The organism is Pseudomonas sp. MYb118, from assembly GCF_040947875.1.
Classification (GTDB): domain Bacteria; phylum Pseudomonadota; class Gammaproteobacteria; order Pseudomonadales; family Pseudomonadaceae; genus Aquipseudomonas.
The window spans coordinates 1-57,499 of record NZ_JBFRXN010000004.1 but is presented as its reverse complement, the minus strand read 5'-3'; the positions used below and the strand labels follow the sequence as shown (position 1 = coordinate 57,499).

The following is a 57,499-nucleotide window of genomic DNA, read 5'->3' as shown; positions in this document are numbered from 1 at the left end:
GTCCAGCAACCCGTCATCCGCCAGCGCCTGCGGACACAGCTCATGACCGCCCCCGGCCTGACGGCCATTGCCGATGCCCAGCGCCAGCAGATCCCCACTCCACTGGAAGTCCGGGCCGTTGAGTTCGCCATAGGCGGCATGCAATTCGCTGAAGCGTGACAAACCGGTGAACAGGTAGGCGGCCCCTCCCAGGACTTTTTTCAGGTCTTCGGAGGTGTTCGCCGTGACCTGGCTGCCGAAACCTCCGGTGGCCATGTTCAGGAACACCTGCCCGCCCACCTCGCCGAGGTCGATGGCGCGCGGCTCGGCATCCAGCAGATCCAGGGCCTGGGCCGGCTCCAGCGGCACACCCGCGGCACGGGCGAAATCGTTCGCGGTTCCCAGTGGCATCAGTACCAGGCTGGCCTGCCCGGCCTGTGCCGCCATCGCCTCGGCGATATCGCGCAGCGTGCCGTCGCCGCCGCCGGCGATGATCCGGGTATGGCCTGCAGCCAGCGCCTCATCCACCAGGCGTTGCGCATCACCCGCCTCCCAGGTCAGGCGCACGTCCAGCGTCCAGCCTTGCGCGCGCCGGTCCTGGACGGCCGCCCGGACGTCCTCGTTCAGCGCCTGTTTGCCGTGCAGGATCAACAGTGCCTTGCGTTCAGCCATCGTGCTCACTCCCATGTCAGGTCCGTATGGGAAATGTGACCTCGCCACACGGCATAAAAGTCGCAAAAAAATGAATTATTTCAAGCTGAATGGCGAAGAGGTCCTACAGAGCAGAGTTTTTTCTTACAAAACGTGAGGAATCGGCTCAATTGACCCACGAGGGTGATTAGTACAACTTGATGATCAGGTTGTTCAGTCATCAGCAGCACCACAAGGACGTACCATGCAAAGCCATGACACCAGGGCACCGGGCACTCCGGCAGCAGCGCTCGCAGAGATGCGGGGCCTCTATCAAACCGAACTGAAAGACAGCGCAAAATCCACTGGAGAAGTTGAAATGGAACCTCGTGTCGTTGAACTCGAAACACACCTCAAGTACATCCGCCGCGACATGGAAGAAGTGCGTGGCGATGTGAGGTCCATCAAGCACAGGCTCGCGTATGCAACCGGCGGAACGGCCGTGGTCCTGGGGCTCCTGGGGTGGATCGCCAACAGCCGTTTCGATCAGTTGGTGGCGCTCGTCGTCCATTAGGAATGGTCACGCGAAACCCGGCTCGATGAACCGGGTCTCGCGCACACGCCCAATCAATCCAGAACTTCGCTCAACGGGATGAAACCAACGCTGTCACCTTCCTCCAGCGTTCGATCTTCCAGGACTTCCACAAGGCCATCCGCCCACGCAGCACTGCGCAGGACTCCCGAACTCTGGTTCTTGTAGATGATCGCCCGGCCGTTCTCCAGACGCCCACGCAAGTATTCGCGTCGCTGACCGGCCTTGGGCCAGGCAAATCCTGCCGGCACCTGGAATTTCAACGGTTCGAGCGTTGTCACGCCTTGGCGGCGCAGGAGATAGGGCCTCGCCAACAGTGCAAAGGTCACCAGGGTCGACGCCGGATTACCGGGCAACCCGATCACCGGAACACCCCGAAAATGTCCGAACGTCAGCGGTTTGCCCGGCTTGATCGCGAGTTTCCACAGGGAGAGTTCGCCCTCTTCGCGCAGCGCGATACCCAGGAAGTCGGCTTCACCTACCGATACGCCACCGGTAGACAGGATCAGGTCGACATCCTTCAACTCGCCCAAGCGGGCGCGAGTCATTTCAAGGTTGTCGGGAAGAATGCCCGCGTCGATCACTTCGCAACCCATGCGCTGCAACCAGCTGCACAGCACCACCCGATTGCTGTTGTAGATCTGGCCAGGGCCCAGTGGCTGTCCCGGTTCAACCAGTTCATCGCCAGTGGACAGTACCGCAACGCGCACCTTGCGAATCACGTCCAGTTCCGCGCACCCCAGGGACGCCGCCAGCCCCTGCTCGATCGGCCCAAGGCGTGTGCCGGCGGCCAGGACCTGCTCACCCACCGTGGTTTCCTGGCCTTGCGGACGGATGTTCTGCCCCGGCGTCAGGGTTTCGGTGAAGCGGACTCGATCATCGGCCAGTACTTCGGTGTTTTCCTGCATCTCGACGCAGTCGGCGCCTGCGGGAACAGGTGCACCGGTGAAGATTCGCGCACAGGTTCCGGGCTTCAAGGGCTGCGGAGCAGTCCCCGCAAAAATTTTCTGACTGACCGGCAACGGCTCGCCGCTCCAGTCGGCCGAGTTCAAGGCGTAACCGTCCATTGCGCTGTTGGGCCACGGCGGCAGATCGAGCGTCGAAACCAGATCCTCGGCCAGCACCCGTCCCTGTACCTGCGCCAACGGCAAACGCTCCCGCTCGACGATCGGTGCGGCTTCGGCCATTTCCAGCAAGCGCGCCCATGCCACCTCGAGCGGCATCAGGCTGCCGGTCTTGCCCGGCTTACCCACGGGATTCACAGGGTGCCGCCTGTTTCAGATGGGGCACAAAATTGCAGGGCCGATGCCGGGAATCCAGTTGCTCGGCCAGGATGCCGTCCCAACCGGTGCGCACCGCGTTGGTCGAACCCGGCAGGCAGCAGACCAGCGTGCCGTTGGCGAGGCCGGCCAGGGCGCGGGATTGCACGGTGGAAGTGCCAATGTCCGCCACCGAGATCTGGCGGAACAGTTCGCCAAAGCCATCGACCTGCTTGTCCAGCAGGCAGCTCACGGCTTCAGGCGTGCTGTCGCGGCCGGTGAATCCGGTGCCGCCGGTGATCAGCACCACCTGTACCACGTCCTCAGCAATCCAGGTGGCGACTTGTGCGCGGATTTTGTAGAGATCATCTTTGAGCAGAACCCGAGCGGCCAGGTTATGGCCGGCTTCGCTCAAGCGATCAACGAAGACCTGGCCCGACGTGTCGGTTTCCAGGGTACGGGTGTCGCTGACCGTCAGCACCGCGATGTTCAACGGCGCAAAAGGTACTTCTGCCTTGGCTTTCATTGGCGCATCCAGTTGTAGGAGAAACAGCCCGGTGTTATATCACAGCGCTCCCTTTTTCCGCCGCTCCCATGGAGACCCGTCATGACCTCGAACACACCGTTGCCCCCCTGCTCCATCCTGCTGCTGGCGGGTGGACGCGGCCAACGCATGGGCGGCCGGGACAAGGGGTTGATCGAATGGCACGGCGAGCCACTGATCGCACACCTTCACCGCAAGACCCGCCCGCTGACCGATGACCTGATCATCTCCTGCAATCGGAACCTGGAAAAGTACGCGCCCTACGCCGACCGGCTGGTGCATGACGACGACGGAGCATTCCCCGGACCTCTGGCCGGTATCCGGGCGGGTTTGCAGGTCGCCCATCATCGCTACCTGATGGTCTTGCCCTGCGATGTACCGCGTATCGACGCCGCGCTGCTGCACGACATGCTCGAGACCGCCAGCCAGCATCCAGACAAACCCTTGATGCTGCGCCATGGGGAACACTGGGAGCCCTTGCTCAGTGTCATTCCCGTGGCCCTGCGCGATACGTTCGAAAGTGCCTGGCAGGACGGTGAGCGCAGCCCGGGCCGCATCATGCGCACACTCGGCGCCACGGCCCTGCAATGCCCCGACAACGACCCGCGCCTGGCCAATCTCAACACGCCGGATCTGCTCAGCGCGCATGACGGCGTGGCAGATTGACGCTAGCCAAGGAACTTGCGCTCGTTGTATACGTCTCACGCTCAGTACCCAGAAGATTTTCCATCGGAGATACACTCATGACTCAACGGATCCTCGCCACCTGCCTGCTCGCACTGGGCCTCGCGACTCTGGCCGGTTGCTCATCGCCAAACGTGATCACCTTGAACGACGGTCGCGAAATCCAGACCGTCGACACGCCCAAGTACGACGACGAATCCGGCTTCTACGAGTTTGAACAACTGGACGGCAAGCAAAACCGCGTCAACAAGGACCAGGTTCGTACCGTTAAAGAGTTGTAAGAGCATCGGATAGAAAAAGCCCGCGTCATGCGGGCTTTTTCATGCCTCAAAGATCACCTCACCATTGCAGGGTGAGTGCGCTTGCAAAGTCTCGCGGCTCCCCGGTCACCGGGTCGATGAACCGCAACCCCTGGGCGAGCAGCTTCAAGGGGTTGGCGTAGTCGTCCTCTGCGTCCTTGAGCACGTCCGGGTAGAACGGGTCGTTGCAGATGCTGGCGCCCAGCGCCGTCATGTGCACCCGCAACTGATGTTTCTTGCCGGTCACCGGGTAGAGCCCGTAACGCCAGAGATCACCGTTCTTCTCCCTGACTTCGACCGCCGTCTCGCTGTTGCAGACGCCCGGACCTTCCTGCATGCGGAAGAAGGGTTCGCCATCGACCAGGCGACTTTTGTGCACCAGGGGAAACGTCAACTGCGGCAAGGCCCGGGCGATCGCCTCGTAGCGTTTTTCGATCTGCCGGGTCGGAAACAACGACTGATAGGCGGACCGGCTCTGCGGATTGGCAGAGAACAACACCAGGCCGGCCGTGTGCCGGTCAATGCGATGCAAGGGAACGAGATGCGGGTTATCCAGACGGCGGATCAGACGGCGCAGCAGCGTCTGCTCCACGTACTCGCCCGCGGGGGTCACGGGCAGGAAGTGCGGCTTGTCCGCCACCACCAGATGCTCGTCGGCATACAGGATCGACTCCGTCACCGGGATCGGTTTCTCGTCCGGGACCTCACGAAAGTAATGAATGCGCAGGCCTTCCCTGTACGCCAGGTCAGGAGCGATGGGCACCCCCTGCCCATCGAGGACGCGACCGCGCGCGATCCTGTCCAGCCATTGTTCACGGCCAATGGCGCTGAAGTGATCACACAGACAATCGAGTACGGTCAGCCATGGCCCTGGGGGCAGGTACAGTGTGCTGGCCTGACTGTGCGCGGCGCTAAATGCTGAAGTGGACATACAAAACGCTCTAACCCTCAATGCAGGCCGGCATTATCCAGCACTGCCCGGATCGGGCCTAGAGAAGAATCCTCAGGCGGTGATCGACTGTGTAGTGGCCGCCGCCTCGGTGTACTCCTTGAGCCAGCGCAGCACATCGACCGCTTCCCAGCGCGTCGGATCATACAGCGCATACAACAGCCCCTGATAACCGACGACATCCAGTTGGCGGTGATAACCGGCACGCTGGAACAAGGCTTCGATTTCGGCGAAACAGGTATTGAAATGCACCTTGCTGAAGGGCGTCTTGCCTTCGGTGACCAGGCCATCCAGGCGCAATTCGCTGACAGCCTCACGCACGACGTCCACCGACATCAGGTTCACGCTGCTCTTCAATTGTTCGACATTGACCAACATTCATCCCTCTGACTTGCGGGGTCACCTGTCCAGAACCGCGAGGGAGAACAACAGGACGGGCAACCCAGCTAACTGTATGAACATACAGTAACCGAATAATCCATCCTTCGCCAATGCTGGCGCAAGATTCAGCGCAGGAAAGCCACCACCTGATCGGCGTCGAACGGCCAATCGAGTTCGGCCCCCGTATCCAGGCGGCGCAACACCGGAATACGCAAACCGTAGTCTTCGACCCAGTCTTCGTTTTCCGCGATGTCGACCAGCTCCACCAGCAAACCGTGCTCGACCAGGGGCATCAGTTCTTCTTCGGCAAGCTCACATAGGTGGCACCCCAGGGTGCCGAACAGCTGACATTCAGGAGGCATGAGTGCAGGACCCGGAAAAATAGGCGTTCATTCTAGGCCCGGGATCAAACGCAGTCGAGCGACCACCCCGAACCTGCGCAGGAGCAAGCACGCACAGGAATCGAGCCAACGGCTGACACACGTCACCCGGCTTTGCTATCAATTGCGTGATCCTCGCGGCTTTTTTGCCGCTACGCTGGAATGGCCAGCGATCGCTTCCGGAGATTCCAGTGTTCGCCAATCTACTGATCATTCTCGCCTCGTCCCTGGTGGTGATTGCCCTGTTCCAGCGCCTGCGCCTGCCGCCGGTGCTGGGTTACCTGTGTGTCGGGCTGTTGATCGGACCCACGGCATTCAACTGGGTCAATGAAAGCGAAGATCTGCCCGACCTCGCCGAGCTGGGCGTGGTGTTCCTGCTGTTTACTCTGGGGCTGGAGTTTTCCCTGTCGAAGATGATCGCGCTGCGCAAGGTGGTGTTTCGCCTGGGCAGCCAGCAAGTACTGGGCACCGCGATTGTGCTGGGCGGGCTGTTGATGCTGTACGGATTGCCGGCCACCCCCGCCCTGCTGCTCGGCGCCGGGCTGTCGCTGTCGTCCACGGCCATTGTCAGCAAGGAGCTGGGCAGTCTCGGCGAGATCTTCAGCAGCCACGGCCAGAACGCCATCGCCGTGCTGCTGTTCCAGGACGTGGTGGCGGTGTTGCTGCTGACCCTGGTGCCGGTCTTCGCCGGCAGCAGCGATCAGGCCTGGTACTGGGCCTTGCCGGTGACGCTGGGCAAGACCGTGGTGCTGTTCTTCGGCCTGCTGCTGGCCAGTCGCTGGCTGCTGCCGCGCCTGTTCCATGAAGTCGCGGCCGCCCGCTCGGCAGAACTGTTCGTGCTGCTGGCCCTGGTGATCGTGCTGCTGACGGCGTGGCTGACCCATCTGCTCGGTCTCTCCCCGGCCCTGGGCGCCTTTCTGGCCGGCATGCTGCTGGGGGAAAGCCATTATCGCCATCAGATCGAGGCCGACATCCGCCCGTTTCGCGACATCCTGCTCGGGGTGTTCTTCGTCAGCATCGGCATGCTCATCGACCTGCAACTGTTCGCCAGCCACAGCCTGCTGATACTCGGCCTGACGCTGGGGTTGTTGCTGATCAAGGGTTGTGTGGTTGCGCTGCTGGTCAAATGGCGTGGCAGCGACGCGGAAACCGCCTGGCGCAGCGGCCTGGCCCTGGCCCAGGGCGGCGAGTTCTGCTTTGCGTTGATGGCCCTGATGCAGCAGAACAAGTTGATGCCTGCCGAGATCGGCGGGTTGTTGCTGGCCGCGACCTTCTGCTCGATGCTGCTGACGCCGCTGTTGTTGCGGGCCGCGCCGCGCATCGCCCTGCGCCTGCACCGCAAACCCAACGAGGAAGCCAAGCTCGAGGAAATCAGCGCGCTCAATGCCGGGCTGCACCGCCATGTGGTGATTTGCGGCTACGGTCGCGTCGGCCAGTCCATCGGCCGTTTCCTGCGCCGTGCGCAGCAACCCTACATTGCCCTGGACAACGATCCGGTGCGCGTGCAGGAAGCCGGCACGGGGGAAACCTGCGTGCATTATGGCGATTCGCGGCGTGGCGAGCTGCTGGTCGCCGTTGGACTGGAGCGCGCGCGGCTGCTGGTGATCGCCGTCGACCAGGCCGACATCGCCCTGCTGATCCTCAAGGAGGCCCGCCGATTCAACGCCAGCGTGCCGATCCTGGTGCGAACGCGCGACGACAGCCAGTTGACCGAACTGAAAGCGGCGGGCGCCAGCGAAGTGGTGCCCGAGCTGCTGGAGTCCAGCCTGATGCTCGCCTCCCATGCGTTGATCATGCTGGGCCTGCCCGGGCAGCAGGTGCAAGACCGGGTCGACCAGGTGCGGCGAGATCGTTATCGCCTGCTCCACGACTTCTATCCCGGCGCCGAAGACGTCGAGAAGTGAGTCAATCCTGACTGACTGCGCCGATCTTGTGCACCGACAGGTCGGCGCCGTAATACTCTTCTTCCTGGCTCAGGCGCAGGCCGTGCAGCGCCTTGATCACCCCGTACACGGCAAAGCCGCCGGCCAGTGCAACGACCACGCCCAGCGCGGTACCGATCAACTGGCTGACCAGGCTGACACCGCCCAGGCCACCCAACGCAGCCTGGCCGAAAATGCCACAGGCGATACCGCCCCAGACGCCGCACAGGCCGTGCAATGGCCACACACCCAGCACGTCATCGATGCGCCATTTACCCTGGGCAGCGGTAAAGCACCAGACGAACAGCGCGCCGGCGATGGCGCCGGTCACCAGCGCCCCCACCGGGTGCATCAGGTCGGAACCGGCGCAGATCGCCACCAGCCCGGCCAACGGGCCGTTGTGCAGGAAGCCCGGGTCGTTGCGCCCGACGATCAGCGCGGCCATGGTGCCGCCGACCATGGCCATCAGCGAGTTCACCGCCACCAGGCCACTGACGTTCTGCAGGGTCTGCGCGCTCATCACGTTGAAGCCGAACCAGCCGACGATCAGGATCCACGACCCCAGGGCCAGGAACGGGATGCTCGACGGCGCGAACGCCACCAGCTTGCCGTCACGATAACGCCCATTGCGTGGCCCCAGCAGCAACACCGCCGCCAGTGCCAGCCAGCCGCCCATGGCATGTACGACCACTGAGCCGGCAAAATCATGGAAGCCGGCGCCGAAGCGCTCTTGCAACCAGGCTTGCAGGCCATAGTTACCGTTCCAGACCATGCCCTCGAAGAAGGGATAGATAAACGCCACGATCAACGCCGTGGCGCACAGTTGCGGTACGAACCGGGCACGCTCGGCGATACCGCCGGAAATGATCGCCGGAATTGCCGCGGCAAAGGTCAGCAGGAAGAAAAACTTCACCAGCCCGTAACCATGATCGGCATTGAGCACGGCCGCCGGTTGCAGGAAGGTCGTGCCATAGGAAATCCAGTAGCCTATAAAGAAGTAGGCCAGGGTCGAGACCGCGAAGTCGCTGAGGATCTTCGACAAGGCGTTGACCTGGTTCTTCTGTCGAACCGTACCGACTTCGAGAAAGGCGAAACCGGCGTGCATGGCCAGGACCATGACCGCACCGATCAGAATGAACAGCGTGTTGGAGCTATGGACCAGACTGTCCACAGCGCTTTGCAGATTTTCCATGGAGGGCAGACCTGAAGAATGAAAAAAAGCACCAAAGCGGTTCGCGCGAAACCTTCATGCACCAAGTTGAAACCACCGGCGACCGACACTCCGATCGCGGTGAACCGCTTTGGCGCACAAAGTGGCAACCTTTGCGCGGGTTTTCATTATTTGAGATAAGGCTTGGCGTGGATCACGCCCGACAACAGCGCAAACGCGCGGGCTGGCGCACCATGACATAGCAAAAGACGTACCAGTGATTTGTACTGAACCTTCGCCCAAGGCTCATACTCGAACGCAACAGAAGCCACTTACGGAGATCACCAATGGCCAGCATCAAGGCAAAGACTGCTCAAGAAATCCTGATGAACGATTTTCAGACGCTCGTCAGCGACACCGAACGTTTGCTGGAGCACACCAAGACCCTGGCAGGTGATCAGGCTGACGAATTGCGCGAACAAATCCACGACAGTCTGCTGCGTGCCCGCGAAACCTTGAAGCTGACCGAAGAATCCCTGCTTGAGCGTGGCCAGGCTGCCGTGACCGCCACCGAAGACTACGTGCAGGCCAACCCATGGCAATCGGTCGGCATTGCCGCCGGCGTGGGTTTCCTGCTCGGTCTGCTGGCGACCCGGCGCTGATTATGGCCATCGACGAATCCGGCTCGACCGCCACGGGCCCAGGCTCCTCATCGCGGCGCCTGGGCGCCGCTTTCCTTGGATTGCTGCACAGCCATGTCGAACTGTTCGGCATCGAACTGCAGGAGCAAAAAGCCCGCACCGTCAGCCTGCTGCTGTTCGCCGGCCTGGCGCTGGTGTTCGCCTTGCTGCTGCTGGTCGGGCTCTCGACATTGGTCATGATCATCTTCTGGGACACTTATCGTTTGCCCGCCATCATCGCCCTTTGCGTGTTTTACGTGCTGGCCTGCATCTTTTGCGCGATACGCCTGCGAGCGGCGATTTTCGATGAGTCCTCGCCTTTCCATGGCACCCTCGAAGAATTGGCCAACGACCGGGAGCGCCTGCTGCCATGAGCCTGCCTGAATTGCCTCGCAACAGTTCGCGCACCGAAATGCGCAAGGCCCTGATCCGCCTGCGCATGGAAATGCACCGCCAGGAAATCCGCCAGGAATCCAGACAACTGCTGCAACCCCTGCACCGGGTGCGCGGCATGACGCAAAACCTGCAAGGCGGGTTGGGCATCAAGCACGCACCGCTCTGGGGCATGGCGGCCGTTACCCTGCTGGGCTTCCTGACCGGCAAAGGTGCCAAAAGCGGCGGCACGGGCAGCCTGACTCGACTGGTACGCCTGGCCACCACCCTGGGCCCGTTGATCAAACTGGTCATGGGCTCCACGCCCAAGCACTGAGCCACTATCTGGCTGCATTCTTGCAACGTCACCGGGATGAACCTCTTTAGCCAGAGGTTCAAACCTGTGTGCCCGCACGGCATCCCGGTTATCCAAAAACAAGATCCACTAAGGAGGCCCCGTGATCGACGGGCAACCGCTGGCCTGCTTTCAACCATTCATTGATACCGCCACTGGCCGTATCGCCGGGGTCGAGGCATTGGGCCGGCTGCGTCAGGCCGATGGCCGACTGGCGTCCGTGGGGCCCTTGTTTGCCGATCCGCGAACACCCGCCATCGCCCTGCGCCGGCTCGATCGCCAGATCCGTGACAACGCCCTCGGCCGCCTGCACGAAGCACCTCAGGACTGGTTCCTGAGCCTGAACATCTCACCGCGCTGGATCAACCGCTTGCGCGCGGACCAGGCGCTGCCGAGCCTCAAGCAGTTGAGCCGGCATGGCGTCGACCCTCGGCGCATCGTCTTCGAGATCACCGAACTGAGCGGCGACATCCAGCGTCTGGCCGAGGTGGTGGCGCGCTATCGCCAGGCCGGTGCGCGCATTGCCATTGATGATTTCGGCGCCGGTTATTCGCAACTCGATCGCGTATTGGCCCTGCAACCGGACATTCTCAAACTCGACATGCGCCTGTTCCAGGCCGCCGCACTCGGCGGTCCCAGCAGCGACGTGGTCAAGGCGCTCGCACAGATGGCGGAAAAGACCGGTTGCTGGATCATCGCCGAAGGCGTGGAAACCGAAGCACAATTGAATTTCGCCCTGGAATGCGGCTCGCGTTATGTACAGGGCTACCTGTTCGCCCGGGCACAAACCGATTTTTTCGCCACGGATGCGTTCGTCGAACGCTTTGCCGAGCTGCGCCAACGCTACGTCCAGCAAAAAATCGCCGAACGTGGCCGGCTGATGCTCATGCGCCAGCAACTCTGCGAGCTGATGGCCATCCTGCAAGCCTGGGCGCAGACGCGTGCGCCACTCAGCGCCTTGCCGCAGCTGGATGCCTTTCCCTGGCTGTTGCGCTTTTACCAATGCGACCGCCACGGCACGCAATTGACGCCGAACCTGGAATGGCGCAACCAGCGCTGGGAAGCCGATGATCGCTACCTGGGACACAACTGGTCATGGCGTCCGTACTTCTATCATTTGCTGGCAGAAGGCTGGGATGAACGGCGACTGACGCTTTCCAGCACCTACCGCGATGCCACCAGCAATCAGTACTGCCTGACCGCCGGGCAGTTTTTCAACAACGGCGAACGGTTGCTGCTCATCGACATTGATGCGGCCGGGCTTTGAGGCCAGTCGCAGGTTCCGCTTGCAGGCATCGGTGTGAAACGGGAAGCTAGGGGCTCAGTCACCTGACGGAGAGTCCCCGCCTTGGATTGGCATACCCTGCTTACTCGCGAACGCCTCGGAAAGCCTGTGCACAGCTCGGATGAACTGGGTCGCAGCCCTTTCCACAAAGACCACGACCGCATCATTTTCTCCGGCGCTTTCCGTCGCCTGGGTCGCAAGACTCAAGTCCATCCGGTTTCCAGTAACGATCATATCCACACACGCCTGACGCACTCGCTGGAAGTCAGTTGCGTCGGTCGCTCGCTGGGCATGCGTGTCGGCGAAACCATCCGCGGCGCCCTGCCCGACTGGTGCGAACCCAGCGACCTGGGCATGGTGGTGCAGTCGGCCTGTCTGGCACACGACATTGGCAACCCGCCTTTCGGGCACTCCGGCGAAGACGCGATCCGCCACTGGTTTCAACAAGCCGCAGGCCGTGGCTGGCTGGACGCGATGAGCGAAGCCGAACGCAACGACTTCCTCAATTTCGAGGGCAACGCCCAGGGCTTTCGGGTACTCACCCAACTGGAGTATCACCAGTTCGATGGCGGCACACGGCTGACCTTCGCCACCCTCGGCACTTACCTCAAATACCCGTGGACGGCCAAGCACGCCGATTCGCTGGGCTACAAGAAACACAAGTTCGGCTGCTATCAGAGCGAACTGCCGCTGCTGGAGCAGATCGCCCACAAGCTGGGCCTGCCGCAACTCGAGGATCAGCGCTGGGCCCGCCATCCGCTGGTGTACCTGATGGAGGCTGCCGACGATATCTGCTACGCGCTGATCGATCTCGAAGACGGCCTGGAAATGGAGTTGCTGGAGTACGCCGAAGTCGAGTCGCTGTTGCTGGACCTGGTGGGTGACGATCTGCCGGAAACCTATCGCCTGCTGGGCCCACTGGATTCACGCCGGCGAAAACTGGCGATTCTGCGAGGCAAGGCCATCGAGCACCTGACCAATGCCGCCGCCCGTGCCTTTGTCGAGCAGCAGGACGCATTGCTCGCCGGCAGGCTGCCCGGCGATCTGGTGGAGCACATGCACGGCCCCGCCAAGCGCTGCGTATTGAACGCGAAAGACATGGCCCGCAAGAAAATTTTCCAGGACAAGCGCAAGACACTGCACGAAATCGGCGCCTACACCACCCTGGAAATCCTCCTCAATGCCTTCTGCGGCGCTGCGCTGGAGCAGCACAACGGGCGCACGCCATCGTTCAAGAGCCGCCGTGTTCTCGACCTCCTGGGCAACAACGCGCCCGATCCCAATGGCCCGCTGCACACCTCGTTCCTGCGCATGATCGACTTCATCGCCGGCATGACCGACAGCTATGCCAGCGAAATGGCGCTGGAAATGACCGGTCGTTCCAGCCACTGATGACACCCGGTTGATTGGTCATTCCGTCGCCTGGAATGGCTGATCAACCCTCTCCCACCCAACTGCACTCAGCGTTCTGCGAATCGCCCTACACCTCACGCCGAGCAAACTGATCGCTTGCCCGACACGCTCGCGAAATAATGAGGCGCCCATCTGTATGAGCGATGAAGCGTGAGTAAAACCCGGATAAAAGACGATCTACGTATCCTCCTGGTGGAAGATCACCCCTTTCAACTAAGGGCCACTCAATACTTGCTGGAAAGTTATGGCTTTACCCAACTGACAACTTCCGACAGTGCCCATGGGGCCTTGCAACAAATGCTGACTGCCGTACAACCTTTCGACATTCTTTTGTGCGACCAATGCTTGCCCGATCTTCCCGGCCTCGATCTGGTCGAACTCGCCAGCCATCAAGGCATGATCCGCCAGGCCATATTATTGAGCAGCCTGACCTGCATGGAACTTGATGGGCTGGAAAAAACCGCTAATGCCCACGGACTTCCGCTGCTGGGTTACTTGATAAAACCGTTGAAACAATCCGAATTCAGGGATTTATTGAATACCATAAAGCCATAAACACCAGGCTCAGGAAAACACCGCTGTAATACCGATATATATTCGCAAAGCCCTGATCGAAAAAATAGATGGGCAAACTGATAACAACTTTTTCCAACCCCACGCTAAACCTAGTTGATTCGTAGTCCTATTCTTTTTCACTTGTAGGACAATTCCTATATTGCCGGTTAAGCTCGCTCGGTTCATGCGTCCCGTCAACTATCTGAGCTAAGGTGCGCGCTTTATCTGAGCTCGCATGGGACTTGATTATGAACTCCGTTTTTATCGTCGACGATCACCCTGTCATCCGCCTTGCCGTTCGAATGCTGCTGGAACATGAAGGTTACAAAGTTGTCGGCGAATCCGATAACGGGGTCGATGCCATGCAGATGGTTCGCGAGTGCATGCCGGATCTGGTCATTCTCGATATCAGCATCCCGAAGCTGGACGGGCTCGAAGTACTTGCGCGGTTCAACGCGATGAGTACGCCATTGAAAACACTGGTCCTGACGGCACAATGCCCGACACTGTTCGGTATTCGCTGCATGCAATCCGGCGCATCAGGTTATGTCTGCAAACAGGAAGACTTGAGTGAACTGGTCAGTGCGATAAAAGCGGTATTGTCGGGTTACAACTACTTCCCAAGTCAGGCATTGAATCCGGTTCGCGGGGATGATGTGCGATATGCCGAGCTGGAACTGTTCAAGTCCGTCAATGATCGGGAACTGATGGTATTACAACTTTTTGCACAGGGGCGCACCAACAAGGAAATCGCCAAAGGCATGTTCTTGAGTAACAAGACCGTCAGTACCTATAAGAAACGACTGATGCAGAAACTCAAGGCCAAATCCCTGGTTGAACTCATCGAGATGGCAAAACGTAACGCATTGGTGTGAGCCACAGGATGCCCCGTCGTATAAAGGACTATCTGACACTCATCGCGGCAGGCTTATGCCTGAGCACCTCGGTGTCTGCTGCGCATGTGGCCAGCGAACACTTTTCGCTGCTCAGTCGCTCGACTGTCAAACCCCTGGAAGTCCGACTGGAGCCGTCGCAACGCCAATGGATCGCGGGCAGGCAAGAGCTGATCCTCGGCACATCGGCACCGGACTACCCGCCTTTCGACCTGACCATCAGCGGCAAGGACTACGAAGGGTTCACTGCCGATTACGCGGGCATCCTGGGCAGGACGCTCGGTTTGCCAGTCAAGGTCCAGCGCTTTGCCTCCCGAGGCGCCGCCATCAAGGCCCTGGAAAAAGGCGAGGTCGATCTGCTCGGCACGGCCAATGGCTTCGAGGCTCACAATGCCGACATCGTGCTCTCGGCACCTTACGCCGTGGACCAACCGGTGCTGGTCACCCGCGAAGGCGAAACGCGCTCCCTGACCGATGGCCTGGCCGACTTGCGCCTGAGCATGGTGTACCACTACCTGCCGCTGGAGGAAGTCCGCAGCCTGTACCCCAAGGCGATCATCACCTCCTACCCGTCCTATCAGAATGCGATCAATGCCGTGGCCTTCGATCAGGCCGATGTGTTTCTGGGCGATACCATCTCGACCCACTACATGATCAACAAGGGCTACCTGAACAACATCCGCATGGCGAACTTCGGCAAACACGAAGCCCACGGATTCAGTTTCGCCGTCCACAAGAACAACCCGCAGCTGCTGGGGATCATCAATGCGATGCTCACGGCCATCCCCGCCAGCGAACGGCAGAACATCGCCGAGCGCTGGAGTGCCGGCAGCGACATTCTGCTCACCGACCAGAAGCTGCAACTCTCCCACGCCGAGGAACAATGGCTGACGCAACACCCGGTGGTGCGCGTGGTGGTCAACGAGGCCTTCGCCCCGCTGACGTTTTTCGACAGCGATGGCAATTTTCGCGGGGTCACCGCCGACCTGCTCGAACTGCTCAGACTGCGCACCGGGCTGCGCTTCGACATCCATCGCAGCCGCAGCGACGACGAAATGATCGAGAAGGTCAAAGACCACAAGGCGGACATGATCGCCGCGCTGCTGCCCAGCGCCGAACGCGAAACACAGCTCAACTTCACCCGTCCCTACCTGCAGAACTCCTTCGTCCTGCTGACCCGCAAGGTCGGCAACAGCCCGGCGAACCTCGAGCAAATGGAGGGTAAACGCCTGACCATCGCCCAGGGCCATCCATTGCTGGAATACCTGCGCACCGAGTTCCCGCGGATCAAGCTGATCGAAACGCCGGACACCTTCAGCGCCGTCGAGTTGCTGGCCGAGGGCAAGGCGGAAGGTGCGGTGAACTCGCTGGTCATCGCCAACTATTTCATTTCATCGCGGCTGTTCGAACGTACCCTGCAGATCCGTACCACCATCGGCACCCGGCAGGCCGCCTTTTCCCTGGCGACCGGGCGCGATGCCAGGGAACTCAACGCCATTCTCAACAAGGCCCTGCTGAGCATCGCCCCGGAAGAACTGGGCATCATCAACAGCCGCTGGCGCGGTTACTCGGCCTCTTCGCAGAGCACCTGGCGCAACTACCAGCGACTGTTCTACCAGATCGTGATCGGCGCCGGCGTGCTGTTACTGCTGTCCGCCGCCTGGAACGCCTACATGCGTCGCCAGATCAAACAACGCCAGGCGGCCGAACGTGCGCTCAACGACCAATTGACCGAACGACGCCAACTGGTCGAGCAACTGCGCCACGCCAAAGAGCGCGCCGACGAAGCCAACCGCGCAAAGAGCACCTTCCTGGCGACCATGAGCCACGAGATCCGCACGCCCATGAATGCCGTCATCGGCATGCTCGAACTCACGCTCAAGCGCATCGAAGGCAACCATCCGGACCGCGCGGCCATTGATGTCGCGTACAGGTCGGCCAAGGATCTGCTGGAGCTGATCGGCGACATTCTCGACATTGCACGGATCGAATCCGGGCGCGTCAGCCTCAGCCCGGAGCGAGTGAATCCGAGTGAAATCGTCGGGTCGGTGGCACGCATTTTCGAAGGGCTGGCCCGGCAGAAAAACCTTGAGCTGCTGGTGGAACTGAACCCGGCCAATCCCGCAGTCGATGTCCTGCTGGACCCGATGCGTTTCAAACAGGTCCTGTCGAACCTGGTCAGCAATGCGATCAAATTCACCGAGCGAGGCCAGGTGCGGATCACCCTCGAACTGCTTGCCACCGCGCAACCTGAGCACATACGGATGCTGTTGCAGGTCGAGGACAGCGGCATCGGCATCACTGAACGGGATCAACAGCGCCTGTTCGAACCCTTCGCCCAGGCCGATGCCACCGGCCAGTCAGGCAGGGGCGGCGCCGGGCTGGGCCTGGTGATCAGCCGAAGCCTGTGCGAAATGATGGGCGGCAACCTGAAACTGGACAGTCAGCCGGGCGTCGGCACCCAGGTACAGGTTTCCCTGCTGCTGCCCACCCTGCCCGTCGAACGCCAGGCGCCCGCCGAAGAAACGTTCATCCACGCCAGCACAGCGCCGTTGAACGTCCTGGTGGTCGACGATCACCCGGCCAATCGCCTGCTGATGTGCCAGCAACTGGAGTTCCTCGGGCACCGGTTCTGCGTTGCCGAAGAGGGCGAGTCGGGTCTCAGGGCCTGGGAAGCCGAGCGGTTCGACCTGGTGATCGTCGACTGCAACATGCCAATCATGAATGGATACGAACTGGCCCGCGCCATTCGTGCCCATGAACAGCAGACCCGGCGACCCCGTTGCACGCTCCTCGGTTTTACCGCCAACGCACAGCCGGAAGAACTGCAGCGTTGCAAGCAGGCCGGGATGGACGACTGCCTGTTCAAACCGCTGACATTGAGTGCCCTGAGCCACTGGGTGGCCGGCATCACACCGACCGCGCCGGCCTTCAGCCTCAAAAGCCTGCACTTGCTGACAGGAGGCAATCCGGTGATGGATCTGCGGCTGTTGACCGAACTGCTCACCAGTAACCGCGTGGATCGGCAGGCACTGCTCGCCTTGTCCGGGTCGAACGAGCGACAGTCTTTTCTCGACATCGCACACAAAATCAAAGGCGCTGCGCGTATCGTTCAGGCCAGCCGTCTGATCCACTGCTGCGAGCTGCTCGAACAGGCCTGCCACGAACCGTTCGACCGGCAAGCCGTGGCCGATTGCAGCGAAACCCTGGAGCGCGCAATGCTCGAACTGGAACAGGCATTGCAGCAACAAATAGCGCGAATCGACAACAGCACAATGGCGGAGCCTTAACTATGCTTGGTCGCTGAGCAGTGTGTTCAACATCATGGAGAGAATCCGCAATGCCCAGCCCACTGCGTCCGGATCAACGGCGGTTTCCCCTGCACGTGCACATCAGCGTGATGTTCACCTTGCTGCTGTTATTGACCGGCATCGTGCTGGGCCTGTTCAACTATCAGCAAACCACGCAGATCATTCTTTCCAGCAGCGAAAAACTCTTCCAGCGCATCGAGCAGGACGTGCGGCTGGACCTGCATGCCACCTATGAACCGATCCGCCACCTGCTGAGCCTGCAAGTCTACAATCCCGCGACCCAGGCGACCGACACGGAACAACGCCTGGCTTTGCTCAAGCCCTTCACCCAGTCGCTCAAGGACAACGAAGACCTCGCCTCCCTGTACGTGGGCTACGACGATGGGGATTTTTTCATGGTCCGGCCATTGCAGACGCCAGCCTTGAAAACACTGCTCAAGGCGCCGCCGGCAGCGGCCTATCAAGTGTGGAGCATCGAGCGCAGCGGCAGCGACCAGACGCGTTCGCAATCGTTGTTTTTCGATCAGGAGCTGAACCTCATCAGTCGTCAGGACAACCCCGACGACACCTACGATCCACGAACCCGCCCCTGGTTCTCCAGCGCCCGCAGCGACAGCGATCAGATCACCACGGCGCCTTATCTCTTTTTCTCCACCCATAACGTCGGCACCACACTGGCCCGACGCAGCGGCCCACATGCCGTCATGGGCGCCGACCTGACGCTGTCGGAGCTGTCCGAGACCCTGGCCAAGCACGTTGTCACCCCCCACACCGAAATCGTCCTGTTCGATGCCCAGGGCAATGCCGTCGCCTACCCCGACAGCAGCAAGCTGATCGTCGACGACCAGACCGCCCGCCTGAGCAAGGCCGCCGACCTCAATCCCGCCCTCGCTGCATTGCTCGATGGCCCGGCCACCGGCCAGCGGTTGCAGGCGGCCGGTCGGCAATGGATCGTGGCCCGCAGTCACATGGAAGAAGGCGGTCCCCAGGGTTTGCAACTGGCGCTGCTGGTGCCGGAGGACGAATTGCTCGCCGATGCCTATCGCCTGCGCTGGCAGGGTGCGTTGATCACCCTCGCCACGCTGTTGCTGTGCCTGCCGTTGGGCTGGCTGACGTCCAGGATCCTGGTCCGGCCGTTGCGCCGGCTGGTGCAGGAAGCCGATGCCATCCGCAGTTTCAATTTCAACGTGCCGATCTCGCGCCGCTCGCCGGTGCTGGAAATCGACCAGTTGAGCGTGTCGATGACCCGCATGAAAGACACCCTGGCGAGTTTTTTCCAGATCACTGACAGCCTGAGCGCCGAGACCCGGTTTGCCCCATTGCTGGAGCGGGTGCTGTTCGAAACCGTGAAGATCGCCCAGGCTCAGGCGGGCCTGATCTACCTGCGGGAAAACGACGGCGATCGCATGGAGCCCCAGGGGCTGGTGGTCAACGACAACTCCCAGGCACTGTCGGCGTTCGGCCTGCGTGGTCACGCCCTGCAGGACCCACAAAGCCCGGCCTGGCTGCAGCAACTTGCCACCCGCAACAACGTGGTCACAGGCCTCGGTTTTGACCAGGCCGGGGATCTGCAGAGTGTGCTGTCGGCGATGGCCTGCCCCCGGGTGCACCTGATCGGTATCCGCCTGCACAATCGCCATGACGAAACCGTCGGCCTGCTGGTGCTGTTGCTGGCCGACAGCGGCGATCAAAGCGATTTGGAGAAGCTCCGGCCGGACCGCATCGCCTTTCTCCAGGCCGTCTCCGGTGCGGCGGCGGTGAGTATCGAGAGCCAGCGCCTGCAAGCCCGGCAGAAACAGCTGCTCGATTCATTCATTCAATTGCTGGCCGGCGCGATCGACGCCAAGAGTCCCTACACCGGCGGCCATTGCCAGCGTGTGCCGGCCTTGATGCTGATGCTCGCCCAGGCGGCTGCGGCCAGTCAGGAACCGGCGTTCAAAGGCTATCAGCCGACTGAAGACGAGTGGGAAGCGCTGCACGTGGCGGCGTGGCTGCATGATTGCGGCAAGGTCACCACGCCGGAATACGTGGTCGACAAGGCCACCAAGCTGGAAACCCTGAACGACCGCATCCACGAAATCCGCACCCGATTCGAAGTCCTCAAGCGCGATGTCTGGATCGACTACTGGCAGGCCGTCGCCCAGGGCGGTGACGAGACGCATCTGGCCGAGCGACGCGATGCCGGCCTGGCGGAACTGGATGCCGACTTTGCCTTCGTCGCCCGTTGCAATCTGGGCAGCGAGGCCATGGCCGAAGCGGACCTGCAACGCCTGCGCAGCGTGGCCCAGCGCACCTGGCGCCGAACCCTGGACGATCGCCTCGGCGTTTCCTGGGAAGAAAACCAGCGCCAGGCACGAACCCCGGCACCGACCCTGCCGGTCGATGAACCGCTGCTGGCGGACAAACCCGAGCATTTGATCGACCGCGCCGAGGCCGAGCTGATCCCCCAGGACAATCCATGGGGCTTCAAGCTCGATGTACCCCGCTACAAATACAACCGTGGCGAACTCTACAACCTGAGCATTACCCGAGGCACGCTGACCCGCGAGGAGCGTTACATCATCAACGATCACATGGTGCAGACGATCCGGATGCTCAGCCACCTGCCCTTCCCCAGCCATCTCAGGAAAGTTGCGGAAATAGCCGGCGGCCACCATGAAAAAATGGACGGCACCGGTTACCCCAAGAGGTTGAAACGCGAAGAAATGAGCCTGTCGGCGCGGATGATGGCGATTGCCGATATTTTCGAAGCGCTGACGGCGGCCGACCGCCCCTACAAGAAAGCCAAGTCGTTGAGCGAAGCGCTGGGCATCATGGCCATGATGTGCCGTGACGCCCATATCGACCCGGAGTTGTTCGGTCTGTTCGTCAATGCCAGGATCTACCAGCAATACGCCGAGCAGTTCCTTGACCCTCAGCAGGTCGATGCGGTGGACCCGCCAGCCTTGTTGGCCAAGGCTGGCCTGGCCTGATCAGCAGTCGGTGAGGCGCAGGAAAATGGCCGCCAGTTTTTCAATGCCGGCCTGATCCTCCACGGTAAACCGCGCGAGTTTGGGACTGTCGAGGTCCAGCACGCCGATCAGACGGCCGTCCTTGACCAGCGGCACGACCAGTTCGCTGTTCGACGCGCTGTCGCAGGCGATGTGGCCGGGGAACGCATGGACGTCTTCAACCCGCTGTGTCTGCAACGAGGCTGCCGCCGCGCCGCACACGCCACGTCCGAACGGGATGCGCACACAGGCGATCTGCCCCTGGAACGGGCCAAGCACCAGTTCTTCGTTGCGATTGAGGTAAAAACCGGCCCAGTTCAGGTCATCGAGCTGGTTGAACAGAAATGCCGAGAATTGCGCGGCGTTGGCGATGAAATCACGCTCGTCCGCCAGCAGCGACTCCAGTTGCGCATGGAGCATGCTGTAGCCTTCCAGGCCCTGGCCGCTTTGTTGTAAATCGATCATGCCTTGTGCTCCAACAGCTTGAGCCCTACCCAATAGCGGGCGAATTGATAGGCGCAACGTCCATTGCGGTTACCTCGTCCGGTCGCCCAGCGCACCGCGAGGATGTCCAGTTCTTCATCACGCTGCCACTTCAGCCCGGCCTTGCCGGCCAACTGACCGATCCAGTGTTCGACCACATTGAGGAAGTGTTCCTGGGTGAACGGATAAAACGACAGCCACAGACCGAAACGGTCCGACAGGGCGATCTTGTCTTCCACCGCTTCGCTGGGATGCAGTTCGCCGTCGACGCGTTTCCAGTTTTCGTTGTCGCTTTCCTTTTCCGGCACCAGGTGGCGACGGTTGGAGGTGGCGTACAGCAAAACGTTGTCCGGCGCCTGTTCGAGGGAACCGTCGAGCACGCTCTTGAGCACGCGATAGTCGCCTTCGCCCGACTCGAACGACAGGTCATCGCAGAACAGCACGAAACGCTGCGGCAACTTGGCGATCTGCTCGACGATTCGCGGCAGATCCGCCAGGTGATCGCGCTCGATCTCGATCAAGCGCAGGCCGGCCTTGGCGTGTTCGGCCAGCAACGCGCGCACCAGCGAGGATTTGCCGGTGCCGCGCGAGCCCCACAGCAAGGCGTGGTTGGCCGGCATGCCGTCGATGAATTGCTGGGTGTTGCGCCCCAGTTGCTCCAGCTGTCGCTCGACGCCGATCAGGTCGGACAAGCGCATGTCCAGGCTGACCTGCAGCGGCAACAGAAAGCCGCTGCGCCCTTCGCGTTGCCAGCGTGCGGCCAGGCATTGCGTCCAGTCGATGTCTTGACGCAGCACGGGCAGCAGCGGTTCGATACGGGCCAGAACGGCATCGGCGCGTTCAAGAAAAGCATTCAATCGGGAATCCACGTCTTCTCCTCGGGCACGTTCACAGTAATGATGGCGCTGCAGCGATGAAGCACGGCGTTCGGTGCCTGGGTCATCCCTTGTTGCACAAGGGCTCGCGAGAACATCGGTAGCAATGCATGATCGACTATGCTTGAGCAGCGAAGGGAAACGAAAGTGGTTCGACACCCCATGGATATCAATTTCACCAACCGGCTGTCCTACAAACAGGCCCGGCTGACCGTGCTGGTCGGTTTTATTCTGGGCACGCTGCTCAGCCTGCTGCAAATAGGCATTGATTATGCCAGCGAAGACGCCTCCATCAACCGGGAAATACAGTCTTTACTGGAAATCAGCCACAACCCCGCCTCGCGCATCGCCTACAACATCGACGCCGAACTGGCCCAGGAACTGACGCTGGGGCTGCTGCGCTCGCCGGCGATCATCGGTGCACAACTGACCGACAACAACGGCGCGGTGCTGGCCAACGTCAAGCGTCCCGGCGCACAGAGTGGCTACCGGGTCATCAGCGACTTCCTGTTCGGCGCCGATCGCGCCTTCGAGGACCGCTTGTACCTGGACCACCTGCCGAACGAGTCCCTCGGCACCTTGCGCCTGGACGTCGACACCTACGCCTTCGGCAGCCGGTTCCTGAAACGGGCCGAAGTGACCCTGCTCAATGGCTTCGCCCGCAGCCTGCTGCTGACCGGCATTCTGCTGGCCCTGTTTTACGTGATGCTGACCAAGCCCCTGGTGCGGGTCATTCGCGAGCTCAGCAGCCGCGATTCGCGCAGCGTCACCCCCACCTGGCTGGAATGCCCCGGCGGCCATGAACGCGATGAAATCGGTGTACTGGTGAAGGTTGCGAACCAGCAGTTCGAAAACATCGCCACCGAAATCCAGCAGCGGCGCAACGCTGAAAACCGTCTGACCGACTACCTCGGGCAACTGGAAAACATCGTCTCGGCGCGCACCACCGAACTCAAGGCGATCAACACCCGGCTCAGCCAGTCCAACCAGGAGCTGGAAGTGGCCCGCAGCACAGCCCTGGATATGGCCGAAGCGCGTTCGGTGTTCCTCGCCAACATGAGCCACGAGATCCGCACACCGCTCAATGGCCTGCTGGGAATGATCGCCCTGTCCCTGGACGGCCCGCTGAACGCCGAACAGCAGCAGCAACTGTCGATTGCCCATGACTCGGGCAAAGTGCTGGTGGAACTGCTCAACGATATCCTCGACCTGTCGAAATTCGATGCCGGCCAACTCGAACTCGAACACATCCCATTCGATCTCGGCGCACTGATCGAGGACACCGCCAACCTGCTGTCGCAGAACGCCGCGCCCAGTGTCGAACTGACCTGCCTGATCGAGCCGGCTTTTCCAGCGCTGGTACTCGGTGACCCGACGCGAGTGCGGCAGATCGTCAGCAATCTGTTATCCAACGCGCTCAAGTTCACCCGCTTCGGCCGCGTCGACGTGCGCCTGTCGAGCTATGAGGAAGGCGTGCGGATCGAAGTCTGCGACACCGGCATCGGTATCGCCCAGGATGCCCAGGTCAAGATTTTCCAACCCTTCACCCAGGCCGGAGCCGGTATCACCCGGCAATTCGGCGGCACCGGGCTGGGGCTGGCACTGACCTACAACCTCTGCGAAGCCATGCAGGGGCGCCTCACCATCAGTTCCGAAGCGGGTTTCGGCAGCCAGTTCTGCGCCGATCTGCCCCTGCCCTGCCATACCCGCGCCCTGCCACCGGCGACGTTGCGCGGCAAGGTCATCGCGATCACCGCGGCCAGCAGTGGCCTGGCGGAGTTGTTGCAAAGCCTCCTGCCCGGCTGGGGCCTGGATTACCAGCAGCGCTCGATCGACGACCCGATGGTCGATCTGGCGCCTGACGTGGTGATCACCGACTGCCCGCAATGCCTGTTCAAGCTGCGGCCCCACTGCACGGCGCCGATCCTGCTTGTCACCGCGTACGGCAGTTTCCTGCCCAGCGAGGAAGCCAGTGCCCTGGCGCCTCTGCAACAGCAGGCGCGGCCACTGGCGCGCAATGCCCTGTACCAGACATTGCGGCGCATCCTGCAACCGGAAATCAACACCCTCAACGATGCCCGGCTCGAAGCCTTGTCACCCCAGCGTCGCGGGCGGGTGCTGCTGGTCGAGGACAACCCGGTCAATCAACTGGTGGCCAAGGGCATGCTCGGCAAGCTCGGCTGCGAGGTGATCGTCGCTGCCCATGGTGCAGAAGCGCTGGATCAACTGGAAATCAGTGAGTTCGACTTGGTGCTGATGGACTGCAACATGCCGGTGATGGACGGCTACGAAGCCAGCCGGCAGATCCGCCGCAGCGGGCGCTGGCCGCAGTTGCCGATTGTCGCCCTGACGGCCAATGCCATGTCCGAAGAACGCGAGCGTTGCCGCGCCGCCGGCATGAGCGATTACCTGGCCAAACCGTTCCGCCGTGAAGAGCTGGCGACCCTGCTGGATCAATGGATGCCGGCTACGACAACGCCTTGATCTGCCCCAGCAGGTGATCCAGGCCGGTGCGCAGTTCGCTGAGCCGATCCAGATCGACCCCGCTGTCGCATAACAGTCGGGCCTTGAGCGGCCCGACCTGCTCGCGCAAGGCCTGACCTGCCGGCGACAGGCTCAGGTGCACCTCACGTTCATCCCGCGCCGAACGCTGGCGCTGCACCAACTGCAACTGTTCGAGGCGCTTGAGCAACGGCGTCAAGGTGCCGGAGTCCAGCGCCAGACGCTCCCCCAGGGCCTTGACCGTCGGCTGCTCCGGCGCGGCGTCCTGCCATTCCCACAACACCAGCATCGCCAGGTACTGCGGGTAGGTCAGGCCGAGCTGGTCGAGCATCGGCTTGTAGGCGCGAATCACCGCCCGCGAGGCGGCATACAGCTTGAAGCACAGCTGGTTATCGAGCTTCAGCGAATCGACGGACAGGCTGTTCATTTGAGCAGGGCTTCGATCTCGCGGCTCAAGTCCTGTGGCTTGGTAGCCGGCGCGAAACGCTTGACCAACTGGCCGTCCTTGCCGATCAGGAACTTGGTGAAGTTCCACTTGATACCCTGGGAACCCAGCACGCCCGGTGCGCGCTTTTTCAACTGCACGAACAGCGGATGGGCACCGGCACCGTTGACTTCGATCTTTTTGAACAGCGGGAAGCTGACGCCGTAGTTCAGCTCGCAGAACTCGGAAATCGCCCCTTCGTTACCCGGCTCCTGCTTGCCGAACTGGTTGCACGGGAAACCGAGCACCACCAGCCCCTGGTCCTTGTAGGTTTGCCACAGTTCTTCGAGGCCCTTGTACTGCGGGGTGAAACCACACTTGCTGGCGGTGTTGACCACCAGTACGGCTTTACCGGCGAAGTCGGCCAGGGTCTTTTGTTCACCCTTGATGGTGGTGCACGGGATGCTCAGCAAATTGTCGCTCATGGCAGGCGCTCTTGTTCGAGGTGGATAAGGCAAACATAGCGAGCAATTGAATTGTGTGCAATTTAAATAATCAAGGAGCGATCGGTCGATCGCTCCCGCTTCGTTACCCGCGCGGCACCAGGTCCAGGCACACCGAGTTGATGCAATAGCGCAGCCCGGTCGGTGGCGGACCGTCCGGGAACACGTGGCCCAGGTGCGCATCGCATTTGGCGCAGACCACTTCGGTACGGATCATGCCGTGGCTGACGTCACGGATCTCGACCATGGCGCTGTCGGCGATCGGCGCGTAGAAGCTCGGCCAGCCGCAGCCGGAGTCGAACTTGGTCTTCGAATCGAACAGCGGTTCGTTGCAGCAGATGCAGTGGTAGACGCCATCGACCTTGCTGTCATTGTATTTGCCGGAAAACGGCCGTTCGGTGCCCTTGAGGCGGCAAACGTTGTACTGCTCCGGATCGAGCATCGCCCGCCATTCTTCCAGGTTTTTTTCCAACTTTTCCATCATCACACCTCAGCAGCTGAAAAAGCCCGATCTGTACCTTTTCCACGGATCGGGCGGCACGTATGATTGCGCCTCGTCAAACGCCAGTCTGGCAGCCAGACCACGCGTATTCAACGTATCCGCATTTCAAAGTATCAGGCCTGTGCATTTACACAGGATTCCCGGTGCGGTTGGTCAAACGCCGCCTGGATCGTTCATTTTCGGGAACACATCGCCATGCAGGTCAGCAAATCGAACAAGCTCGCCAACGTCTGCTACGACATTCGCGGCCCGGTGCTCAAGCACGCCAAACGCCTGGAAGAGGAAGGCCATCGCATCCTCAAGCTGAACATCGGCAACCCGGCACCCTTTGGTTTCGAAGCGCCGGATGAAATCCTCCAGGACGTCATCCGCAACCTGCCAACCGCCCAGGGCTACAGCGATTCCAAGGGCCTGTTCAGCGCCCGCAAAGCGGTCATGCAGTACTACCAGCAAAAGCAGGTCGAAGGTGTCGGCATCGAAGACATCTACCTGGGCAACGGCGTTTCCGAGCTGATCGTGATGTCGATGCAGGCGCTGCTCAACAATGGCGATGAAGTGCTGGTGCCAGCCCCCGACTACCCGCTGTGGACCGCCGCTGTCAGCCTGGCGGGCGGCAACCCGGTGCACTACCTGTGCGACGAGCAGGCCAACTGGTGGCCTGACCTGGCCGACATCAAGGCCAAGATCACCCCGAACACCAAGGCGCTGGTGATCATCAACCCGAACAACCCGACCGGCGCCGTGTATTCCAAGGAAGTGCTGCTGGGCATGCTGGAACTGGCCCGCCAGCACAACCTCGTGGTTTTTTCCGACGAGATCTACGACAAGATTCTGTACGACGATGCCGTGCACATCTGCACCGCCTCGCTGGCCCCGGACCTGCTCTGCCTGACCTTCAACGGTCTGTCCAAGTCCTACCGCGTGGCCGGCTTCCGCTCCGGCTGGATCGCCATTTCCGGGCCCAAGCACCACGCGCAGAGCTACATCGAAGGCATCGACATGCTGGCCAACATGCGCCTGTGCGCCAACGTGCCGAGCCAGCATGCGATCCAGACCGCCCTGGGCGGTTACCAGAGCATCAATGACCTGGTGCTGCCGCCGGGCCGCCTGCTGGAGCAGCGCAACCGCACCTGGGAACTGCTCAACGACATTCCCGGCGTCAGCTGCGTCAAGCCGATGGGTGCGCTGTACGCCTTCCCGCGTATCGACCCGAAAGTCTGCCCGATCCACAACGACGAGAAGTTCGTCCTCGACCTGCTGCTGTCGGAGAAGCTGCTGGTGGTACAGGGCACGGCCTTCAACTGGCCTTGGCCAGACCACTTCCGCGTCGTGACCCTGCCCCGCGTCGATGACCTGGATATGGCCATCGGCCGCATCGGCAACTTCCTCAAATCCTATCGCCAGTAATAGATCTGGCCGTGTGCGGCGTTCGCCAGGAAGCCGCACACGGATCGATTCAGCAACACTTCTTATGCGCCTAACATTTGGTTGCGAATTTTCTCGCTGACCGATAGCGCGCTGCCTGCTCGCGTCTACCATTGACGGGGGCCGCGACGGCATTTGCCTGACAAATCCCTCCCCTGCTGCCATCGGAAATGCCCTGCAAACAACTAGACTTTGGCTGTAGGACACAGTTTGAAATAGTCACTCGGTTGAATCGCCCGGTGCAGCACCTTATATACCCCGCAGTACGCTACATCTTTAGCATGAGGAGAGTTCTACAACCATGATGCGCATCCTGCTGTTTTTGGCCACTAACCTGGCGGTCGTGCTGATTGCCAGCATCACCCTGAGCCTGTTCGGCTTCAACGGGTTCATGGCGGCCAACGGGGTTGATCTCAACCTCAATCAGCTGCTGATTTTCTGTGCGGTCTTTGGTTTCGCCGGCTCGCTGTTCTCGCTGTTCATCTCCAAATGGATGGCGAAGATGAGCACCAGCACCCAGATCATCACCCAGCCACGCACCCGCCACGAACAATGGCTGCTGCAAACGGTCGAGCAATTGTCCCGCGAAGCCGGGATCAAGATGCCCGAAGTGGGTATTTTCCCGGCCTACGAGGCGAACGCCTTCGCCACCGGCTGGAACAAGAACGACGCACTGGTCGCGGTCAGCCAGGGCCTGCTCGAGCGGTTCTCGCCCGATGAAGTGAAAGCCGTACTGGCCCACGAAATCGGCCACGTGGCCAATGGTGACATGGTCACCCTGGCCCTGATCCAGGGCGTGGTGAACACCTTCGTCATGTTCTTCGCGCGGATCATCGGCAATTTCGTCGACAAGGTGATCTTCAAGAACGAAGAAGGCCAGGGCATCGCCTACTACGTGGCGACCATCTTCGCCGAACTGGTCCTGGGCATTCTCGCCAGCGCCATCGTCATGTGGTTCTCGCGCAAGCGCGAATTCCGTGCCGACGAAGCCGGTGCACGCCTGGCCGGTACCAGCGCGATGATCGGCGCCCTGCAACGCCTGCGCGCCGAACAGGGCCTGCCGGTGCACATGCCCGACACCCTGAACGCGTTCGGTATCAACGGTGGCATCAAGCAGGGCCTGGCCCGCATGTTCATGAGCCACCCGCCGCTGGAAGAGCGTATCAACGCCCTGCACCGTCGCGGTTGATCGAGAGGCAGCAAAACAAAAAGGCCCGCAGAGATGCGGGCCTTTTTGTTGTCCAGAGGGCGCCCCGTCCCCTGTAGGAGCGAGCTTGCTCGCGATGGTCGTCAACGATGACGCTGGGCATCTGACGCCCAGCGGTGTTCTGGCGCCCATCGCGAGCAAGCTCGCTCCTACAGGGGGTGGGGTCAGCTTTGGAGGCGGTAGACCCGCTCTTCCAACCGCGTCACGCCGTTTTCGGCAAACTTGCCGTTCTCCTCCAGTACATCCTGATCCTCGAGGATCTTCAGCGACCACGCCGAACCGAACAACCGCTGCACCTCATCGTCCAGCACGGCAAACGGTGGTCCGTCCTTTTGTGCCTGGTCATAATCCAGGGTGATCAACAATCCCAGGGCGTCCCTGGGCAGGATGCGCTTGAGATGTGCGGCGTAGCGCTCACGCATGGCCGACGGCAGGGCGATCAACGCGGCGCGGTCATACAGCCCCGCACAATCGGCCACGTCGCCGGGGGTCAATTCGAAGAAATCGCCACACCACAGCTCGATGGACCCCGCCCGGTAGACCTTGAACGGCCCCTGCACACTGACGTGCGGGTCGAACCCATGTTCCTCGAAGAAGTCTTCGATCGCCTTTTCCGACAGCTCGATCCCGAGGACTTCGTGCCCCTTGTGCGCCAGCCACAGCAAATCCAGACTCTTCCCACACAGCGGCACCAGTACCCGAGCGCCCTCTTCCAGCCCCAACTGCGGCCAGAAACGCTGCAGATAAGGGTTCACTTGTGGCAGGTGGAAGCCGATCTGATTCGACTGCCAGCGCTTGTGCCAAAACTCCGGCTGCATACCTATCTCCGAGAAATTCGATCAAAACACCCAAAAACTTATATTAGATTTAGATCAATGATCTGATTGAAGATGGGGCCATCTTACTCTTTGGAGCACCTGTATGTTCCCCAGCCTGTACATTTCCCACGGTTCCCCCATGTTGGCACTGGAACCCGGCGCCAGCGGTACGGCGCTCGCCCGCATCGTCGTCGAACTGCCACGGCCCAAGGCCATCGTGATTGTGTCTGCGCACTGGGAAAGCGATGAGCTGCTGGTCAACGCCAACCCGCAACCGGAAACCTGGCATGACTTCGGCGGTTTCCCCAGGGCGCTCTTCGAAGTGCAATACCCGGCGCCCGGCGAGCCGCAACTGGCCGCCGAGGTGGTCCAGTTGCTCAAGCACAGCGACTTGCCCGCACGCCTCGATTACAACCGGCCTTTCGACCATGGCGTGTGGGTGCCGTTGTCGTTGATGTACCCGCAGGCCGACATTCCGGTGGTGCAGGTCTCGCTGCCCACTCGCGGCGGCCCTGCCCTGCAGACCCGCGTCGGGCATGCGCTGAGTCGCTTGCGTGAACAGGGCATTTTGCTGATCGGTTCCGGCAGCATCACCCACAACCTGCGCGAACTGGACTGGCACGCCGGCCCGGAAAGCGTCGAGCCGTGGGCGAAGAGTTTTCGTGACTGGATGATCGAGAAGCTCGAGGCGAACGACGAAGCCGCTTTGCATGACTATCGCCGGTTGGCGCCGAACGCCGTGCGTAACCATCCCAGCGATGAACACTTGCTGCCGCTGTATTTTGCCCGCAGCGCCGGCGGTGCGTTCAGCATCAGCCACCAGGGGTTCACCATGGGCGCGCTGGGCATGGACATTTACCGCTTTGGCTGATGAAGGCCGCGAGCCTGCGGCGGCCAGGCTCACGCCACGTCAACGCCGACGTGGATTGCATCGTGCCGCCAGAATTCCAGGTCGCAGTCGATCAGCCGCTCGTGCTGGTCGTAATTGACCCGCGCGATGCGCAAGCCAGGGCTGCCCACCGACACCCGCAGCGCCGCCGCGGCATCGACCGACAGCGCGGTCGGGACGATTTCGAAACGCACCCGACCGTAATGCAGGTCGTAATGCCGGGCGTACAGCTCGGTGATGGACTGATTCAGGTCGAAGTCCAGGATCCCCGGAAAATACTGCGGATTGAGGTAGTGCTCCACGTACAGCACCAGCCGCCCGTCGATCCGGCGCGCCCGGCAGATCTGGATCACGCTCGACAGCGCCGGCAACTGCAACCACGCACATACCGCCGCCGAGGCCGGCAGCAGGCGCGCCGAGATCACTTCGGTGGACGGCACCCGGCCCTGGGCGCTGACCATCGCGTGAAAGTGACTGCGCTGCATCAGGTTGTAGGCCAGGCGCGGCGGCGACACGAACCACCCCCGACGTTCCTCACGATAAATCTGCCCTTGCGCCTCGAGCTGCAACAACGCTTCACGCAGGGTGATGCGCGTGGTGCCGAACAACTCACTGAGCTTGCGCTCGGCCGGTAACTTGCTGCCGGGGACCAACAGCCCGTGATCGAGCTGTTCCTGCAACACCTGCCCGATGGCGGTCACCGCTTTGGTTGCCTCAATACGCATCCACATTTACCTATCTGGTCTAGACCAGCACTGTTTCGGGGCGAAGTCCGGGTTTGAATCGGCTTCATCAACTTCCTGCAAGCCTAGGCACTGCTGATGACTGGCAGATGACAAATGCACTGAACGGTCCTGCACACCCCTTGCAATAAAGTGGCCAAACCCCGCGATTTCGGCACCTTGGCCATGGTCTACGCTTACCTCGAACCCTGAGCACTGCGACGTGAAAACAACCGGCGGACATCAAAATGTCATCCAGGGCACCTAGATTGGCTCAGGTATTGCTGACCTAGACCAACACAACCGCAATCGCAGCGTTGAAAACGACCAAAGGAGCTTCGGAATGAAAAAGCTTTTCCTGGCATCACTGTTAGGTTCGACCATTGCCCTGTGCACCGCCGCCATGGCGGCCGATGATCTGAAAACCCTGGAAGCCGCTGCGAAAGCGGAAGGCGCAGTCAACAGTGTCGGCATGCCCGATGACTGGGCCAACTGGAAAGGCACCTGGGAAGACCTGGCCAAGAACTACGGCCTCAAACACATCGACACCGACATGAGCTCGGCGCAGGAAATCGCCAAGTTCGCCGCGGAAAAAGACAACGCCAGCGCCGACATCGGCGACGTCGGTGCCGCCTTCGGCCCGATTGCGGTCAAGCAGAACGTGACGCAACCCTACAAGCCAAGCACCTGGGATCAGGTCCCGGACTGGGCCAAGGACAAGGACGGCCACTGGGCCCTGGCCTACACCGGCACCATCGCCTTCATCGTCAACAAGAAGCTGCTGCACGGTTCCGAAGTACCGACCAAATGGGCTGACCTCAAGGGCGGCAAATACAAGGTGTCCATCGGTGACGTGAGCACCGCCGCCCAGGCCGCCAACGGCGTACTGGCTGCCGCACTGGCCAACGGTGGCGACGAGAAGAACCTGCAACCGGCGCTGTTGCTGTTCGCCGACATCGCCAAGCAGGGTCGCCTGTCGATGGCCAACCCGACCATCGCCACCATGGAGAAAGGCGAGATCGAAGTGGGCGTGGTCTGGGACTTCAACGGCCTGAGCTACAAAGCCAAGATGGCCAACCCGGATGATTACGTGGTGCTGATCCCGTCCGACGGCTCGGTGATTTCCGGCTACACCACCATCATCAACAAATACGCCAAGAACCCCAACGCCGCCAAGCTGACCCGCGAGTACATCTTCAGCGACGCCGGCCAGATCAACCTGGCCAAGGGCAACGCCCGCCCGATCCGCGCCGAGCACCTCACCCTGCCAGCCGACGTGCAGTCCAAACTGCTGCCGAACGAGCAGTACAAGAAGGTCACCCCGATCAAAGACGCGGACGCGTGGGAAAAGACCTCGAAAGCCCTGCCGCAGAAGTGGAACGAAGAAGTCATTGTCGAGATGAAGTAACTCTTTGGCACAAGCGCCAGGAACCCACTGTGGGAGCGAGCCTGCTCGCGATAGCGGTCTGACATTCAACAATGATGTTGACAGACAGGCCCTCATCGCGAGCAGGCTCGCTCCCACAAGGGACTTGGTCTAACGCGGGTTTGTTGGAGCAGCCCCTATGAAACACAACGTCATCCTGGTGGTGCTCGACGGTCTCAACTACGAGGTTGCACGCCACGCCATGGGGCATCTGCAGGCTTATGTCGGCGCAGGACGTGCGGCGCTGTACAAGCTGGAGTGCGAATTGCCAGCCCTGTCCCGCCCCTTGTACGAATGCATCCTGACCGGCGTCACGCCAATCGACAGCGGCATCGTGCACAACAACGTCTCGCGCCTGTCCAACCAGCGCAGCATCTACCACTATGCCCGCGAAGCCGGGCTGACGACGGCGGCAGCGGCCTATCATTGGGTCAGCGAGCTGTATAACCGTTCGCCCTTCATCGCCGCCCGCGACCGTCATACCGACGACCCGCAACTACCGATCCAGCATGGCCATTTCTACTGGAACGACCACTACCCCGATTCGCACCTGTTCGCCGACGCGGAAAACCTGCGCCTGCGCCATGCGCCGAACTTTATGCTGGTGCACCCGATGAACATCGACGACGCCGGGCACAAGCACGGCCTCGACACCGCGCAATACCGCAACAGCGCCCGTTCGGCCGACATCATCCTCGCCGACTACCTGCAAGGCTGGCTCGACGCCGGCTACCAGGTGCTGGTAACCGCCGACCACGGCATGAACAACGACCGCTCGCACAACGGCCTGCTGCCGGAAGAACGCGAAGTGCCGCTGTTCGTCCTCGGTGACGCGTTCAGCCTCGATGCCCACGCTGCACCAAAACAGACGCAAATCTGCGGCACGGTCTGCGAGCTGCTGGGCGTGGCCCACGACAAACCTGTATGCCCGGAGCTGCTCAAGTGAATGCCATGACTCGCGGCAAATGGCTGGCGGCCCTGTGCCTGGTGCCATTTACCCTGTTCTTTATCGTGTTCGAGATCGCCCCGCTCGTATGGGTGATGATCAACAGCCTGCAATCGGAAGAGTTCGGTTGGGGCCTGGCCAATTTCACCCGGATCTTCAGTTCCAAGTTCTACCTCCAGGCGATCCAGTACAGCCTCGAGATCAGTTTCTGGTCCAGCGTGTTCGGCATCATCATTGCCATTCTCGGCGCCTACTCGCTGCGCCGGGTCGACTCCAGGCTGCGCAATTTCGTCAACGCCTTCGCCAACATGACCAGCAACTTCTCCGGCGTGCCCCTGGCCTTCGCGTTCATCATCCTGTTGGGGTTCAACGGCAGCTTCACCATCATGCTCAAGCAGGCCGGGCTGATACAGGACTTCAACCTGTACTCGAAAACCGGGCTGATCATTCTCTACACCTACTTCCAGATCCCCCTGGGCGTGCTGCTGCTCTACCCGGCCTTCGATGCCTTGCGCGAAGACTGGCGCGAGTCCGCCGAACTGCTCGGCGCCAGCGGCTGGCAGTTCTGGCGCCACATCGGCCTGCCGGTGCTGACCCCGGCGCTGCTCGGCACCTTCGTCATCCTCCTGGCCAACGCCCTGGGCGCCTACGCCACGGTGTACGCCCTGACCACCGGCAACTTCAACGTGTTGCCGATCCGCATCGCGGCCCTGGTGTCCGGTGACATTTCCCTCGACCCGAACCTGGCCAGCGCCCTGGCGGTGGTGCTGGTGGCGTTGATGACCCTGGTGACCGTCGTGCATCAGTTGCTGTTGAAGAGGAGCTACCATGTCGCGCGTTGAACGGGGACCCGTGGCTGTCTACCACCGGGTCGTGGTGTACCTGCTGTTCGCCATCCTGCTGCTGCCGCTGGCCGGCACCCTGATCTACTCGATCGCCAGCAGTTGGTCGGCGACCATCCTGCCCAGCGGTTTCACCCTCAAGTGGTACATCGCGCTGTGGAGCGACCCGCGCTTTCTCCACGCCTTCGGCCAGTCGCTGCTGGTGTGCGTGGGTGCACTGATACTGTCGGTGGTGCTGATATTGCCGCTGCTGTTCGTGGTGCATTACCACTTCCCGAAACTCGATGCGCTGATGAACATCCTGATCCTGCTGCCCTTCGCAGTGCCGCCGGTGGTGTCGTCGGTGGGCCTGTTGCAGCTGTACGGTTCCGGACCGTTCGCCATGGTCGGCACGCCGTGGATCCTGATCGGCTGCTATTTCACCGTGGCCCTGCCGTTCATGTACCGGGCGATCACCAACAACCTGCAAGCGATCAACCTGCGTGACCTGATGGACGCTGCGCAACTGCTCGGCGCCAGCACCTGGCAAGCGGCCTTCCTGGTGGTGCTGCCCAACCTGCGCAAGGGTTTGATGGTGGCGCTGCTGCTGTCGTTCTCGTTCCTGTTCGGCGAATTCGTGTTCGCCAACATTCTCGTCGGCACGCGCTACGAGACCCTGCAGGTCTACCTCAACAACATGCGTAACAGCAGCGGCCACTTCACCAGTGCGCTGGTGATTTCCTACTTCTTTTTCGTACTGGTTCTGACCTGGGCGGCCAACATCTTGAACAAGGACAAAAGCGAATGAGCTATGTCAGCGTCCTACACCTTCAGAAGAATTACGCCGGCACCCCGGTGTTCAGCGACATCAACTGCGAGATTCAGAAAGGTGAGTTCGTCACCTTGCTGGGCCCCTCGGGCTGCGGCAAGTCCACGCTGCTGCGTTGCATCGCCGGCCTGACCCCGGTGGACGGCGGAAAGATTTTGCTCGATGGCGTCGACATCGTGCCGCTCAGCCCGCAGAAACGCGGGATCGGCATGGTGTTCCAGAGCTATGCGCTGTTCCCCAACATGACCGTCGAACAGAACGTCGCCTTCGGCCTGCGCATGCAGAAGGTCAACAGCGACGAAAGCCACAAGCGCGTGGCCGAGGCGTTGAAACTGGTTGAACTCAATGACTTTGCCTCGCGTTATCCGCATCAGCTGTCCGGCGGCCAATGCCAGCGCGTGGCCCTCGCCCGCTCGCTGGTGACACGGCCACGGCTGTTGCTGCTGGATGAACCGCTGTCGGCCCTGGATGCGCGGATTCGCAAGCACCTGCGCGAACAGATCCGACAGATCCAGCGCGAATTGGGCCTGACGACGATCTTCGTCACCCACGACCAGGAAGAAGCGCTGACCATGTCTGACCGGATTTTCCTCATGAATCAGGGAAAGATCGTACAGAGTGGCGACGCCGAAACCCTCTACACCGCGCCCGTGGACGTGTTCGCCGCCGGCTTCATCGGCAACTACAACCTGCTCGATGCCGACAGCGCGAGCAAACTGCTGCAACGCCCCATCAGCCATCGCATCGCCATTCGCCCGGAAGCCATCGAGCTAAGCCTGGAAGGTGAACTCGATGCCTTGGTACGCAGCCACAGCCTGCTGGGCAACGTGATTCGCTACCGCATCGAGGCCCGTGGCGTGGAGTTGGTGGTAGACGTGCTCAACCGTTCGGCCACCGATCTGCATCCCGACGGTCAGCGCCTGGCGCTTTCCATTGAATCCGACGGCCCTGCGTGAGGTAGCCTGATGCCTTCGCTGATGTTGAAGAGAGAACCGTACTGATGGCCCTGGCAATTTTTGATCTGGACGAAACCCTGATCCACGGCGACTGCGCCACCCTCTGGGCCGAGCAGATGGGGCGCCTGGGCTGGGTCGACCCCGAGTCGTTCATGCGCCGCAACAACGAACTGATGGACGCCTACAGCCACGGCAAGCTGCGCATGGAGGACTACATGACCTTCAGCCTGGAGCCGATGATCGGGCGCACACCCGAGGAGATCGCCCACCTGGTCGGCCCGTGGGTGGAAGACGTCATCGAACCGATCATCTTCAGCGACGCCACCAAGGCCATCGCCGCCCACCGCAAGGCCGAAGACCGGATCCTGGTGATCTCGGCATCCGGCACCCACCTGGTCGGGCCGATTGCCGAGCGGTTGGGCATTGATGAAATCCTCGGCATCGAACTGGAGGTGTCGCATGGCGTGTACAGCGGCAACACCACCGGCACCCTGACCTACCGGGAAGGCAAGATCACGCGCCTGCTCGAATGGCTGGACGCAGAAGAGGAAAACCTCGAAGGCGCGAGCTTCTATTCGGACTCACGCAACGATTTGCCGCTGCTGCTCAAGGTCGATTTCCCACACGTAGTGAACCCGGATCCGGTGCTGCGCGAGCATGCCGAGAAGGCTGGGTGGCCGATTCATCACTGGAAATAGCCCACCCCTTTCCAATGTGGGAGCGAGCCTGCTCGCGATAGCGATGTGTCATTCAATGAAGTGTTGACTGATGCACCGCTATCGTCGGAGCGCCGCCCGGAGCAAGCTCGCTCCCACAGGTCCGGAGCTGTCAGCTCAAGCTCTCATCAATCACCAACACCACCTTCCCCGCCACCGTGTTGCTCGCCAACTCCGCAAACGCCGCCTCGGCATCCTTGATCGCGAAGGTCCTCGCCACCTGCGGGCGCAGTCGGCCTTCGGCCAGCAACGGCCACACATGCTGGCTGAGGTCGCTGAACAGATCCGCCTTGAACTGATCGTCGCGGCTGCGCAGGGTCGAGCCCAGCAACTGCACACGCTTGGCCAGCACCTGGGCCAGGTCCAGCTTGGCCTCGCGGCCGCCCATCAGGCCGATCAGCACCCAACGGCCATCCCCTGCCAGCAGTTTCAGGTTGAGTGCGGCGTAATTGCCTCCGACCGGGTCGAGGATCACGTCGAACGGCCCCAGGTCACGCAAACTGTCCAGGTCATCGCTTCGAATCACGCCACCCTGGGCACCCAACTCCTGGCAATAAGCCAGGCGCTCGGCAGAGCCGACACTGACCCAGCAAGGGTTGCCAAACGCCTTGCACAGCTGAATGGCAGCTGAACCGATTCCACTTGCTCCGGCGTGCAAGAGAACTTTCTCACCCGGTTTGAGCGCAGCCAATTGAAACAAATTCAGCCACACCGTTGCGTAGACTTCGGGCAGCGCCGCAGCCTCGACCAACGACAGACCTTCCGGCACCGGCAGCACATGCCGCCCGTCGACAACCACCTCTTCGGCCATCCCACCCCCGGCCAGCAAGGCGCAAACCCGATCACCGACCTGCCAGGAAGAGCCCGGCCCCACCTCGCTGATCACGCCGGAGCATTCCAGTCCCAGCACCTGACTGGCCCCAGGCGGTGGTGGGTAAAGGCCAGCTTTTTGTAATAAATCAGCGCGATTGAGGCCTGCAGCCGACACGCGAATGCGAACTTGCCCTACATCACACGTAGGACTGGGCTCTTCAACCCATGCCACTTGACCTTCCACGCCTTGCAATGCTTTCACAGTGCCTCCATAGTGAGTCTGGACTGAGCCCGAAGCTGTATCGCCGGGCTTTTTGCATTATGCGACCGGCCCTCGTGGACCCGGCGACTTCAAAGACGGCCTAATATGCGTTATCAAATGTCCCTGCGTCGAATCGGCATGAAGCACCTGTTCCCCAGCACCGCCCTCGCTCTGTTCATCGGTATCGGCCTGATGCCGATGTCGAGCAATACGTTCGCAGCCAATAGCTGGGACAAGCTTCAGCCTGATCGTGACGAAGTGATCGCCAGCCTGAATGTCGTCGAGTTGCTCAAGCGCCATCACTACAGCAAACCGCCACTCGATGACGCGCGCTCGGTGATCATCTACGACAGCTACATCAAGCTGCTGGACCCGTCGCGCAGCTACTTCATGGCCAGCGACATCGCCGAATTCGACAAGTGGAAGACCCAGTTCGACGACTTCCTCAAAAGCGGCGACCTGAACGCCGGGTTCACCATCTACAAGCGCTACCTGGACCGCGTGAAGGCGCGCCTGGACTTCGCCCTTGCCGAGTTGAACAAAGGCGTCGACAAGATCGACTTCACCACCAAGGAAACCTTGCTGATCGACCGCAAGGACGCCCCATGGCTCAAATCCACCGCAGAACTCGACGACCTGTGGCGCAAACGCGTCAAGGATGAAGTGCTGCGGCAGAAGATCGCCGGCAAGGATTCCAAGCAGATCCAGGAAACACTGACCAAGCGCTACAAGAACCAGCTGGCGCGTCTGGACCAGACCCGCGCCGAGGACATCTTCCAGGCGTACATCAACACCTTCGCCATGTCTTACGACCCGCACACCAATTATCTGTCGCCGGATAACGCGGAGAACTTCGACATCAACATGAGCCTGTCCCTGGAGGGCATCGGCGCCGTTTTGCAGAGCGATAACGACCAGGTCAAAGTCGTGCGTCTGGTACCGGCAGGTCCGGCCGACAAGACCAAGCAGGTTGCACCGGCCGACAAGATCATCGGCGTTGCCCAGGGCAACAAGGAAATGGTCGACGTGGTGGGCTGGCGCCTGGACGAAGTGGTCAAGCTGATCCGTGGGCCTAAAGGCACCGTGGTGCGCCTGGAAGTCATCCCGGCCAGCAATGCACCGAACGACCAGACCAGCAAGATCGTGCCGATCACCCGCGAAGCGGTGAAGCTTGAAGACCAGGCGGTGAAGAAGTCGGTCCTCAACCTGAAACAGGACGGCAAGGACTACAAACTCGGCGTCATCGAGATCCCGGCGTTCTACCTGGACTTCAAGGCCTTCCGTGCCGGTGATCCGGACTACAAGAGCACCACTCGCGACGTCAAGAAACTGCTGACCGAACTGCAGAAAGAGAAAGTCGACGGCGTAGTCATCGACCTGCGCAACAACGGCGGCGGTTCCCTGCAGGAAGCCACCGAGCTGACCAGCCTGTTCATCGACAAGGGCCCGACCGTGCTCGTGCGTAATGCCGATGGCCGTGTCGACGTGCTGGAAGATGAAAACCCGGGCGCTTTCTACAAGGGCCCGATGGCGTTGCTGGTCAACCGCCTGTCCGCCTCGGCTTCGGAAATTTTCGCCGGCGCCATGCAGGACTACCACCGTGCGCTGATCATCGGCGGCCAGACCTTCGGCAAAGGCACCGTGCAGACCATTCAGCCGCTGAACCATGGCGAACTGAAACTGACCCTGGCCAAGTTCTACCGCGTTTCCGGGCAGAGCACCCAGCATCAGGGCGTGCTGCCGGACATCGACTACCCGTCGATCATCGACACCAAGGAAATCGGCGAAAGCGCCCTGCCCGAAGCCATGCCATGGGACACCATCCGCGCGGCCATCAAGCCGGCGGTCGATCCGTTCAAGCCGTACCTCACCCAGCTCAAGTCCGAGCATGACGTGCGTACCGCCAAGGATGCCGAGTTCGTGTTCATTCGCGACAAGCTGGCCCTGGCGCAAAAACTGATGGCGGAAAAAACCGTCAGCCTCAACGAGGCGGATCGCCGTGCCCAGCACGCCGACATCGAAGCCAAGCAACTGGCGATGGAAAACATCCGTCGCAAGGCCAAAGGCGAAGAGCCGCTCAAGGAGCTGAAGAAAGAAGACGAGGACGTTGCCGCAGCCGAGCCGGACAAGGTCAAACCAGAGGACGATGCCTACCTGAGCGAGACCGGGCGCATCCTGCTGGACTACCTGAAGCTCAATACCGCGGTGGCCAAGCACTAAGATGATGGCTTTTTAATGGTGAAGCCCATGAGGCGTCATCAAACAGTCATCATTCTGTCGTGAAATATGGGACTGGAACTGCTCTTGATACAAGAGCGCTTCCGGTCCTTTTTTTTCACCAGAGATCGCCATGACCACGACCGAACAGCTGAGTGCGTTGAGTTCAATCCTGACTCAAAGCGGTTTACACAGTCTGTTCCAGCCGATCATTTCGCTTTCCGAACGCAAGATTCTAGGTTTTGAAGCCCTCAGTCGCGGCCCGTCCAACAGCCCGTTGCATTCGCCCATCGCCCTGTTCGCCGTCGCCCGCCAGGCCGGGCGCCTGAACGAACTGGAAATCGCCTGTCGCGAGAGCGCCTGCCGGCGGTTCCATGAGCAGCGACTGCCCGGCAAGCTGTTCCTCAACGTCTCACCCGAATCCCTGCTCGAAGCCGCCCACCAACCGGGCCGCACCCTGCAACTGCTCGAAGACTTCGGCATCCCGCCCAGCCAGGTGGTGATCGAGCTGACCGAGCAGACGCCGATCGACGACTTCCAGTTGCTGCAAAACGCACTGAATCACTACCGCGCCATGGGCTTCTCCATCGCCCTGGATGATCTGGGTGCGGGTTATTCGAGCCTGCGCTTGTGGTCCGAGTTACGGCCCGACTATGTGAAGATCGACCGGCACTTCATCGACGGCATCCACCAGGACGCGCTCAAGCGCGAGTTCGTCGGCTCGATCATGCAGATCGCCAAGGCCTCGCGGGCGCAGGTGATTGCCGAAGGGATCGAGTTGCCGGAAGAGCTCGCGGTGCTGACCGACATGGGCGTCGATCTGGTGCAGGGTTACCTGTTGTGCCGGCCGCAGGAGCACCCGCCAAGGGATGCGCGCAATCTGATGCCCAAGCAGGACAGCGCGGCCGTAGCCTTGAACGAGGAAGCCAGCGACCTCAGCGCTCTGCTCAACGACCAGCCCGCCGTCGATCGTGATACGCCGACCGCGACGGTGCTGGAAGCCTTCCGCCGCCAGGCCAACCTGAACTCGCTGGCGGTGCTCGACGAACACGGCCGGCCTTGCGGCATCGTGCACCGGCATTCGCTCTCGGACGCCCTGCTCAAGCCGTTTGCCACCGACCTGTTCGCCCGCAAGCCCATCAGCCGGCTGATGAGCGATGATTTCCTTGCCGTCGAAATGAGCCAGTCGCTGCAACAGGTCAGCCGCCTGATCACCAGCCGCGCCCGGCAACGTATCGAAGAAGACTTCATCATCACCCTCAACGGTGGCTACCTCGGGCTGGGCCGGGTCATCGACGTGCTGAAGCTGATCACCGAACTGAAAATCCAGCAGGCCCGCTACGCCAACCCGCTGACCCTGCTGCCCGGCAACGTGCCGATCCAGCAATGCCTGACCCGCCTGCTGCAACAGCAGCGCGAATCGGTAATTTGCTACGTCGACATCGACAGCTTCAAACCCTTCAACGACATCTACGGCTACGGCCGTGGCGACGAAGTCCTGCTGTGCCTGGCGCAGTGCCTGAACGACCGCGTCGACCCCTCCCGCGACTTCGTCGGCCACATCGGCGGCGACGATTTCCTGCTGGTGCTTGGTCCGGATGACTGGCGCAAACGTTTAAACCAGTTGCTGGACGACTTCCAGAGCCAGTGCCGGCGCTTCTACCGCGCCGAACACCTGGAAGCCAACTGCTTCATCGCCCCCAACCGCCAGGGCGTCCGCCAGGAATTCCCCCTGCTGTCGCTGTCGATCGGCGTGGTCCACCTGCACGCCGAGGCCTGCGCACAACTGGACGCCAGCCAACTGGCCGAAATGGCCTCCCAGGCCAAACACCACGCCAAAAACATCCCGGGCTACAGCGTGCACGTGATCGACAGCCTGACGGCGCAAGAGCCCGAGGTGCAGTGCTGAGCGGGCCGCCCCGGATCAAACTGTGGGAGCGGGCTTGCTCGCGAATGCAGTGTGTCAGGCGCCATTGATGTCGGATGTAACGACGCCATCGCGAGCAAGCTCGCTCCTACAGGTCCGGTGCCAGCCAACAAATGGGGACACATAACAAAACCTGAACTACAGCAAATCGAACTGTGGGAGCGAGCCTGCTCGCGATAATCGCACAGTCAACGCGACTTTCAGATTTGACACCGTTCGTTTTTTAACGGTGGAATTAATAACCCTCGGCAGGGGCTTAAACACCAGTCGGATACAAGTCAATTTTCTTAATACACAAATCTACGAAAACCGGGATTCCCCCAGTAAAATCAATAATTTCAAGAAGAACAACAGATCCATTCACATCCAGAACCGCAAATCCATCGTCATCAATGTGAACAATACGCCCAGTCAGTTTTACAGAGTCACTGCCCATTTCAATCAAACACACATTGTTTAGCGAAAAATGACCATTTTCTCCCCAGACAATCGCCTCCCCAATTTCCAGCTCGACGTCATGTGATTCATTGACAGCAGGCGCTACTCCTTTCCAGAATCCAATTCCAGAACCAAAGCTGGTTGAAAATCCAACAACGATTTCATTCCCGATTGAAGTGACATCACCTATAACTACTTCCATTATTTTTTCTTCGGTAATTGGATACGAACTACGGTGTTATCAACGTTCATTACATTCTCCTTAAACTCAAGCGTCAGATTCTCTTCCTAAAGATAGGAACCGTCGGCATCGGATCCGACTTGATCATTCCCACGTTCTGCGTGGGACCCTCGGATGCTCCGAGTTCGGTTTTGAAGGGACGCAAAGCGTCCCTGGCTGCATTCCCCACGCAGAGCATGGGAACGATCATCGCCCCCACTCCTGTAGGAGCGAGCATGCTCGCGATGGTGGCCCAGGCGACACGGGCCTCCAGACATCCCGCGTCATCGTTAACGACCATCGCGAGCATGCTCGCTCCTACAGGTCCGTTGCCAGCCAACTAATGGTACACACCAAAAAAATCGAATAGCCCCCCCGTCAACTGTAGGAGCGGGCTTGCCCGCGATTGACCGCGCAGCGGTCATTCGATTCGTTCATCACAAAGACGACCAACGCTACCAAGTAGACTGGTCTTCAAGACTGGCCTTATCCAGATCATCTTTCCAGACTTCCTGTGCAAGCACATAGACATGCTGTAGGAAGCCCCGGTGGATCCTCTAATTCGTACCATTCGCCTCGCGGCCAACTCGAGGCTTCATCTTCGTCGATCTCGAATAAGCTTTGAAAATCATATTCGCCGTCGCTCAGCTTGGCTGCGAGATACTGCAGCAAAACATACTTATGCCGATAAGATAGATAACTTAAATCCAAACAGTACTTCTTTATTAGCTCTGCCCTATCAGACTCATCATTAGGATCATAAGCATCCAGCTCAACGCCAAGAGTATGCTCAAGATCATAAACATTGAACACCCCGATAAACCACATTAAATTCGGCTCAAAAATCTCATTTAAAAACGGATGACACAACATTACTTTTTCTCCGATGGAAAACCAGTAAATGGTCTCGCCCTATCGACCTTATCAAATTTAATCTCAACCCAGTCCATGTTCTCAGTCAAAATTGGTTCAGCAGCATTTTTTCTGTTCGGCTTATAACCTCGCCCTGCTCCCGGCACCTCCATTCTGACAATTGGGAAGTTGTCGTGATCTACGCCAGTATGAGGACTCAACCCCAGAACCTCTCTGGACAAGGCTTTGTTCAAGGCGTTCAGATGAACCCTCCAGCTAGTAAATTGCGAGCTTCGATTTCCTCTCGCACTCCGGGGAGTTCTACCTGTATGAGGATCCGTCCCATCAATTGCCCGCTGTTTAAGCGCAGCATCAGGTATTTCTGAACTGTGCTTCTTAACAGTATGCATATCGTACCTCTCCTCATACTCCAGAACCCGCCGCTTGGCATTCGCCTCCGCCAACTCATCAATTCTCTCCCGCCGCTGCCCAGCCGACATTTTCGGCAGCACAGGCCCACCCTCATCAACCCTGGCCCCAGCAACATCATCCGGCGCCCCACACCCCGCCTTCCCTGCCCCTGGGCAGCTGCCACTCAACCCCAACGGATCAACCCACCCCGTCGGGTTCACCGCATACCGATACGAATTCAACCCGCCCGCCAGTTTCACCGGGTCCTGCATTAGATACCGGCCGAGATCGGGGTCGTAATACCGATGCCGGTTGTAGTGCAGGCCGCTTTCGGCGTCGAAGTATTGGCCCTGGAAGCGTAGCGGTTGCTCCAGGCGTTCCCCGCCGCCGTGGGCCAGCTGGGTAACTTTTCCGTAGGCGTTGTATTTGGCCGACCAGACGATTTCACCGCTGTAATCGGTCAGTTCCTGAGGCGTGCCGAGGTGGTCGAGTTGGTAGTAGAACGGGCAGGCGTTGCTCGGGCCTTTGCCGTCGAGCAGGGCCAGGGGGCGGAAGGTGCCGGGTTCGTAGAGGTAGCTGCGGTAGTGGTCGCGGCTGCTTTCGGCGACGAGGTGGTCGCCTTGCCAGAAGTATTCGGTGGTTTTGCTGTCGACGGTCTTGGCGATGCGTCGGCCGAAGGCGTCGTAGCGGTAGGACGACTGCCCACCGTCCGGGCGGGTGATGCCGATCAGGCGGTGCTGGCAGTCGTAGCGGTAGTGGGTGACGAGTTTTTGTGCGGTGCCGCGGCGCTCGCGAATGAGGTTGCCGTAGGCGTCGTAGTCGTAATGGCGGTCGCCTTGCATCAGCAGGCGATTGCCCGCGACGTTGGCCACGCCTGGGCGATCCTGCATCAGCAGGTTGCCGGCGGGGTCGTGGGCGAAATTTTCTGCTGGGTCGTCGCGGGTGTGGCGTACGCGGGTCAGGCGGTTGCGGGCGTCGTAGTAATAGCTGCGCTGGCCGTGGCGACTGTCGGCGAGGGTGGCGAGGTTGCCGTTGACCGCGTAGCCGTAGTGGCGCATGTACAGCGGTCGGTTGTGCTGGTGGATGACTTGGGCTTGCAGGCGGCCCTGTTCGTCATGGTGGTAGTGGCTGGTGAGCTGGCCCTGCTGGCGTTGCAGCTCGCGTCCGAAGGCAGACTGATGGGTGGTGAGGCGCGCGCCGTTGAGGTCGATTGCACTCAGTGCACCGCCCTTTTCCCGGTGGTAGTCGAGCACGCTGCCATCGGGCAGACGCATGCGTTTGAGCTGCCCGCAGGCGTCATAGGCATAACGCAGGGTGCCCCAGCTCTGGTGCTCGGTGATCAGCCGGTCCTGCAGGTCGTACTCGAACTCCAGCGGATGATCCTGGCCGTCATCGACACCGATCAACCGCCCCAGGCCGTCGTAGCGATATTCGACCTTGCTGCCATCGGGCAACGTCTTGCACAGCAGCCGCCCGGCCGCATCCCGCTCATAGGCGGTGACCTGCTGCGAGCCGTCCGTACCGAACTCGGTTTTTTCCAGCAGGTGGCCATTCAGGTCGTAGGCGTATGCCGTGTGCAGGCCGTCGAATCCACGTTCCTGACGGATCAATCCGCCCGGCGTGTAGTCCAGTTGATACTTCTCGCCGGCTTCGTTTTCGATTTCCGTGAGCAGCAGTTGCGCGTTGTCATAGCGATAACGCAGTTGGGTGCCGTCGTGGTTGATCCGCCGGCTGACCAGGTGCAGGTCTTCGAAGTATTCGTAGCGCGTGACGTGGCCGAGCTCATCGTCTTCGGTGACGAGCTTGCCGTAGGCGTTGTACTGGAACGAGCGCGTGGCGCCTGTCGGCAGCGTGGTCTGGATCAGCCGGCCAACCGCGTCCCACGTGTAGCGGGTGACGGCGTGGTGTGCGTCCTGCCGGCTGATCAGCCGCCCCAGCACATCGTAGGAAAACCGCCGCACACCACCGTCCGGCAAGGTTTCCTCGAGTAGTTGGCCCAGGGCGTTGCGGACAAAGGCATGTCGGCTGTTGTCCGGGTAGCCAATCGACAGCAGTTGCCCACGTTCATCGTAGAAATAACGAGTGACGTGCCCGTCGGGGTCGGTCGCGGCAGTGATGTCGCCTTGGACATTACGCTGGTAGCCCCACACCGCTTTGCCGCGATGGCGGGCGTGCAGGAAACCGTTGCGATACTCGTAGGAAGTCGGCTCGTCTTCAGGCGCCAGCAAGGCCACCAGCCGCCCGGCATCGTCGTAGCGATACTCGGTGACATGCCCCAGCGGGTCCTGCTCAGCGATCAAACGCCCTTGTTCGTCATAGGCCTTGAGGTGCTCGCCACCCTCCAGATCCACCTTGCGCACCAGCCGCGCGCGATCGTCGTGGCGGTAAACCTCTTCGCTGCCATCGAGGTTGTGGACGGTGACACTGCCCTGGTCATCCCAGAGATAACGCGCCTCCATCTGGGTAAAAGACGCCCAATGGCGGATGCATCGTGCGGCCTTGCCGGACCTTTCCCACTCCCAATAGAAACTTGCCCCGCCGGCCAGTTGCCGCTGGAGGATGACGTGCAGATCGTCGTAGTCGTAGCGCTCGCTTTCACCGGCGGCATTGGTCGCCGCGATCAGTTGGCCGCGCTCGTTGTAGCGGTAACCGACCAGCGTTTGTTCGGTGACCCAGGAGGCTTGCAGCGTGTCGGCGGCAACGAATTGCTGATAGTCGACCGCCACCAGGTGTCGGCGGTTATAACGCAACAACAAGGCACGGCCGGCCCCGTTGTCCAGGCGCTGCAACCGCCCCTGGTAGTCGTGACTCACTTGCAGGCGATTGCCGTAAGCGTCGCTGATGCGGCTCAAGCGGCCGTTGATGAAGTGATAGAAGCGCGCGTCATCGCCTGCCTGGGCGAGGATCAGTTCTTCCGGATCGTCACCCAGATAGATCGCCGCGCACGACAGGCTGTTGTGGATGATCGGGCGCGTGACCGAGGGTTGCGGAAAAGTCGTGCGGCGGTTTTCATGATCAATCCAGATGACTGACTCGCCGTCGATTTCCAGGCGGTGCGCCAGGCTGTGGCTCCAGCCAAAACCAAGGCCAATGTCGAGTTCCGCCGCGCTGGTGCGGTACAGCCGGGTGAAGTCGAACGCGAGGATGCCGTCCAGCACCCCATCGGTCAGGGTCAGCAATTCTTCGCCGGTGACCATCGACACCGGGCACTGGTTGGTGGCGGTTTTATCGGCCGTTTCGGCGCTGTCGCCGTTGGGGTTGGTGGCCTGTTTCGGCGAGTCGTCGTGACGTTCGTCGTGCTTGAGGGTGGTGTTGCGCCTGGCGTCCCAGCGCAGTTGCAACCCGCCGCCTTTCACACCGGCGGCGACACCCCTGGCAGCGACCGGCTTGTAGCGCCCGACGTAGCCCATGAAGGTGTCGAGGATCGCCGCCATCGACTTCACGAAGGCCATGGCCGCGTCGAAAATCTGCTTGCCATACCTGGCTAGGCGCACGCCCAGCCAAGCGATGCCCACTCCGACCACGCTCAAGACCAGGCCGATCAACAGGTCGATGACCAGACCGACCACCACCTTGGCGATGGCCTCGGCCGACGACGCGGCCAGTTGCGTCGGTGGCAGCATCTCCAGCCACAGGGTGGCGGCGCGCATCAGCAGGCACAGCGCGGCCTCGTCACTGGCCAGCAGCATGGCTTTTTCCATCTGCTGTGGCGCGCTCTGCGCCAGGGCGGCCAGTTCACCCGCGCTTTCACCCAGCTTTTCAGCGTAGGCGGCCGGGTCCTTGAGAATATCGGAGAGTTCTCCAATGCCATCCCACACCGCCTGGATCGCCGCCCAACTGCCGGCCAGCAGACCGTTGCCCGCTGCCGCCAGAGAGGCGGCGGCCGACTGCTGCGACCACTGTGGCTTGTAGCCTTGCCACTCGCTGCGCAGCCAGCCTTGCAACTGCGTCGCGAGGCCGTCATAGGCGCTGAACAGTTCGTCAATCTGCTGCGGCGTCACCTCGCTCTGCACATGAATGCGGTAGAACTTGCCGGGGATGCCCTGGAAGGTGCCCTTGCCGTGTTCATCCAGGGTAATCGGGGTCTTTTCACCGTCCTCCACGGCGATCACATCAACCTGGATGTTGCCCAGTGGAATGTCGTAAACCGATTCGAAGCGGCTCTCGATCTCAAGGATTCTGCTCTGGGGGCATTGCGCCACCGTGGAGAAAAACCGCTCATCGCTGCTGGTCACCGTGGTGGTGGTGTTGCCCAGCTTGATCAGCCGCTCCATGCCCATGAGCGACGGCATGTCGGTGGCCCGGCTGAGCCTGTCGCTGGTGCGAGCGAAAAAACCACGCAGTTGCTGGCGGTACACGCTCAGGGTGTCAGCGAAGCTGTCGAGCTCTTGCTCGATGCGGGCGACAGGCTCCATCAAGCCACCGCGATGCAGGCGATGGCATGAACAATCGGGTCAAACATGAGCAATCTCTCGCGTGAAAATAAGCACGCGAGACAATGCGCAGGTTCAACAAAGAAAGAAGTCAGGAAAGTAGGGAGCGGATGTAGGAAGGATCCCTAATTGCCGATTTTTCAGAAAACGCGGCAAAAGCAGAAAAGCTTCGCGAGCAAGCCCGCTCCCACAGGGGGAGATGTGAAGGAAATAGATCTATTGTGCGGTGTCGCGAGCGGCCAATTCGTTGAGTTTGATCTCGGCCAACGGGTGCCCTGCCTTGAGGGCCAGGTTCCAGAACCGTGCCGCTTCGACCGGATCAGGCGCCTTGCTCGCGCTTCCGGCCAGGCTGATCACGCCCACCTGATAGGCGGCCTTGCCATCCCCCGCCAGGGCTGCCAGGCGCAGTAACCGAATACCTTCTTCACGGGCGCCGATACCTACGCCGCGAAAGGTCAGGATGTGGCCGTAGAAGCTTTGCGCCGAGGTATTGCCCAGATTGGCCATGCGCGCGAACTGACTTTCCATCCAGCTCCAGATACGCGGCTGGCGCACGCACCAGGGCCAGTGAAAAAGCCGGCGCGCCAGCCAATAGCCGATCTGCGCCTTGAGTTTCAGTAACATTCAGGCCTCCGCCGATTCGGGGTATTCGTACTCGAACACACGCACCACTTCCGACGCATGCCAGGAGGCCGCCGCGACCCCGTCGGACGGCCCGGAGAAACGCCCCAGGCGCTCGACACACTCGAAAAAACCGGTGCGTGGCAGGCGGCTGGCGCCCTGGCTGATCACCAGCGAGCTGCGCAAAGGCTGCTCGGCCTTGGCGTCCAGTGCGGCCAGGTGTTCAAGCGCAGCCGTCAACGTTTGCATGGCCGGCGTCGGCAGTTGCAATCGCTCCAGCAACGCGCGGTAGGTCAGCAGGTGCCTCTGGCGGCGCGCCTGGTCCAGCTCGCCCAACAACCCGTCCCAATGTTGACGACTGATGCGTACGCTCACGATTCATCCCTCCACCCTGGCACCGTCAATTCCCAGGCCAGACTGCGGCGGATCGCAGCGTCGGGCAGACGCTCGCCACTTTCGATCATGGCCAGATAAGACGGGCTGATGCCTACCGTGCGGGCGAGCGCCTCGATGGCGATGCCCTTTGCTTCGCGTAAACTGCGTAGTTGATCCAGGCCCGGAAGAACCGGGTCGGGTGTTGCCGATGGACGCTGCGGGGCGTCCTGCGGCGCTGGCAGGTCCTGGCCTGCTGCTTTGAGTAAAGCCTGATACTGAGCCCACGGCAGAACCGCATACTCGGGCTCGCCTTCGCGTGTGATTATCTGAATATCCATGACTTCCCCGTAGGACAACGACACTAAGCGAGTCGGTGCTTTTCCTTGGAAGTGTAATCCTAACAGCGGCCAAGGTCGCGGGGTATGGATATAGGCACGATCCTGAGCAAAATCAGGCTTTTTTCGGCCCCTGGAGCTGAAGTTGCTCCGCGGTATCGGGCAGTCGTTCGACCACCACGAGTTTCTCCGGCACCTGGCGTTTGCGCCAGGCACGGAAAGCATTGAGTTCGTCATCGAGCACTTTCATCAGCCAGGCGAGCACGGCGATGTCATCCATCATGCCGAACAGCGGCAGGAAATCGGGGATGGCGTCCACGGGGCTGAGGAAATACATCAGGCCCGCCACCACCGACACCAGCGCCTTGGGGCTGATGGCCCGGTACTCACCGCGCCAGTAGGCCAGGCACAACGCCTGCAACAGGCGCAGGTCATCCTTGAGCTTGCCCAGGCGGTTACCCTGGCTGGCACTTTTGCTGGCCACGGCGAACAGCAGCGTTGGCAGCCGCCCACGGGCCAGCAGGCGCCCGGCCAGCGGCAGGAAGCGTGCGAAATTCCACGGTGTTTTCATCATTCCTCCCGCAGCAAGGTTATCCACACAAATTGTGGATAACCTTGTGAACAGACCCACATTTCACCGCGCAAAGCCCCGTTTCACAAGGGCCTCGCTCAGATCGGGCGTTTTTTACTCACATAAAAAAACCCAGAATTTCATTGACTTGGCAGCCCGTAGCGGCGTAGGCGACAGCCTCAATGGGTCTGACTGCGCACTGCCCCATCCGTTCGCTTTGTTTACCTTTGTCGGGCACCAGATGCAACAACGCCCCGCATGAGCGAGGCGTTGTCGGCAGCGAAGACGCGGATTACTTGGCGGCGTCGTCTTGCTTGGCTGGGTCCTTGATGGCCAGCAGTTCCAGGTCGAATACCAGCACCGAGTTGGCTGGAATCGCCGGGCTTGGGCTTTGCGCGCCGTAGGCCAGGTCACTTGGAATGTACAGCTTGTACTTCTCGCCCACGTGCATCAGTTGCAGGCCTTCGACCCAACCCGGGATCACGCCGCTGACCGGCAGGTCGATCGGGCTGCCACGCTCCACGGAGCTGTCGAACACAGTGCCGTTGGTCAGGGTGCCGGTGTAGTGCACGGTCACGACGTCAGTCGGCTTCGGCTGTGGGCCGTCGGCTTTCTTGACCACTTCGTATTGCAGGCCCGAAGCCGTGGTGGTGACACCGGCTTTCTTGGCGTTGTCTTCGAGGAATTTCTTGCCGGCAGCGGCCGACTCTTCGCTCATCTTGGCCATGCGCTCTTCAGCACGCTTTTGCAGCGCGGCGAAGGCTTCGACCAACTCTTCGTCCTTCAGCTTCTGCTCTTTCTTGCCGACGGCATCTTCGATGCCCTGGGCAACGGCTTTGGAGTCCAGGTCGTCCATGCCTTCCTGAGCCAGGCTCTTGCCCATGTTCAGGCCAATCCCGTAGGAAGCTTTTTGCGCCGGGGTTTTCAGCTCTACGCTGGTCTGCGAGTCACAACCCGCGAGTACCAGGCTAACCAGGGCCACCGCCGCCGCCAACCGATGCTGTTTCATGCTATTTCCTTGTTCATGCGCCAAAAGGGCAATCGAGTAAAGCCGCGAGCTTATCAGGCGGCCACGACCAATGGCTACCGGCATGAGAGCCGGATACGGCTGATAAGTTCAGGAGTTGTAACGCATTTAAGCAATCCGAAGATGAAGCTTCTGTCATCCAGGCCTCATCAACTTGACTGACCTGCATCACCCTTAGAGTAATGGCCACTTGCCGCAAGTTTGCAGCTCAGGCATAAGGGAGGGATAACTCGACAAGGATAGTTAACTTGCGCCTCTTTTACCGACTGCTGATTCTGATCGTGGCACTGCTGGGTATCGCCCTGGCGGTGGTCCTGTACTACGTCGCCAACCCCAGACTGCCGCAGTGGACGCCCGCGCAACAGGTGCACTACCTGGAGCAGTGGAGCGCGAGCGACCGCCAGACCTACTATTTCACCCCCCAGGGCACGCAAGTCAAAGGCCTGCGCTACGAGTGGTTCACCGCCCTCGAACTGCCCTTCTCGGAGCGACGATTCGCCGCGCCGGAGTACATGGCACGTTTCGGTTTCCTGATCGACCCCGGTCAGAAAGCCACGCCCGACAACCCCGGCAACCTGCCCGTGGGCTTCGCCCGGCATCAAAATCCCGGCAGTAAAGATGAGTTTCTGGATATTACCTGCTCGGCCTGCCACACCGGCGAGCTGCGCTTCAAGGACCAGGCCATCCGCATTGACGGCGGTACCGCGCAACATGTGTTGCCCTCCAGTGTTCCGACACTGCGCGGTGGCAGTTTCGGACAGGCCCTGGTGGCCAGTCTGGCGTCGACTTACTACAACCCGTGGAAGTTCGAACGGTTCGCCCGCAACGTGCTGGGCCAGGGCTACGACGCGCAACACCAACAACTGCGCAAGGACTTCAAGCAGTCCCTCGATACCTTCCTCAAGGTGGCCTGGAACGATACCCATCGGGGCCTCTACCCAACGCAGGAAGGCCCTGGCCGTACCGATGCGTTCGGGCGCATTGCCAACGCCAGTTTCGGCGACGCGATTTCCCCGGCCAACTACCGGGTGGCCAACGCACCGGTGGACTACCCGCAACTGTGGGACATGTGGACCTTCGATTGGGTGCAGTGGAATGGCTCGGCGCAGCAACCCATGGCGCGCAACATCGGCGAAGCCCTGGGTGTGGGGGCCACGCTGAATTTCTTCGACGACAACCGCCAGCCGCTCATGGGCGACGACCGCTACCCGTCCAGCGTGCGGGTGCGCGACCTGCATCTGATTGAAGAAACCCTGCAACGACTCAAGCCGCCGGCCTGGCCGGAGGAGCTGCTGGGCACCATCGACAAGCCATTGGCTGCCAAGGGCCGCGCGCTGTTTACCGAGAACTGCGCCGGATGCCACGTGCCGAAAGTGACCCAGGAAGGCGAGCGCTGGGTCCAGCATCTGCACATGCTGCCGGTCGAGGTCATTGGCACCGACCCTACCGCCGCGAACAACATCGCCAACCACCGTTTCGACCTGACCGCCCTGCAATGGGACCCGGCGGAGCTCAAGAAGCTGGACGTGAAACTGGACCCCGAGCCCAAGGAGCCGCTGGACTTGAGCCAACTGTCGGTGGCCAAGGGCCTGGCCTACGTCACCGCCTTCGTCGAGAACCGTGCCTATCGCGACGCCAACATCACCCCGGCCGAGAAGCCGCAGTTCGACGGTTTCGGCCTGCCCATCGGCGTGCGCGAAATGGTCGCCTACAAGGCCCGGCCGCTGGCGGGCGTGTGGGCCACACCGCCGTTTTTGCACAATGGTTCGGTGCCGAGCATCTATCAATTGCTCTCGCCCCAGGATGAACGCGCCACCACCTTCTACCGGGGCACCTTCGAGTACGACCCACGGCACCTGGGCTATCGCACGGAAGCCTTCGAAAATGGCTTCGTGTTCGATACGCGCATTACCGGCAACCGCAACAGCGGCCATGAATTCCGCGCCGGCGAACGCGGCAATGGCGTGATTGGCCGGTTGCTGCAACCCGAGGAGCGCTGGGCGCTGCTGGAATACCTGAAAGTGCTGGGCGGCCCGCTGGAGACACAACTGCCATGATCATGTCCACGTTCAAAAAGGAATTGCCGCTGCTGGCCCGACTCTGGCTGTGGCTGGGGCGGCTGCTCGGCAAGATTGTGCTGACGGTGCTGGTGCTCGGCCTGATCGGCTGGGCCTTGAGCAGCGCCTGGTTCGCCTGGCAACACCGAGGCCCGGTGCCTTCGCAAGAGCAGATCCCCGCCGGGGAAGCCGCGATGACCCAGGATGTAATCCAGACCGCTGTGCGTATCGTCGATCAACACCGCGAAAGCACCCGCTACCTGCGTGATGCCCACGCCAAGGCCCATGGCTGCGTGAAGGCCGAAGTGCAGGTGTTGCCGGAGCTGGCGCAGGAACTGCGGCGCGGCGTGTTCAGCGAACCGGGCAAACGGTGGCAAGCGACCCTGCGCCTGTCCAACGGCAACGCCTATCCGCAGTTCGACAGCATCCGCGATGCCCGGGGCATGGCGATCAAACTGCTGGACGTGCCGGGCAAGCAATTGCTCGCCAACCGCCAGGACCTGCACGAGCAGGACTTCGTGATGTTCAGCCACCCGAACTTCTTTGTCAGCGATGTCGCCGAATACCGTCAGAATGTGGCGGCGCAGGCGGACGGCAAGAAGGTCATGGCGTTCTTCCCTGGCTGGGACCCACGCACCTGGCAGATCCGCCACCTGTTCATCGCCCTGGCGACCCTCTCGCCACCGCCGGACAGCCCGACGCAGACCACCTATTTCTCCGTGTCGCCGTACAAGTTCGGCGAGGCCAATGCCAAGTTCAGGGTCGCGCCGGATCCGGATAACTGCCCGGCCTACGCCTTGCCCAAGCAGAATCACGACCTGCCGAACTTCCTGCGCAGCGCCTTGAACCAGCAACTGTCCACCGACCGCGTGCCGGCGTGTTTCGTCCTGCAGATCCAGCGTCAGGATGCGAACAAATACATGCCGATCGAAGACACCAGCATCGAGTGGCGCGAGGCGGATTCGCCCTACCAGACCGTGGCCCGCATCACCCTGCCCGCCCAGGATTTCGACACCCCGGCGCAGAACCTGCAATGCGACAACCTGTCGTTCAACCCGTGGTTCGGCCTGGAGGCACACCGCCCGATTGGCGGGATCAACCGGCTGCGCAAGGCGGTGTATGAGTCAGTCAGCGATTACCGCCACAGCCAGAACGCCAGACAGTAAAGCCCCACACAACCCCCTGTAGGAGCGAGCTTGCTCGCGATGCGGTGTGTCAGGTTTAGAGAAGGCACCTGACAGTCCGCCATCGCGAGCAGGCTCGCTCCCACAGAAGAGCCCATAGGTTGTTGTCACAGGTGGGAGTTACCACACCGCAATATGCGAATCCGCCCGCGGTTCGGTGCCCCCGCACAGCACGCCGCTGACCGGGTCGCGCAGGATGATCTGGCCACGCCCGTAATCGGTCAGGTCGCTGGCGATCTCTACCTGATGCCCGCGTCGGGCCAGGGCATTGGCCAGGTCTCGGGAAGCGCCCTGCTCGATGCCGACTTTCATTTCCCCCAGCCATTGCCAGCGCGGCGCATCCAGGGCTGCTTGCGGGTTGAGGCCGAAATCCACCAGGTTCATGACCATCTGCACATGCCCCTGGGGCTGCATGTAGCCGCCCATCACGCCGAACGGGCCGAGGGCCTCGCCGTCCTTGCTGAGGAAACCGGGGATGATGGTGTGGAAGGTCTTCTTGCCCGGTGCCAGGCAGTTCGAATGGCCCGGATCGAGGCTGAATTCCTGGCCGCGGTTCTGCAGGGCGATGCCGCTGTCGGGCAGGACCACGCCGGAGCCAAAGCCGTGGTAGTTGCTCTGGATGAACGAGATCATGTTGCCCTCGGCGTCGGCGCAGGCCAGGTACACCGTGCCGCTGGCATGGGGGTCGCCCGGCTTGGGCGGCTGCGCCTGCTCGCCGATCTGCGCGCGGCGACGGGCGCTGTAGTCATCGCTGAGCAGGTCGGCCACGGCCACGCGCATGTGCTCCGGGTCGGTGATGTAGTGCAGGCCGTCGCTGTAGGCCAGCTTCATCGCTTCCAACTGACGGTGCCAGGTCTGCTGGCTGTCGCGATGGTCGAAGTCGAAGCCTTCGAGGATCTTCAGCGTCATCAACGCCACCAGGCCCTGGCCGCTGGGCGGGATTTCCCAGACATCGACGCCGCGGTAGTTGATGTGGATCGGCTCGACCCACTGCGCCCGGTAGTCGGCCAGATCGGTGGCCCGCAGGTAACCGCCGGTGGCTTTGGAATGGGCATCCAGGCGCTGGGCCAGGGCGCCACGGTACAGGCTTTCACATTGCGTGGCGGCCAGCTCTTCCAGGGTCCGGGCCTGGGCCGGGTTGCGGAACAGCTCACCGGCCCGCGGCGCGCGGCCTTCGATCAGGAAAGTCTCGAACCACGGCTCGAGCAACGCATCGCGGTGGGGGCTGAACTCGTCCAGGGCGATCTGCCATTGATGGGCGACCACCGGCGACAGCGGAAAGCCGTCGCGCGCCAGGCTGATGGCCGGTTGCAGCAGGTCGGCGAACGGCAACTTGCCGAACCGCCGGGACAGCTCGGCCCAGGCCGACGGGCAACCGGGCACGGTGACCGGGGTCCAGCCGTACAACGGCATCTGTTCATGGCCAGCGGCCTTCACCGCCTCGATGCTCAGCGCCGCCGGCGCATGGCCGTTGGCGTTCAGGCCATGCAACTGGCCCTTGATCCAGACCAGCGCAAAGGCGTCACCGCCCAGGCCACACCCGGTGGGTTCGACCACAATCAGGGCCGCCGCCGTAGCGATCGCCGCATTGATGGCGTTGCCGCCCTGGCGCATGATTTCGATCCCCGCCTCCGCCGCCAGCGGCTGCGAGGCGGCCACCATGCCTCGCCGGGCGAACACGCTCTGGCGCTGCGAGGCATAGGGATACTCGTGTGCAGAGAAATTCAACATGGCAAACACTCGTCAATTCATTGGCCGGACTTGATCCGGTTCCACTCGCGGGTGATCAGCCGCTGGATCGCGTCCGGCAGGTCGGCGGACACGAAGGTGTGGGCGATCACGTCATCACCGGGGTAGATGCCCGGATCGCTGCTGACTTTCGGGTCCATCAGCGCGGTGGCGTCTTTGTTCGGGTTGGCGTAGCCCACGTAGTCGCTGACCGGGGCGATCACTTCGGGGCGCAGCAGGTAGTCGATCAGCTTGTGGGCACCGACGGTGTTGCCGGCATCCTTGGGAATGGCCAGCATGTCGAACCACAGGTTGACCCCTTCCTTGGGCAGCAGGTAGCGGATGTCCACGGTTTTCCCGGCTTCCTTGGCCCGGCTCTGGGCCTGCATCACGTCGCCGGAATAGCCGATGGCCACGCAGATATCACCGTTGGCGAGATCGGCGGTGTATTTCGACGAGTTGAAGTAGGTCACCGACGGTTTGAGTTTCATCAGCAGCGCCGAGGCCTTCTTGTAGTCGTCGGGCTTGGTGCTGTTGGGGTCCAGGCCCAGGTACAACAAGGCCTGGGGAATGATCTTCACCGGGGCATCAAGGAAGGCCACGCCGCAACTCTTGAGCTTGGCCAGGTTGGCCGGGTCGAAGACCATCCACCAGGAATTCGAGCACCACGGTCCTCGCCCAGTGCGGCGCGGACCTTTTCCTCGCTGGAAGCCGATGGCCACGGTGCCCCGACATGAAGGCACGGCGTACTTGTTGCCAGGATCGGCGGCTTCCAGGCGCTGCATCAGGCGCGGGTCGAGGTGTTTCCAGTTGCCCAGCAGGTTGCGCTGCAACGGCTGGTAGGCGCCGGCGCGGATCTGCTTGGAGAGAAACTGGCTCGACGGCACCACCAGGTCATACCCCGAATGCCCGGACAACATCTTGGCCTCGAGCATTTCGTTGGTGTCGAAGATGTCGTACTGGACCTTGATGCCGCTGTCCTGCTCGAAGTTCTTCAAGGTGTCGGGGGCAATGTAGTCGGACCAGTTGTAGAACTTCAGCTCCTGTTCGGCGGCCTGCACCTGGGGCAACACGGCGGCCATGCACAGGGCCGCAGCAAGACTGGATATACGCATCGTCAACTCCCTTGGAAGATTCACAGGGCTCAGGGCCCGTTTCTTGGTTTATTTGGCTGTTTGCAGAAAGCTGATCAATTCCGGAACGGTGCCTTCGATGTGCTCGCGCACCACCGCCTCGGCCTGCTGCGCGTCGCCTGCGCGAATCGCCTCGAGAATCACCGCGTGTTCCTGGCGCGCACTCAGGGGTTTGTCGACGTGTTGCAGCCACAGGCGCATGGGCGCCTCGATCAGCGCATACAGGGC

At 61.2% G+C, this 57,499-nt stretch carries 52 protein-coding genes and 1 pseudogene (1 of these 53 cut by a window edge); 27 read left to right on the top strand and 26 right to left on the bottom strand.

Translation table 11 applies throughout. From position 1 onward, the window contains the following. Positions 1-651: the 5' portion of a lipid kinase YegS gene (gene yegS, locus ABVN20_RS26540; RefSeq protein ID WP_368558769.1), read on the bottom strand. It extends 267 nt beyond the left edge of the window; 651 of the gene's 918 nt are visible here — the first part of the coding sequence; it begins with the start codon at positions 649-651; its stop codon lies beyond the left edge, outside the window. A 223-nt stretch (positions 652-874) separates the two neighbouring features. Between yegS and ABVN20_RS26535 the strand changes: the two genes are divergently transcribed. After that, positions 875-1,183: a hypothetical protein gene (locus tag ABVN20_RS26535; RefSeq protein WP_368558768.1), complete on the top strand. Its 309-nt coding sequence runs from the start codon at positions 875-877 to the stop codon at positions 1,181-1,183. A 53-nt stretch (positions 1,184-1,236) separates the two neighbouring features. Here ABVN20_RS26535 and glp read toward each other — a convergent pair whose 3' ends face one another. Together glp and moaB are read right to left on the bottom strand one after the other, a co-directional pair. Further along, entirely contained in the window at positions 1,237-2,463 is a 1,227-nt protein-coding gene (glp, locus tag ABVN20_RS26530; RefSeq protein ID WP_368558767.1) for a gephyrin-like molybdotransferase Glp, read from the bottom strand. After that, on the bottom strand, positions 2,447-2,986 hold the full coding sequence (gene moaB, locus ABVN20_RS26525; protein WP_368558766.1) for a molybdenum cofactor biosynthesis protein B: 540 nt from the start codon (positions 2,984-2,986) through the stop codon (positions 2,447-2,449). The genes glp and moaB overlap by 17 nt, the downstream gene beginning before the upstream one ends. Positions 2,987-3,067: 81 nt before the next feature. Here moaB and mobA point away from each other — a divergent pair, with 81 nt between their 5' ends. Next, positions 3,068-3,670: a molybdenum cofactor guanylyltransferase MobA gene (mobA, locus tag ABVN20_RS26520; protein WP_368558765.1), complete on the top strand. Its 603-nt coding sequence runs from the start codon at positions 3,068-3,070 to the stop codon at positions 3,668-3,670. Between the two features lie 77 nt (positions 3,671-3,747). Next, entirely contained in the window at positions 3,748-3,969 is a 222-nt protein-coding gene (locus tag ABVN20_RS26515) for a YgdI/YgdR family lipoprotein (RefSeq protein WP_368558764.1), read from the top strand. 58 nt (positions 3,970-4,027) lie between these two features. On the opposite strand, the gene ABVN20_RS26510 is transcribed toward ABVN20_RS26515, so the two are convergent. The 3 genes from ABVN20_RS26510 to ABVN20_RS26500 all read right to left on the bottom strand — a co-directional run bounded on the left by ABVN20_RS26510 (position 4,028) and on the right by ABVN20_RS26500 (position 5,679). Further along, positions 4,028-4,918, bottom strand: a complete 891-nt coding sequence (locus ABVN20_RS26510; protein ID WP_368558763.1) for a pseudouridine synthase — start codon at positions 4,916-4,918, stop codon at positions 4,028-4,030. A gap of 72 nt (positions 4,919-4,990) precedes the next feature. Then, positions 4,991-5,311, bottom strand: coding sequence for a transcriptional regulator (locus ABVN20_RS26505; RefSeq protein WP_368559407.1), 321 nt, complete (start codon positions 5,309-5,311; stop codon positions 4,991-4,993). Positions 5,312-5,442: 131 nt separating this feature from the next. Beyond that, positions 5,443-5,679 (bottom strand): glutaredoxin family protein, encoded by a 237-nt coding sequence (locus ABVN20_RS26500; RefSeq protein ID WP_368558762.1) that lies wholly within the window; start codon positions 5,677-5,679, stop codon positions 5,443-5,445. A 209-nt stretch (positions 5,680-5,888) separates the two neighbouring features. On the opposite strand from ABVN20_RS26500, the gene ABVN20_RS26495 reads away from it, so the two are divergent. Next, positions 5,889-7,601 carry a cation:proton antiporter gene (locus ABVN20_RS26495; protein WP_368558761.1) on the top strand — a complete coding sequence of 571 codons (1,713 nt, stop codon included), beginning with the start codon at positions 5,889-5,891 and terminating at the stop codon, positions 7,599-7,601. 1 nt (position 7,602) lies between these two features. Here the strand turns inward: ABVN20_RS26495 and ABVN20_RS26490 are convergent, their stop codons facing one another. Then, positions 7,603-8,811, bottom strand: a complete 1,209-nt coding sequence (locus ABVN20_RS26490) for an ammonium transporter (RefSeq protein WP_368558760.1) — start codon at positions 8,809-8,811, stop codon at positions 7,603-7,605. 305 nt (positions 8,812-9,116) lie between these two features. Between ABVN20_RS26490 and ABVN20_RS26485 the strand changes: the two genes are divergently transcribed. The 9 genes from ABVN20_RS26485 to ABVN20_RS26445 all read left to right on the top strand — a co-directional run bounded on the left by ABVN20_RS26485 (position 9,117) and on the right by ABVN20_RS26445 (position 20,605). Then, a complete protein-coding gene (locus tag ABVN20_RS26485) occupies positions 9,117-9,431 on the top strand; it encodes a YqjD family protein (RefSeq protein ID WP_368558759.1) in 315 nt (104 codons plus the stop codon). Between the two features lie 2 nt (positions 9,432-9,433). Then, positions 9,434-9,823: a phage holin family protein gene (locus ABVN20_RS26480; RefSeq protein ID WP_368558758.1), complete on the top strand. Its 390-nt coding sequence runs from the start codon at positions 9,434-9,436 to the stop codon at positions 9,821-9,823. Beyond that, complete coding sequence (locus tag ABVN20_RS26475) at positions 9,820-10,158, top strand: hypothetical protein (RefSeq protein WP_368558757.1); 339 nt, start codon at positions 9,820-9,822, stop codon at positions 10,156-10,158. Before ABVN20_RS26480 ends, ABVN20_RS26475 begins: the two co-directional genes overlap by 4 nt. Positions 10,159-10,279: 121 nt before the next feature. Continuing rightward, positions 10,280-11,443: an EAL domain-containing protein gene (locus ABVN20_RS26470; protein WP_368558756.1), complete on the top strand. Its 1,164-nt coding sequence runs from the start codon at positions 10,280-10,282 to the stop codon at positions 11,441-11,443. 81 nt (positions 11,444-11,524) lie between these two features. Further along, a complete protein-coding gene (locus ABVN20_RS26465) occupies positions 11,525-12,853 on the top strand; it encodes a deoxyguanosinetriphosphate triphosphohydrolase (RefSeq protein WP_368558755.1) in 1,329 nt (442 codons plus the stop codon). 171 nt (positions 12,854-13,024) lie between these two features. Next, positions 13,025-13,429, top strand: a complete 405-nt coding sequence (locus ABVN20_RS26460; RefSeq protein WP_368558754.1) for a response regulator — start codon at positions 13,025-13,027, stop codon at positions 13,427-13,429. Between the two features lie 248 nt (positions 13,430-13,677). Beyond that, on the top strand, positions 13,678-14,304 hold the full coding sequence (locus ABVN20_RS26455) for a response regulator transcription factor (protein WP_253430281.1): 627 nt from the start codon (positions 13,678-13,680) through the stop codon (positions 14,302-14,304). A gap of 8 nt (positions 14,305-14,312) precedes the next feature. After that, positions 14,313-17,612: a transporter substrate-binding domain-containing protein gene (locus ABVN20_RS26450; protein WP_368558753.1), complete on the top strand. Its 3,300-nt coding sequence runs from the start codon at positions 14,313-14,315 to the stop codon at positions 17,610-17,612. A 50-nt stretch (positions 17,613-17,662) separates the two neighbouring features. Next, a complete protein-coding gene (locus ABVN20_RS26445) occupies positions 17,663-20,605 on the top strand; it encodes an HD domain-containing phosphohydrolase (protein WP_368558752.1) in 2,943 nt (980 codons plus the stop codon). Here the strand turns inward: ABVN20_RS26445 and ABVN20_RS26440 are convergent, their stop codons facing one another. After that, positions 20,606-21,088 carry a GAF domain-containing protein gene (locus tag ABVN20_RS26440; protein ID WP_368558751.1) on the bottom strand — a complete coding sequence of 161 codons (483 nt, stop codon included), beginning with the start codon at positions 21,086-21,088 and terminating at the stop codon, positions 20,606-20,608. Beyond that, positions 21,085-21,975 carry an ATP-binding protein gene (locus tag ABVN20_RS26435; protein ID WP_368558750.1) on the bottom strand — a complete coding sequence of 297 codons (891 nt, stop codon included), beginning with the start codon at positions 21,973-21,975 and terminating at the stop codon, positions 21,085-21,087. Before ABVN20_RS26435 ends, ABVN20_RS26440 begins: the two co-directional genes overlap by 4 nt. A gap of 168 nt (positions 21,976-22,143) precedes the next feature. Between ABVN20_RS26435 and ABVN20_RS26430 the strand changes: the two genes are divergently transcribed. Continuing rightward, positions 22,144-24,465, top strand: coding sequence for a response regulator (locus ABVN20_RS26430; RefSeq protein ID WP_368558749.1), 2,322 nt, complete (start codon positions 22,144-22,146; stop codon positions 24,463-24,465). On the opposite strand, the gene ABVN20_RS26425 is transcribed toward ABVN20_RS26430, so the two are convergent. The 3 genes from ABVN20_RS26425 to msrB all read right to left on the bottom strand — a co-directional run bounded on the left by ABVN20_RS26425 (position 24,449) and on the right by msrB (position 25,891). Beyond that, the gene (locus ABVN20_RS26425; protein WP_368558748.1) at positions 24,449-24,910 is read right to left on the bottom strand and encodes a MarR family winged helix-turn-helix transcriptional regulator; all 462 of its coding nucleotides are present in this window, start codon (positions 24,908-24,910) and stop codon (positions 24,449-24,451) included. The genes ABVN20_RS26430 and ABVN20_RS26425 overlap by 17 nt on opposite strands. Beyond that, positions 24,907-25,392 (bottom strand): glutathione peroxidase, encoded by a 486-nt coding sequence (locus ABVN20_RS26420; RefSeq protein ID WP_223483803.1) that lies wholly within the window; start codon positions 25,390-25,392, stop codon positions 24,907-24,909. Before ABVN20_RS26420 ends, ABVN20_RS26425 begins: the two co-directional genes overlap by 4 nt. 103 nt (positions 25,393-25,495) lie before the next feature. Next, on the bottom strand, positions 25,496-25,891 hold the full coding sequence (gene msrB, locus ABVN20_RS26415; protein WP_368558747.1) for a peptide-methionine (R)-S-oxide reductase MsrB: 396 nt from the start codon (positions 25,889-25,891) through the stop codon (positions 25,496-25,498). Positions 25,892-26,107: 216 nt separating this feature from the next. On the opposite strand from msrB, the gene ABVN20_RS26410 reads away from it, so the two are divergent. After that, the gene (locus ABVN20_RS26410; protein ID WP_368558746.1) at positions 26,108-27,319 is read left to right on the top strand and encodes a pyridoxal phosphate-dependent aminotransferase; all 1,212 of its coding nucleotides are present in this window, start codon (positions 26,108-26,110) and stop codon (positions 27,317-27,319) included. Positions 27,320-27,638: 319 nt separating this feature from the next. Next, positions 27,639-28,526, top strand: coding sequence for a protease HtpX (htpX, locus tag ABVN20_RS26405; RefSeq protein WP_368558745.1), 888 nt, complete (start codon positions 27,639-27,641; stop codon positions 28,524-28,526). A gap of 182 nt (positions 28,527-28,708) precedes the next feature. On the opposite strand, the gene ABVN20_RS26400 is transcribed toward htpX, so the two are convergent. Beyond that, positions 28,709-29,362 (bottom strand): thiopurine S-methyltransferase, encoded by a 654-nt coding sequence (locus ABVN20_RS26400; RefSeq protein ID WP_368558744.1) that lies wholly within the window; start codon positions 29,360-29,362, stop codon positions 28,709-28,711. Positions 29,363-29,465: 103 nt separating this feature from the next. Between ABVN20_RS26400 and ABVN20_RS26395 the strand changes: the two genes are divergently transcribed. Further along, positions 29,466-30,233, top strand: a complete 768-nt coding sequence (locus ABVN20_RS26395; protein ID WP_368558743.1) for a class III extradiol ring-cleavage dioxygenase — start codon at positions 29,466-29,468, stop codon at positions 30,231-30,233. A gap of 29 nt (positions 30,234-30,262) precedes the next feature. Here the strand turns inward: ABVN20_RS26395 and ABVN20_RS26390 are convergent, their stop codons facing one another. Then, positions 30,263-30,976, bottom strand: coding sequence for a UTRA domain-containing protein (locus tag ABVN20_RS26390; protein ID WP_368558742.1), 714 nt, complete (start codon positions 30,974-30,976; stop codon positions 30,263-30,265). 340 nt (positions 30,977-31,316) lie between these two features. Here ABVN20_RS26390 and ABVN20_RS26385 point away from each other — a divergent pair, with 340 nt between their 5' ends. The 6 genes and pseudogenes from ABVN20_RS26385 (at position 31,317) to ABVN20_RS26360 (ending at position 36,649) form a co-directional block, all read left to right on the top strand. Then, complete coding sequence (locus tag ABVN20_RS26385; RefSeq protein ID WP_368558741.1) at positions 31,317-32,381, top strand: ABC transporter substrate-binding protein; 1,065 nt, start codon at positions 31,317-31,319, stop codon at positions 32,379-32,381. A gap of 157 nt (positions 32,382-32,538) precedes the next feature. Further along, positions 32,539-33,345 carry an alkaline phosphatase family protein gene (locus ABVN20_RS26380; RefSeq protein ID WP_368558740.1) on the top strand — a complete coding sequence of 269 codons (807 nt, stop codon included), beginning with the start codon at positions 32,539-32,541 and terminating at the stop codon, positions 33,343-33,345. 5 nt (positions 33,346-33,350) lie between these two features. Next, on the top strand, positions 33,351-34,187 hold the full coding sequence (locus tag ABVN20_RS26375) for an ABC transporter permease (RefSeq protein ID WP_368559405.1): 837 nt from the start codon (positions 33,351-33,353) through the stop codon (positions 34,185-34,187). Next, positions 34,174-34,974 carry an ABC transporter permease gene (locus ABVN20_RS26370; RefSeq protein WP_368558739.1) on the top strand — a complete coding sequence of 267 codons (801 nt, stop codon included), beginning with the start codon at positions 34,174-34,176 and terminating at the stop codon, positions 34,972-34,974. Before ABVN20_RS26375 ends, ABVN20_RS26370 begins: the two co-directional genes overlap by 14 nt. After that, positions 34,971-35,961 (top strand): annotated as a pseudogene (locus ABVN20_RS26365) (ABC transporter ATP-binding protein). The gene ABVN20_RS26370 and the pseudogene ABVN20_RS26365 overlap by 4 nt, the downstream one beginning before the upstream one ends. A gap of 34 nt (positions 35,962-35,995) precedes the next feature. Continuing rightward, entirely contained in the window at positions 35,996-36,649 is a 654-nt protein-coding gene (locus ABVN20_RS26360) for an HAD family hydrolase (protein ID WP_368558738.1), read from the top strand. 130 nt (positions 36,650-36,779) lie between these two features. Here the strand turns inward: ABVN20_RS26360 and ABVN20_RS26355 are convergent, their stop codons facing one another. After that, positions 36,780-37,742 carry a zinc-binding dehydrogenase gene (locus ABVN20_RS26355; RefSeq protein ID WP_368558737.1) on the bottom strand — a complete coding sequence of 321 codons (963 nt, stop codon included), beginning with the start codon at positions 37,740-37,742 and terminating at the stop codon, positions 36,780-36,782. Positions 37,743-37,880: 138 nt separating this feature from the next. Between ABVN20_RS26355 and ABVN20_RS26350 the strand changes: the two genes are divergently transcribed. Beyond that, on the top strand, positions 37,881-39,962 hold the full coding sequence (locus ABVN20_RS26350) for a carboxy terminal-processing peptidase (RefSeq protein WP_368559403.1): 2,082 nt from the start codon (positions 37,881-37,883) through the stop codon (positions 39,960-39,962). A 130-nt stretch (positions 39,963-40,092) separates the two neighbouring features. After that, positions 40,093-41,868, top strand: coding sequence for a bifunctional diguanylate cyclase/phosphodiesterase (locus ABVN20_RS26345; protein ID WP_368558736.1), 1,776 nt, complete (start codon positions 40,093-40,095; stop codon positions 41,866-41,868). Between the two features lie 274 nt (positions 41,869-42,142). On the opposite strand, the gene ABVN20_RS26340 is transcribed toward ABVN20_RS26345, so the two are convergent. The 8 genes from ABVN20_RS26340 to ABVN20_RS26305 form a co-directional block, all read right to left on the bottom strand. Further along, entirely contained in the window at positions 42,143-42,526 is a 384-nt protein-coding gene (locus ABVN20_RS26340; protein WP_368558735.1) for a hypothetical protein, read from the bottom strand. 513 nt (positions 42,527-43,039) lie between these two features. After that, positions 43,040-43,417: a hypothetical protein gene (locus ABVN20_RS26335; RefSeq protein WP_368558734.1), complete on the bottom strand. Its 378-nt coding sequence runs from the start codon at positions 43,415-43,417 to the stop codon at positions 43,040-43,042. Further along, positions 43,417-48,222: an RHS repeat-associated core domain-containing protein gene (locus ABVN20_RS26330; RefSeq protein WP_368558733.1), complete on the bottom strand. Its 4,806-nt coding sequence runs from the start codon at positions 48,220-48,222 to the stop codon at positions 43,417-43,419. The genes ABVN20_RS26335 and ABVN20_RS26330 overlap by 1 nt, the downstream gene beginning before the upstream one ends. A 234-nt stretch (positions 48,223-48,456) precedes the next feature. Then, entirely contained in the window at positions 48,457-48,864 is a 408-nt protein-coding gene (locus ABVN20_RS26325; protein ID WP_368558732.1) for a sel1 repeat family protein, read from the bottom strand. Further along, a complete protein-coding gene (locus ABVN20_RS26320; RefSeq protein ID WP_003223109.1) occupies positions 48,865-49,236 on the bottom strand; it encodes a hypothetical protein in 372 nt (123 codons plus the stop codon). After that, positions 49,233-49,574 carry a multiprotein-bridging factor 1 family protein gene (locus ABVN20_RS26315; protein WP_368558731.1) on the bottom strand — a complete coding sequence of 114 codons (342 nt, stop codon included), beginning with the start codon at positions 49,572-49,574 and terminating at the stop codon, positions 49,233-49,235. Before ABVN20_RS26315 ends, ABVN20_RS26320 begins: the two co-directional genes overlap by 4 nt. A 112-nt stretch (positions 49,575-49,686) precedes the next feature. Beyond that, positions 49,687-50,142: a YkvA family protein gene (locus ABVN20_RS26310; RefSeq protein WP_368558730.1), complete on the bottom strand. Its 456-nt coding sequence runs from the start codon at positions 50,140-50,142 to the stop codon at positions 49,687-49,689. Between the two features lie 292 nt (positions 50,143-50,434). After that, entirely contained in the window at positions 50,435-51,151 is a 717-nt protein-coding gene (locus ABVN20_RS26305) for an FKBP-type peptidyl-prolyl cis-trans isomerase (protein ID WP_368558729.1), read from the bottom strand. Positions 51,152-51,417: 266 nt separating this feature from the next. On the opposite strand from ABVN20_RS26305, the gene ABVN20_RS26300 reads away from it, so the two are divergent. Beyond that, positions 51,418-53,226 (top strand): di-heme-cytochrome C peroxidase, encoded by a 1,809-nt coding sequence (locus ABVN20_RS26300; RefSeq protein ID WP_368558728.1) that lies wholly within the window; start codon positions 51,418-51,420, stop codon positions 53,224-53,226. Beyond that, on the top strand, positions 53,223-54,392 hold the full coding sequence (locus tag ABVN20_RS26295; protein ID WP_368558727.1) for a catalase family protein: 1,170 nt from the start codon (positions 53,223-53,225) through the stop codon (positions 54,390-54,392). The genes ABVN20_RS26300 and ABVN20_RS26295 overlap by 4 nt, the downstream gene beginning before the upstream one ends. A 138-nt stretch (positions 54,393-54,530) precedes the next feature. Here ABVN20_RS26295 and ABVN20_RS26290 read toward each other — a convergent pair whose 3' ends face one another. The 3 genes from ABVN20_RS26290 to ABVN20_RS26280 form a co-directional block, all read right to left on the bottom strand. Next, positions 54,531-56,141: a gamma-glutamyltransferase family protein gene (locus ABVN20_RS26290; RefSeq protein WP_368558726.1), complete on the bottom strand. Its 1,611-nt coding sequence runs from the start codon at positions 56,139-56,141 to the stop codon at positions 54,531-54,533. 17 nt (positions 56,142-56,158) lie between these two features. Next, positions 56,159-57,253 (bottom strand): polyamine ABC transporter substrate-binding protein, encoded by a 1,095-nt coding sequence (locus ABVN20_RS26285; protein WP_368558725.1) that lies wholly within the window; start codon positions 57,251-57,253, stop codon positions 56,159-56,161. Between the two features lie 48 nt (positions 57,254-57,301). Continuing rightward, positions 57,302-57,499, bottom strand: a 198-nt coding sequence (locus tag ABVN20_RS26280) for an FCD domain-containing protein (protein ID WP_368558724.1), incomplete at its 5' end; no start/stop codon positions are given.

What these genes read in the sequence shown, in the direction of transcription:
- ABVN20_RS26535 (WP_368558768.1), top strand. Translation starts at nt 875, where the DNA reads ATGCAAAGCCATGACACCAGGGCACCGGGCACTCCGGCAGCAGCGCTC.
- moaB (WP_368558766.1), bottom strand. Translation starts at nt 2,986, where the DNA reads ATGAAAGCCAAGGCAGAAGTACCTTTTGCGCCGTTGAACATCGCGGTG.
- mobA (WP_368558765.1), top strand. Translation starts at nt 3,068, where the DNA reads ATGACCTCGAACACACCGTTGCCCCCCTGCTCCATCCTGCTGCTGGCG.
- ABVN20_RS26515 (WP_368558764.1), top strand. Translation starts at nt 3,748, where the DNA reads ATGACTCAACGGATCCTCGCCACCTGCCTGCTCGCACTGGGCCTCGCG.
- ABVN20_RS26510 (WP_368558763.1), bottom strand. Translation starts at nt 4,918, where the DNA reads ATGTCCACTTCAGCATTTAGCGCCGCGCACAGTCAGGCCAGCACACTG.
- ABVN20_RS26500 (WP_368558762.1), bottom strand. Translation starts at nt 5,679, where the DNA reads ATGCCTCCTGAATGTCAGCTGTTCGGCACCCTGGGGTGCCACCTATGT.
- ABVN20_RS26490 (WP_368558760.1), bottom strand. Translation starts at nt 8,811, where the DNA reads ATGGAAAATCTGCAAAGCGCTGTGGACAGTCTGGTCCATAGCTCCAAC.
- ABVN20_RS26485 (WP_368558759.1), top strand. Translation starts at nt 9,117, where the DNA reads ATGGCCAGCATCAAGGCAAAGACTGCTCAAGAAATCCTGATGAACGAT.
- ABVN20_RS26480 (WP_368558758.1), top strand. Translation starts at nt 9,434, where the DNA reads ATGGCCATCGACGAATCCGGCTCGACCGCCACGGGCCCAGGCTCCTCA.
- ABVN20_RS26475 (WP_368558757.1), top strand. Translation starts at nt 9,820, where the DNA reads ATGAGCCTGCCTGAATTGCCTCGCAACAGTTCGCGCACCGAAATGCGC.
- ABVN20_RS26455 (WP_253430281.1), top strand. Translation starts at nt 13,678, where the DNA reads ATGAACTCCGTTTTTATCGTCGACGATCACCCTGTCATCCGCCTTGCC.
- ABVN20_RS26450 (WP_368558753.1), top strand. Translation starts at nt 14,313, where the DNA reads ATGCCCCGTCGTATAAAGGACTATCTGACACTCATCGCGGCAGGCTTA.
- ABVN20_RS26445 (WP_368558752.1), top strand. Translation starts at nt 17,663, where the DNA reads ATGCCCAGCCCACTGCGTCCGGATCAACGGCGGTTTCCCCTGCACGTG.
- ABVN20_RS26440 (WP_368558751.1), bottom strand. Translation starts at nt 21,088, where the DNA reads ATGATCGATTTACAACAAAGCGGCCAGGGCCTGGAAGGCTACAGCATG.
- ABVN20_RS26430 (WP_368558749.1), top strand. Translation starts at nt 22,144, where the DNA reads ATGGATATCAATTTCACCAACCGGCTGTCCTACAAACAGGCCCGGCTG.
- ABVN20_RS26425 (WP_368558748.1), bottom strand. Translation starts at nt 24,910, where the DNA reads ATGAACAGCCTGTCCGTCGATTCGCTGAAGCTCGATAACCAGCTGTGC.
- ABVN20_RS26420 (WP_223483803.1), bottom strand. Translation starts at nt 25,392, where the DNA reads ATGAGCGACAATTTGCTGAGCATCCCGTGCACCACCATCAAGGGTGAA.
- msrB (WP_368558747.1), bottom strand. Translation starts at nt 25,891, where the DNA reads ATGGAAAAGTTGGAAAAAAACCTGGAAGAATGGCGGGCGATGCTCGAT.
- ABVN20_RS26410 (WP_368558746.1), top strand. Translation starts at nt 26,108, where the DNA reads ATGCAGGTCAGCAAATCGAACAAGCTCGCCAACGTCTGCTACGACATT.
- htpX (WP_368558745.1), top strand. Translation starts at nt 27,639, where the DNA reads ATGATGCGCATCCTGCTGTTTTTGGCCACTAACCTGGCGGTCGTGCTG.
- ABVN20_RS26400 (WP_368558744.1), bottom strand. Translation starts at nt 29,362, where the DNA reads ATGCAGCCGGAGTTTTGGCACAAGCGCTGGCAGTCGAATCAGATCGGC.
- ABVN20_RS26395 (WP_368558743.1), top strand. Translation starts at nt 29,466, where the DNA reads ATGTTCCCCAGCCTGTACATTTCCCACGGTTCCCCCATGTTGGCACTG.
- ABVN20_RS26390 (WP_368558742.1), bottom strand. Translation starts at nt 30,976, where the DNA reads ATGCGTATTGAGGCAACCAAAGCGGTGACCGCCATCGGGCAGGTGTTG.
- ABVN20_RS26385 (WP_368558741.1), top strand. Translation starts at nt 31,317, where the DNA reads ATGAAAAAGCTTTTCCTGGCATCACTGTTAGGTTCGACCATTGCCCTG.
- ABVN20_RS26380 (WP_368558740.1), top strand. Translation starts at nt 32,539, where the DNA reads ATGAAACACAACGTCATCCTGGTGGTGCTCGACGGTCTCAACTACGAG.
- ABVN20_RS26375 (WP_368559405.1), top strand. Translation starts at nt 33,351, where the DNA reads ATGACTCGCGGCAAATGGCTGGCGGCCCTGTGCCTGGTGCCATTTACC.
- ABVN20_RS26370 (WP_368558739.1), top strand. Translation starts at nt 34,174, where the DNA reads ATGTCGCGCGTTGAACGGGGACCCGTGGCTGTCTACCACCGGGTCGTG.
- ABVN20_RS26360 (WP_368558738.1), top strand. Translation starts at nt 35,996, where the DNA reads ATGGCCCTGGCAATTTTTGATCTGGACGAAACCCTGATCCACGGCGAC.
- ABVN20_RS26350 (WP_368559403.1), top strand. Translation starts at nt 37,881, where the DNA reads ATGAAGCACCTGTTCCCCAGCACCGCCCTCGCTCTGTTCATCGGTATC.
- ABVN20_RS26345 (WP_368558736.1), top strand. Translation starts at nt 40,093, where the DNA reads ATGACCACGACCGAACAGCTGAGTGCGTTGAGTTCAATCCTGACTCAA.
- ABVN20_RS26340 (WP_368558735.1), bottom strand. Translation starts at nt 42,526, where the DNA reads ATGGAAGTAGTTATAGGTGATGTCACTTCAATCGGGAATGAAATCGTT.
- ABVN20_RS26335 (WP_368558734.1), bottom strand. Translation starts at nt 43,417, where the DNA reads ATGTTGTGTCATCCGTTTTTAAATGAGATTTTTGAGCCGAATTTAATG.
- ABVN20_RS26330 (WP_368558733.1), bottom strand. Translation starts at nt 48,222, where the DNA reads ATGGAGCCTGTCGCCCGCATCGAGCAAGAGCTCGACAGCTTCGCTGAC.
- ABVN20_RS26325 (WP_368558732.1), bottom strand. Translation starts at nt 48,864, where the DNA reads ATGTTACTGAAACTCAAGGCGCAGATCGGCTATTGGCTGGCGCGCCGG.
- ABVN20_RS26315 (WP_368558731.1), bottom strand. Translation starts at nt 49,574, where the DNA reads ATGGATATTCAGATAATCACACGCGAAGGCGAGCCCGAGTATGCGGTT.
- ABVN20_RS26310 (WP_368558730.1), bottom strand. Translation starts at nt 50,142, where the DNA reads ATGAAAACACCGTGGAATTTCGCACGCTTCCTGCCGCTGGCCGGGCGC.
- ABVN20_RS26305 (WP_368558729.1), bottom strand. Translation starts at nt 51,151, where the DNA reads ATGAAACAGCATCGGTTGGCGGCGGCGGTGGCCCTGGTTAGCCTGGTA.
- ABVN20_RS26295 (WP_368558727.1), top strand. Translation starts at nt 53,223, where the DNA reads ATGATCATGTCCACGTTCAAAAAGGAATTGCCGCTGCTGGCCCGACTC.
- ABVN20_RS26290 (WP_368558726.1), bottom strand. Translation starts at nt 56,141, where the DNA reads ATGTTGAATTTCTCTGCACACGAGTATCCCTATGCCTCGCAGCGCCAG.
- ABVN20_RS26285 (WP_368558725.1), bottom strand. Translation starts at nt 57,253, where the DNA reads ATGCGTATATCCAGTCTTGCTGCGGCCCTGTGCATGGCCGCCGTGTTG.